The organism is Gluconobacter japonicus (assembly GCF_002723975.1).
Classification (GTDB): domain Bacteria; phylum Pseudomonadota; class Alphaproteobacteria; order Acetobacterales; family Acetobacteraceae; genus Gluconobacter; species Gluconobacter japonicus.
Window position 1 is genome coordinate 57,672 of record NZ_BEWO01000005.1, and the last position, 57,671, is coordinate 115,342.

Here is a 57,671-nt window from a genome sequence, read left to right on the forward strand (position 1 = left end):
ACCAGAAGGTTTACGGCCCTTTCAAGAACGTTTTCGTCGAAATCAAACAAGCTTGCATGATGCGGGGCGGCAATATCAGCCCCGATCAGGCAATATCCTGCGTGGCCGCCCCGCTCCTGTACCCGTTGCATCATGAAAGTGGCGTCATCACCACCGCCAATAGGCCAGTTCCGAACCGCTGTTCCAGCCCGTGTTTCGTGAACCGCCGCTTCAAGACGCCTCATGATTGCATCGTCCGACTGGGTACTGATGGCTGTTCCGTAAACGTCAATGTCAACATGGACGCCCTGACTGAGTGCAGCGCCTTCAAGCATTCGTCTTGCTCCTTCCGTCAGGCGCTGAAGCCCCTGTTGAGCGGAAGCGCGCAGTTCCAGTTCAAGATAGGCATGATCCGCGATGACGTTGCGGGTTCGCCCTGCCTGAAAAAGGCCGACATTGATCCGGGTATCAGACTGACCATCCCGCGGGAGGGCATAGAGGCCGGGCACGGCAAGAGACGCCGCGAGAAGAGCGTTACGCCCTTCTTCGGGGCACATGGCTGCGTGAGCTGCCACCCCGGTAAATGTGACATTCCATTTTTCAGCCCACAGAAAGCCATCCGCAGAAAGGGCGATCTGTCCACTCGGAAGCTGACATCCAAGATGCGCTGCCAGAAACACATCAACATCGTCCAGCAAGCCACTGGCAACAATGGGTTGCGCCCCACGACCACCTTCTTCCGCGGGCTGAAAAATAAAGCGTAACGTGCCGGTCCATTGGGATTTTACATGGACAAGGCGCTCTGCAACAGCCAGGCCAATGGCGGTATGACCATCATGCCCGCAGGCATGCATCCGCCCTTCACATTGAGAGGCAAATCCCGCAACGGCTGGACGATGCTCTCCGACATCCGATTCATGAACGGGCAGGGCATCCATATCAAAGCGGAGTGCCAGAACCGGCCCCTCTCCACGTTGAAGCTCACCACAGACTGCTGTCTGTCCTGCCGGCATCTTATCCAGCCATTCCCGACTGACTCCGGCTTGGAGGGCCGCAGATTTCGCTGCCTCCACATCCTGAACTGAGGGAATACCGCGAACATTCTCCATGCACATGATGTCCGCGCCTACTTTTACGGCATAGCCCAGTTCGGCAAGACGCTCGGCGACGATTGAAGCTGTCCGATACTCCAGAAAGGCTGTCTCCGGAAAACGGTGCAACGCGCGGCGCATGGCAACGACATCATGAGGGAAATGCATCAGAAGGCCGTCTCAATAATCATGTTGGTAAAGATTTCTCCCGTACCGCCATCTGCAATACCAAGATCCGTGACATGAGGACCGGGATTACAAGCAAGGGAAGCGCCGGTTACGAGCTTGATCATGGACGTTGGACCATCCCATGTCGTAGCAGCCGCCGCAGCCTCTCGCACGGCGGCAAACTGTTCTCCCACCACATCCGGGCTTTCAGGAGACAGAAGCCCGCAGACAGGTAAAGGAACATGCGCCACGATCTGCCCATTGCGAGCAACTGCCATTCCGCCACCACCAGCGATGAGCGTGTTTGCCACAAGGGCCATATCTTCCGGGTCGCGGCCGAAAACCGCAAGATTATGACTGTCGTGAAGAATGGTGGTACCGATCGTGGCAGACCAGTCCCCCCATCCTTCAAGCACCCCAAGGCCGGGCGGACTATCTTCTCCATAACGGTTAAAGACCGCCATCAGCGCCGTATCGGCAGGAAGCACAAGATACCCGTTCTCAACCTCCACCTCCCTCTGCCCCCATCGGGTTGTACGAGGCGTACGGACCGTACGAACGAGGACTTTCTGCATGTTCGGAACAGAAACTTTGAAATCGGCCGCTGTTACTGGCGAACGTCGGACGGTGTTCAAAGGAAGGCCAGGCAACTCGGAAGGGAGGTCTGCCAGAAGCACGCCGCGAGAAGCGGAATGCGCACCGGATGTAAAAACTTCCAGAGGGGTAAAATCGCTCAGATTGTCGAAAACCACCAGATCGGCCCGTCGGCCAGCTGCGACCAATCCGAGATCGCGCCGTTCCAGACGCATTGCTGCATTCAAGGTCGCACACCGCAGAACGTCCAACGGTTTCATACCCAGAGCAACCAGACATTTCAGATGGTGAACCATGCCGCCACGGCGCAACAGATCGTCTGGGAAAACATCATCCGTGCAAAGCGTCACGGTCTGGGGAACGCAGCCGAGGTCTTCAAAAGCAGCGACAGCTTCAGGCAGGATATTTTCATGCGAGACGCGAAGTTCAAGCGTCATACCTGAACGAAGCTTCTCAAGAATATCAGCTTTGCTGGTCAATTCATGGTCTGACTCAATGCCCGCTGCCATGAAAGCCTGAAGATCCCTGCCTCCAAGATTGCGCGCATGACCGCAGACCAGCTTTCCACTTGCACAGCCTGCGTTGACGATCCCGCTCATGCGCGAAGAGCCATTCACAACCCCGCGCATATCCATCACTTCAGCGACGCCAATCACTTCAGGCCAGGAGAGCATCTCTTCCATGGCAGAAATATCGAACACCGCACCGGAGCGCTCCAGGCCAGGAGCGGACGGAACACAGGAAGGGGCTTCGACCAGAATGCGCAGAGGAAGACCCTTAGTCGCCTCGATCGCCCAGCGAACTCCCGCAAGACCACTGACATTTCCGATCTCATGCGGATCCCAGCAGACGGTCGTTGTGCCCTGAGGAACAACAGTCTGCGCGTAGACACGCGGAGTAATCATCGAGCTTTCGATATGCATGTGCGCGTCGATGAGGCCAGGAGCAACAATAGCTCCCTTGAGATCAAAAACTTTCAGGGCATCCTGACGCTGACCCCGAGGATGCGTACTGGCGATCAGGGAGCCGACCAGACCTACATCAGCTTCCCGAAGCTCCCCGGTCGCAACATCCGCGACAAGGCCATTACAGAGCAGAACATCAAACTCCGTACGCCCCATAGCCGCATCAACCGCGCGCCTCCGCAGGTGAGGGTCTGCCAGCGAGCAGTTTACATCAACCATGCGTATTCATCCGGTTGGCCGCATCCACGAAAGTCTGGATGAAGCGTGACGTATCAACTGCGGTCACGATTTTCACAGGACGTTCGCCAATATGGGGACGTGTGCTTTCCGGCCAGACATGCGCATAGCCATAATTCGGACCGTGCGTGAGATCGACGTCCATATGAGCGGTAACAGTGCGTGTAATAAGCGTCGGATCTACGGCAATCGCGGCGGCAAGTTCATCCCACATAGGTTGAGGGTGGAAATACTGACGCAGATAGTCTGAAACCGCGCCAGGTGTCTGTGTGGCTCTGTCCCGAATGTCGGGAGTCATGCGGATCGGATTTGCGACCGCTCCGATGGAGATCACTTCTGGAAATGGCGCTTCAAGCGCGATGCTGGCGGCTTCCGGATCAAACATCAGATTGAAGTCTGTGTAGTAATCCGCACTTTCCGTCACCTGCGCGAGATTTCCATCCACGATTGCACCCATGAATACCAGACGGCGACAAAGCGATGCGAAATCTGGATCCAGCTTGATCGCCAGAGCGACGTTCGTCAGTGGACCCGCGGCGAGGACCGTTACCTGATGCGGATGTGCATGGACCTCTCGGATCAGGAAAAGAGCTGCCGTTTCAGGGAGCGTCTTCCGTTCTGTCGAACCTTCCTTCAGAACCTTTACAGGCGGCTGAAAGTCAGGCGCATCTCCTCGCCATGCTCCTTTCCACGGCATTTTTCCGTTTGATTTTTCCCATGCCAGAAGTCGTGCCCGCGAATTGACCAGAGGCTGCGTCGCCCCCGGAACCACAGGAATGACTGAGGGCGTTCCGGCGATATCCAGAAAACGGGACAGATGAGCCACGGCTTCATTTTCCCAGCCATCACCAACTACAACGGTAAACGCAAGAAGTGTTGCCTTGTCAGGCTGTCCAAGGAGCGGAATGACAGACTGGATATTGGTGCCGCCGGGCCCTGCAAAATCATTGTCAATGATAATGTAATTGGGATCGGAGGCCGCTTGCGCACGAAAGGGAAGCAGAGAGGCGAGCCCGAGCAGAAGGGCCGGCAGGCCTGATTTTAAAAACATGATGGGTCCTCTCAGGCGTGATGGCCGTGCATTCGGGCGGAAACAACGAAGAACAGAATGAAGATGACGCAAAGCCCCCACACGACGGGCGGGATGGCACGTCCGCGTCCTGTGGCGAGAGCCATGGCCGTATAGGAGAAGGTTCCAATGGCCATGCCGTTGATAAGATTGCCCGTCAGAAGAGCGATAATGAATGTCAACGCGGCTGGTGCGCTCTCCCGAAGATCTGACAAATCCAGATGCCGAACGCCCTGAAACATCATCATTCCAACCATCAGGAGGGAGGGGGCGGTGGCCTGTGGCGGAATAATCATGAACAGTGGCCACAGAAACAGGGCTGCCAGAAACCCACCCGCGATCACCAGAGCGGTCAGGCCGGTTCGGCCCCCGGCATGCACCCCCGTGATGGACTCTGAATAGACCGTCACGATGGACGTCCCCAGTAATGGCGCCAGAATACTCCCTGCCGCGTCCGTAATGAACGCCTCCCGGGCACGGGGAATACGACCGCTTTTCGAAACCATCCCGGCAGCCGTTACGACGCCCAGCAGATTGGCCAGAGTGCCGAAAAGCTCCGTGCACAGGAAGAAAAACAGCATCGGAAGCACATAAAGAATGTGCTGCACGAGGTAGAACGGCTGTAGCTGGAAGGCAGTAGCGCGCGGCCACTGTGGCAGGGCAAAAACATGTTCCGGCCAGCGCGTGACGGTGCCGCCTTTTCCATCCGGCAGGAAAAGACCCACAATCGTCAGAGCGATAATGGACAGGATCAGAGCGCCAGGCACACGCCGTGCAACCAGAACAGGTGTTAGAATGAACCCGGCCAGCGTCATCAGGACTTTTGGGCTGGTGATCGGCCCCATGGTTACAAAGGTCGAAGGGCTCGGAACGACAAAACCGGAATTTCGCATTCCAATGAACATGATGACCAGCCCAACCGCGACCTGAATCCCGATCCGGAGTGTATCGGGGATATCGTGCGCAATCCTCTCGCGAAGGCGCGTCAGGCTCATGACCATGAAGATCACACCCGTCAGACACACCAGCGCCAGTGCAGATTGCCAGGGAACGCCCATCTGTTTGACGAGAATGATCGCAAAAACGACATTGGAGCCCATGGCGGGCGCAACACCGAGGGGGAGATTGGCAAGCAGCCCCATCAACGTCGTACTGAAAATTGCGATGAAGCATGTCGCACTCAGCACACTGGCACGATCCATCCCGGCTTCTGCCATGATCATCGGATTGACCGCCACGCAATAAACCATTGCGGCAAAGGTCGTCAGGCCCGCAACAACCTCACGGCCAGCAGTCGTCCCGCTAGCCGTGAGCCCGAAAAACCGATCCAGATGCTGTCGCAACATACTAATCAGAGATCAATCTTGGCGGTTACAAGCGCCGCAAAGCTGCCAGCAACATAATAAGTCGGGGAGCCCTGAGCCGCGATGGTGCTACCATAGACGCCCTGCGATGCCCGTGAAGACGCAGCCACGCCCGCTACACCGGAAAGGTACTTGTTGTTACCAACATTCATGAGGTTCAGCCTGATTTCCGGATGCGTATGGAAGATCTTTGGCGCACGATACCCGAAATTCATGTCGGCGTTCACATACCCCGGCATGGCCTGATCGTTCATGAACGTCGAGAACTGGCGGCCGACATACTTGACGGCAAAACCCGCGAAATAGGTTCCGTCGTCATAATCCAGGCCAACGGAGGCCTGAACATTCGGGCTACGAACAGCAGTCTTGCCGGCAGTTCGCAGGTAATCTGAGCCGACCTGATAGTTATTATCTATCGTCGCATGCAGGTATTCAGCGGAGACGTAAGGACGCAAATGATGCCAGGGGCGAAGACCCAGCTCTACATCAACACCCCGAGACGTCTGACCACCTGCATTGATGTTCTGGGTAATCTGCGCGTTGTTGATCGTGACCTGCGTGGAGACCTGACGGTTCGTGAAGTTGTAATTGAAGAACGTGATGGAACCGTTCAGGACATCGCCCTGATAGCGATAACCCAACTCTTCGGAAATGGAATACTCCGTCTTCTGGGACGGATTGGCCAGCGTTGCTACTTTGCCCGTGGAAGCACTGTATGTGTTGTAAAGCGCATTCAGGGTCGGGGTTCGGAAATTGGTTGCCACATCGGCGAAGACCTGATTGTGGCTGTCGATCCGATAACGTGCTCCCAGATTGGGGGTCGCAACGGCTGCATTCATGCTCGTGCGATACTGTGCGCCCGGCAGATAGTTATAGCCGATACGCGTCACCATGGATTCCTTGATTCCGGCTTCCACACACAGACGGTTATGCAGCGCATTAAATGTATCGCCGAAGAACAGGGTATTAACACGCGTGATCGTCAGATTGTCATAGCTGGCCAGCCGCGTTCCGTCTGATAGCTTAACATTCCCCAGATAGCCCCACACATTCGCAGGGCCACCATTTTCTCCCACAGTGCTGTAAGGATTGACCATCCGTTGACGGGACCAATCGAACCAGTAACCAAAAACAAGCGTGTGACGCCCCACGGTATAATGAACCTTGGAGACAAGTCCTGGGCGATACACGTACGGCGTTCCAAATGGCGTATACATCATGACCTTGTCGGTCGTGGTGCCATTTCCATTCAGATCGATGCTGTATTTCTGCGTTCCTGAATAAATGGAATTTTCAGAAAGCAGAGATGCGGAGGCAATCGTACCCGAGTTCCAATAGAAATATGGTGTGAAATCAAACCCTAACTTTTCATTCACAACAATATTCTGAGGCGCACTCAGGATAAGAACGCGATACGGACTTTGATGAAGCTTCCAGTATTTAGTGTCCGTCGGGGAGAAAGCCTCTGTGTAATTGGCTCCACGTCCATATTTCTGCCAGGCTGAGAGGCTTGGATTGAGATAGGCGACCTTCATGGAATCGTCGAACGTTACGGCGACTGTGCTGCGGCTGCCATTCGTCCAGTCTTTTACCAGTTTGGCATCGACATGCTGCTTATGGTCGTCGCCTGCACCACGGAAATGCGGTTCTTCCAGATGGGACCAGGCTACAAAGGCACGCATCCCCGTATTTCCAATGTCACCACTCTGAAGGCGGACATATTCACGATGGGTGTTGTATGAACCGAATGATCCGGCGATAGTCGCACCCATTTTATGGGAGGGATCGATCAGGTTCATTGTCACGATGCCCCCTGATGCGCCAATCACTGGCGAATCAAGATTAGCGGAACCCTGCTGCATCGTCACTTCGTTGAGGTTTTCAGAATCTACCCATTCCGTTGGGAATGCCATGTACGAACCAATGTCGTTCAGGGGAGCGCCCTCAACCGTGAAGCCGATCTGATCGCTGTTCATGCCCCGGATCGTCATATTGCCGCTCACCATCCCGAATGGATCGGCGCTCGCAACATTGGCTCCCGGAAGATTACCAAGAAGCTTGAAGACGTTCGGGGTAGGGGCCTGTTTAGCGATATACGCCTGAGTAATTTCGCTACGGGATTTGGTGCCATTCTGCGGGACCATACGGCCGCCGGCTACTGATTCCGCCGCGACACGGATAACCTCCGGTCGTGACTGTGCAGCTTTTATACTCTTGCGAGGGGAGGGAGAATGCCGTTTCTCCGCAGCGTGTTTTGTATCTGCAACAGGAGCGGCGTAGGCTACCACACAAAACAGATTGCCGATAACGGCTGTACTCAGGAAGGTCGAAGCGCGCATGGAAGAAGCTCTCAAACGATACGGAGACGCCCGAAGTGACACAGATGCCTCATGGGTCAGACAAGGAGACGACACATGAATCGGCAAAGACGTATTAAGTTGTTATAAGACGTCCTACTACCGCCTCAGCGATCTTCGTTCAATCCAAAAGTGAAACGTTCCCCGGATTTTTTCTTTATGCCTCATGCTGTCTTTTCGTCAGATCTGGATCCGAATGGTCCAACCCCTCTCTATCTTCAGGTGGGGCACCATATTTCCGGGCTGATCGGAAAGGACAGTCGCTTCATGGATCGCCTGCCTTCAGAGGCAGAGCTGTGCCAGATGTATGGGGTGAGCCGTATTACCGTTCGGCAGGCCCTTTCCTACCTTGCGGAACGGGATGTCGTTGTTCGCCAGCACGGGCGAGGCACATTTGTCGGAGCACTGCATCGACCAGGCCGACAGCAGACCATTCATTCCTTTTTTGAAATCCTGGCGGGCAAGGGTTTAAGCCCTGAAATGACGCTGCTTGATTACAGGATGAGACAACCACCCGAAGAAGTTGCAAAGGCATTGTCCCTGAAGGACGACGCTCTTTTCATCCGGCGCGGTTATCGTTCCGAGCAGGGGCCTCTGGGTGTGACGGAAGTTTTCTATCCGGCGTCACTTGTCAGAATGGTCACACCGGAACTGGCGGGCCGCACAACGTCCACCTCAATCCTTCAGGACATATTCAAGTTTCGAATCAGTCACGCCGATGTTTCCATTGGCCTTTCCCGAGCTTCTCAGAATGTTGCCGAGTGGCTCAAGGTGGATCCGGGTACAGCATTGATGCGGATAAAGCGGGTAACCACCTGCGTGGGACAGGGCGCATGCGAATACAGCCGCCTCCTGGTCACTGAAGGCACGGCAGATTTCCGCATCACAGCAGAAGGAGAAATGCTCAGCGAAGGAGCCCTTTAATCCCTCTGCATGATGGAAAAAAACTGCCTGATCCATTCAGGATAAATTAAGAAACTGTCTCTAGATTTCTTCCGGGTTCTGGAAGTCGTGCTGACCCATATACGGCTGCCATTATATTTTCGGGAGACCTTCCCTTGCTCCGTTGGATTGAAACGAAAGCTCCGATCCGACAGAAACTTCGGGTCATCATCACGGCCCTTCTCGTCGTTTCTGCCGTGCAGTTTGTTGTCGATGAAGTGTGCAAGAGATTTCTTGCACACTACGGAGGGGCCCAGATTATCGCACAGCTTTGCGGTGTCCTGCTTCAGATCATCCTGACATTGGTGATCGGCAGTTTCGCAATTCGCATTATTGCCGTTCCCTTTGAGAGAATTACCGACGCAACTGAAAAGGTTGCAGATGGGGACTTTGAGTCCCGTGTTCCTTACGGTGATCGGTTCGACGATGCAGGTCGGCTCGCCAAATCCCTTCTCAAGTTCATAAACAGCAGTCAGCACCGTATCAAAGCGCAGGAAAACGCAGCAAGAGAAGCTCGTGAAGCCGCTCAGGCCCAAATGCGTCTCTCAGAAGAAAGCAACCGAATTCGCCAGATTCAAAGTGACACAATCGAACAGATCTGTGCAGGCATGGAGATTGTCAAAACCGGCGACCTGACATTCTCGTTTCCTGAACCATTTCAAGAAAAATTTGAGGATTTCCGGTTCAACTTCAACGCTCTGATTACCAATTACCGTTCGTCTGTAGAACAGATTGCAGATGGAGCTTCGGTCATTGCCAGTGGGACAGCAGAAATATCGTCCGCTGCCGATGATCTGGCCGCACGAACAGAACAACAGGCTGCCAATCTTGCTGAGACCGCTACGGCTGTCAGTTCGATAACGACCAAAGTTCAGGAAACGGCTCAGGCCGTACATGATGTCAGACTTGCCGCATCGGGCGCACGCGACGAAGCTATAGCTGTCGCGGAAGTCATGCTACTGGCCAATAATGCCATGGAAGGCATCAAAGCATCTTCAGGAAAGGTGGCGGCAACAATTGGTCTGATGGAGGAAATGGCATTTCAGACAAACCTTCTTGCCCTTAATGCCGGAATCGAAGCAGCACGCGCAGGGGAAGCTGGGGCGGGATTTTCAGTAGTCGCCACTGAAATCCGCAATCTTGCCCATCGCTCCGCTACATCTGCAAAAGAAATTCGTGCCCTTATTTCCGTTTCTGGCACCAAGGTCGCTGAAGGCGTAGGGCTAGTAGCCCAGGCCAATCAGGCAATTAGCGCCATCACGACCAATGTTGGTCGTATTACGTCTCTGGTTGAAAGTATTTCCTCGGCAGCCACCGATCAGGCCGCAAGCCTCTCCGGTATCAATAGCCGGATCGGTGCCATGGATCAGGCAACACAGCACAATGCCGCAATGGTTGAGGAAACCACAACAGCCAGCCACAACCTCAAGCATGAGGCACAGCAGCTTCATAAGGTTGTGGGACACTTTACATACCGCTCCGCTCATCCCTGAAATTTCCCCTGTCATGGACGCTTGCACTTCATCTCAGGCCAGTTACTCTCCTCCTTCTTTCGAAATCGTAAGAATTAAACGCTGGAGAAACGGCCATGATGATGTTGCCTCAAGAAGGTTTAGGCAGGAGAGCTTTCCTGACCAGCAGCATGGCACTTACCTGCTCGATGCTTACAGCGTGTGCTCGGCCGCGACAGGCTCAGTTCGCGGACGTTGATCAATTGGTCAGAACAGCCATACGAGATGGTCAAGCCCCAGGGGCAGTTGTCGCCATCGGTCACGAGGGACAGATTGTTCATAGATATGTCTACGGCAACCGAGCATTGGTTCCCCAGCAGGAACCAATGACGTGGGAGACGCATTTTGATATGGCGTCCCTGACCAAGCCGACAATGACAGCTCTGGCTGTCATGCAATTAGTAGAACAAGGGGACCTGCATCTTGATGACCCTGTTACCTGCTATCTCCCTGCGTTTGGGATCAATGGTAAACGCAGCATCACCCTCCGCCTTCTTCTGACACATTATTCCGGCTTGCCTGCGGACCTCCCGCTGGAAGACGCTTGGAGTGGAAAGCCGGAGGCAGTCCGTCGCGCCATGACGTCCCCTCTGGCTAATCCTCCTGCTGAAAAATTCGTTTACAGTGATATCAATTTCATCACCCTTGGCCTGATTGTTGAAAAGGTCAGCGGCCTTGCTCTCAACGATTATGTCAGCAGAAATATTCTGACCCCAATTGGAATGACACAGTCTGGCTATCTTCCAGATACATCCTTGAAGCCAGTGATTGCTCCTACGCAATACGACGAGAAAAATGTTCTTTTACGTGGAGTTGTTCACGATCCAACAGCCCGAAGAATGGGAGGCGTGGCAGGTCATGCAGGCCTATTTTCAGACGCCCATGACATGTGCCTCTATGCGCAGGCATTGCTTGATCGGCTGGCAGGGCGCCCCAGTACATTTCCACTAAAGCGCGAGACTCTCCTGCTCATGGCTACCCCTCAACAACCTGCAGGAAAGGTTGATTTACGCGGTTTGGGTTGGGACATTTCAACGCATTATTCGACACCCAGAGGCGATATTTTCTCGCATCACTCCTTTGGCCACACGGGTTTTACAGGAACGTCTCTCTGGATTGATCCAGACAGTGACAGCTACGTACTGATCCTCACCAACCGTGTGCATCCATCCGGAGGGCACAGCGTGGTCAAGCTTCGCCATGATATCGCAACGGAAGCAGCCCGCGATTTGGGGCTGACATCGCACACCTAAGTGCAGATTTGCGATCAGAAGCATTGCTTCTGATCGCCATAACCTAAGGTTAACAGAAACAAAATTCTCATTAATAGATCTTGCTGGCCACTGATTTTACAACAGAAACAATTCTACTTCGCATGCTTCATTCATCGCGAAAGCTTTTGTCTGCGATAAAAACAAGCCTGCGACATCAAAAATGATCAGGATCCATCAATGTCCGTTCCTCATCCGACACTGAACCGTCGATCATTTCTAATGGCGAGTGCAGCTGTTGCGGTTACGATATTTGATCGACCAGAAAGAGCGCAGGCGCAGAGTATTCAAGGATTGGAGGGTCTGAATGCCCCCTTCGAGGTTCTGGAAGACAAGTGGGGTATTCCTCATGTTAAAGCTGGCTCTATTGCAGATGCCTATTTCGCAAACGGCTATCTCGTTGCAAAAGATCGTCTTTGGCAAATGGATTTCAGCCATCGCCAATCTCTGGGTCGACTGGCAGAGGTTTTTGGAGAAGCCTTTGTTGCAAGTGACGTAGCCAACAGACTTTTCCTGTTTCGTGGCGATGCTGATGCAGAACTGGCGGCCTATCACTCAACCGTACAAGATGCGGCTCACGCCTATGTAGCCGGAATCAATGCCTATATCCGGAGCGTAAAAGACAATCCTGAGCATCTTCCAGCAGAATTTTCGATCTTTGAATACGAACCACTGGAATGGAGCGTCTACGATCTTGTCCGGATCAGGGCTGAAGTGACCGGCAACACAGACCTGGAAATTCGTCGTGCGCGTCTCGCCGCTCGGGGCGCACTCTCCTATGATGATTTCGTCACACCTCTTCAACCAGCCTATACGCCTCAGCCCTTACCTGGATTGGATGTCCACAGCTTTTCGGAGCAAGATCTGGGCCATCTCGGCGTACTACAACAGCGGCTCCCATTAGGAGAAATCCGCGCAGCTACCCTTCAAGGCGATCCTTCTCATCGGAAGAATAATGAAGGAAGCAACTCATGGGTGGTTGCGTCTGACAGAACTGCGACAGGTCGACCAATTCTGGCCAATGACCCACATCTTGCTTTTGGCGCTCCCGGGCCACGACATGTCATTCACCTGACAGCTCCCGGCCTGGATGTTATCGGAGCAGGCTCTCCGGGTATGCCAGGTGTCATGCAGGGGCATAATGACCATATTGCATTTGGCCGAACCAACTTCCACATCGATCAGGAAGATCTTTTCATCCTTAGAACACACACGGATGATCCGAGCCGATACTGGCATCGTGGCCAATGGTGCAAGATGCAGGAAGAAATCGTCCGTATCGCTGTGCGGAATTCAGAAGACCAGTCTGTTACGGTACGCTTTGCAGCACAAGGTCCTGTTATTTCCGAAGATCCAGAGCGCTCTCGTGCCGTTGCCGTCTCCGCAACATGGCTCTATCCGGGCGCCAACGGACTACTGGCCAATATTGGCATCAATCTTGCTCACGACTGGACGTCTTTTCGTGAGGCTTTACGTGCACACACCAGCCCGACGAACTTCACCTATGCAGACGGGCAGGGAAATATTGGCTGGCACGCAGCTGGTGGACTTCCACAGAGAGCCGAGCACCATGACGGCATGATGCCCGCACCGGGCGATGGCCTCTATGACTGGGAAGGCCTGCAACCGATGGATAATCTTCCATCTAGCTTCAACCCTGCAAATGGATGGTTTGGAACATCTAACCAAATGAACCTGCCGCCGGGTTATTCACAAAAAAACCGCAAGGTCAGTTACGAATGGAGTGAGCCGTTCCGCTATGAAAGAGTCGCTCAGGTTCTTGATGCGACCAGTCATGGAACAGTGCAGGAGAGTGCTGACTTGCAGCATGATACAGTTTCGCAACTGGCCCTTCAGGTCATAAAACTCCTGCCCGAACAAAGTGAGGGAACAAAATTTGCTTACCAGCTTCTGAAAAACTGGAATGGAAAGATAGATCACGACAGTCCGGCAGCAGCACTTTATGAAGTCTGGTGGACGCATCTCTGCGTGGCTATTCATGCTGCTATCATCCCCTCAGAACTACACGATCTGCTTCCGGCGCCTTTGAGTCCGTCGGTCCAGCTTGCGTTGCTCCGGTCTCCGGAAAAACATTTCGGGAATAACGCTCAAAGTGTCAGGGATGAGATACTCTCAAGATGCCTTCAAAAGGCAGTCAGTGAACTGACATCACGCCTTGGCGCATTACCCGCATCCTGGAAATGGGGAGCGCTTCACACCGTTACTCTGGGGCATGTTCTGGGCAACCTGACCTCTATCCAAAATGCATTTCCAAACATTGGCGGGGAAAATTATGGGAGTGGTGGCGATCCATATACGATCATGGCTCGGTGGTATAATCCATACCATACAAGTCAAAATCCCTATGCCACGACGGGTGGGGCAAGTTTTCTGATGGTTTGTGATGTAGGAAGCTGGGATAACTCTCTATTCCTGAATTTCCCTGGTCAGTCTGCTAATCCCATGACAGGGAATTATTCGGATTTCTTCGAGCCTTGGCTTAAGGGAGATATGCAGCCCCTGTATTTTTCTTGGTCGAACATTAAAAAACATACTGTCCGACACTATTTTTTCAGGCCGTAACACCCCGAAGGATAAAGGGATCTATTAGGTGAGTATTTCGATAAAATTGCCCGCCAGCAGGCTCTTTTCGGGGGAAACCTATGATCGAAAAGCTTCCCTGTAGCGAGAGAAAACAGCCCAGCCTATCGCTACAATTATGACACTAAATGAAAAAGATCCTGCCCACACAACAATAGCTGTTTTTGGTTCCGCCCATAACGAACAGAGAAACGCAAGACAAAGAGACATAAAGCGTCCTATTCGAACGTGATATGAGGCCTTGTATTGGAACAGTTTAGCGAACCGGAGCATTTTTGGCTCACAGAGCGCCTGCATGACCAACCCTGCACTACAGAGCAGGATGCAAAGAACAATGATCATAGTCGACGAACCATCTGAAACGATATCAGCCCCAGAAGAAGGGCGCAGAGATCCGTCGTCGCAAAAACCGTTGGAGCATGGAAAACAGACACTCCAGATCGTGTCAGTAGATCAAGAGGCGTGAGGAGTATCGCCAATACCCCAAGCAGGCCCAACTGTAGTTTCCACCCAAGTGTCGATCTTCCCCACAGGCACAATAGAAGCCCGACTAAAGCACTAAAACACCACATAACAAAAAAGCTGTGAACTTCAGCAAGAGGACGAGACGTCAGGGAGACTGGCAACAAACGATTGGCCCAGAAAAATGTGAGTGTTGCCAGAAGGAAGCCTGGAAGCGCCCCGATCGTAAGCCCTTCGGCAATACGAAACATAATACGTTCCCCGGATTGTCTGCGACGCTTCATCAGGAAGATAACAGATCCGCTCCCGAACATGACTGCCCCCAGAACGCCGGATAGAAAATACATCCAGCGCAATCCAGAACCTGTCCAACGGGCAAAATGAAGACCTTCCATCAACTGCTGCGCATGCGTCACAGGGGTAGGAAGCAGAACATGGCGCAGAAAATGGCCATCTCTCGGACTGAAATCGACATGTTCGCGCGTCAGAAGCGGGCCAGACATATCAGTCCGCGTGAACAGAATGCTATCACTCAGAAAAAGAATATGCCCGACCTGTCCGATGCCCAAGATCTGCTCAGATTGTGACAGCAACGGAGGCAGGGAAGGCAGCAGAGGAATCTCTAGCCTTTCTTCTTTTGCAGGGACATCGGGGGAGGGATGGGTCGCAAAAAGCGCCTCAAACGACGCTATATAGGACACAGGCGGGAAAATCGTACGGGCACGAATAAAGGTACCCGTGTAAGCCATCATGATGACAAAGGGCAGAAAGGGGACACTGGCAAGGATATGGACATCCAGCCAAGCTCTCAGTCTTGCAGCAAACGGCCGAAAGAGCAGAAGGTCCGGTATCAGCCCTTTCAGATGAATGATGATACCGGACCCTACTGTGACCAGAAGTGCTAGGCCAGCAAAGGCGATGAGGGTTTCGCCATACAGCCCCGTCCGCATCGTGTAATGCAGGTCATAAAAAAATGTTCCCCCCGCAGTAGCACGCGCGTTAATCCGCTCACCTGTCTCAGGATTGAAGGGAACATTCAGAAATTCGTAGCCGTCATGGTGTTGGACACGCATGACGGGGTCACGCGCTGAAGGCAATGTTATAAAAGGCTTTTCCCCTTGTCTCAGCAGAGACTGGACATCAGGCAATGTGCGATCAAGAGCCTGAACAGAGAAGGGCGCTGCTTGCGGCGGAACTTCCGGCTGAAGCCATCGCGTTAGCTCGGTATCGAAGACTGCAAGACTGCCTGTCACGAAAACAAAAAAAAGAAGCAGTCCGGCTGAAAACCCAATCCATGCATGGAGCCATCCCATGCGCGTACGAAGAGTATCCTGCATCAGCGATTTATCATTAAGCCAGATGCTGCAATGAGGCAGGCGATCCCAACGACAATAGTGCCACGCAAAAAAATTTTCATCCCGAATGCAATCAGAAACAATATGGGAAACACACCCACTGCAATCATCTGTCCGAAAATCACGGCATCATGCCGAGTGCCAGGTCCCCAGAGTGGTGAACCAAGCGTCACGAAATGGGCAAAAGTCCAAGCCAAAGCTAGACTGACAAGTCCTCTGCCAATCCATTGGGGGCCAGACGATGGCCTGCGTTTCAGAACGGTTTTTTGTTTAGAAGGCTCCCCAGAAGACATCAGCCCTCGCGACAACATGCAATTTTTTCCTTCAGCCGCAGTATGAACTGTATCATTCTCGCGCATACCAGTTGCTGCACCTTCAAAACTATCATGACCGATCAGGTGTTCGCTTCTCAAACTTATTGTTGAAAAACCATGTCTTACCACAAACGAACGATCAATTTGGTAACGAAAGATCGCTGAGTAGATATTCCAGACATAAGCACACCAACTGTGACAAGATCGATGGTGATCTTTACCAGACTCATTGAGCATTCATTGCGGTATAAAAATTATTCAGGATGAAACAACCGACCTGGATGCACCACGATCACCCACCACTACACAGGTTTTTCTACAAAAGCCTTCACACTGAATAACATTTGATAAGCCCAATGCCCTGAAACAGGGCGTTGCCATTCTTAACTGCAGCTTCTCACCACAAGCCGTAGATAACACCGTCGATTTGGAGTGAGTTATGCTAATTAGATACGGTGAATTTCTTCTGGCGGCAGGACTATTGCTTCCTGCGGCTACGCTTGCTCAGAGTTCCACTGTCTATAACGGACAGACTTATACAACCGTGAGTCAGGCGGCTCCATCTTATGGAAATGATGACAAAGAGTCGGGCAACGATAAAGCGCAAGATCATAGATGTGGCCCACCTCCTGATAGAGACAGAAGAGGGCCGCCGCCTGATAACAGTCAAATGGGAAACAGACCCCCGCCACCGCCAATGGATGATCAGGCCCACCGCCCACCTCCCCCAGATGGCTGTCGTCCTCCACCCCCTCCAGAAAATGCATCCGGAACATTTGATCGGGACAACCAATATCCGAACTAGCCGTCCCAAAAGAACCACACAGTGAAGGTTGGCTGATCTCCATCACCAACCTTGCCTGATCGGTACTGAAGTATGACACTCTGAGTACGGTTTCCGCACAGTTCCGTTTGTCAGAACCGACACCCCCATCAGCACTTTGTTTATGATTTGTTCCGATCACTAGTGGACACAAACCAAGTTGAGGGAAGGGGCAGAAATTGCAGCCTTTGGTCAATAAGGGTCACTAATGGTGGGGGTATCGCTGGCGGAGAGAGTGGGATTCGAACCCACGGTACGCTATTAACGTACACACGCTTTCCAAGCGTGCGCCTTAAGCCGCTCGGCCATCTCTCCTGTCGAGCGAGGTGGTATTTACGAAAAGCTCTTTCGGAGATCAACCCCCAAAACGCGCCTTTTCGACAAATTTTTTGATTAAATCGTGAGACTTATGGCCAGGGCTATCTTCCACCCCCGAAGATACATCTACTGCAGGCGCTCCGCTGGCCTGCAATGCATTACCAACATTGGAAGGGTTCAGGCCTCCTGCCAGCATCCAGAACGCTGGGGCAGACCAGCTTTTGGTCAATGTCCAGTCAAATGTACGCCCTAAACCACCTGGACGGCCGTCTCCTTCCTGATGCGGAGCCTCAATCACATACCCATCAAGTTCAGAACGGGAAGGGAGGTCAGACGATGAAGCTACACCTCTCGCAAGCCATGTAGGGAGACCAAAACGTTCCCTTATGGCTTTCGCTCTTTCTTCAGTGTCGTAGATCTGCAGAACATCAAGCTTCACAGACTGAAGAGTTTGTTCGATTGCTTCGTCATCGGCCTTGACGAACAAGCCGACGCGCACAGGCCCGCCCATGGAACAGGAAGGCGCGCTATCATTCAAAATCTTAGCCTGCTCGCGTGTCACATAACGCGGAGAGGCCTGATAAAAGACGAAACCAACCCAATCGACCTGCAAACCGGCACAGAGCTGCATGGTTGAAACATCCCGCACACCGCAGATCTTGACACCGATCATGCGCTGGCAAGCTCAGCCATGATCTCCTGAGCTGCGAGAGCAGGGTTAGGAGCGCGTGTGATGGGACGCCCGACAACAATCCAGTCAGCGCCAGCCTGAGCCGCCTGTGTCGGTGTCATGATCCGTTTCTGATCGTTGGAGGCACTGCCAGCAGGGCGGATACCAGGCACAACCAGAACAGGTTTGTCGCCCAGAGCATCACGCAGAAGCGCAATTTCGTGAGCCGAGCAGACAAGTCCATCCGCTCCCGCTGAGATTGCCAGTTTTCCAAGCCGCAGCACCTGTTCCTGCGGCGTAGCATTCACGCCGGTTTCACGAAGGCCAGCGTCGTCCATGCTCGTCAAAACAGTAACGGCAAGCAGGCGAGGACGATGCACTTCATCTGGGAATGCCTTTTCCAGCGCTTCGCGAGAGCGGGAAATCATCTCTGCTCCACCACAGGCATGAATGGTCGTCAGGGCAGGTCGTAAAGGTGCGAGCGCTGAGAGGCCGGAAGCAACCGTGTTGGGAATATCGTGCAGCTTGAGGTCCAGGAAGAGTTGGTGACCTGTCGAGACCGCCCGAACCGCATCCAGACCACAGGCGTAAGTAAACTCAAGCCCAAGCTTGATGGCATCGACCGTCTTGCCGAGGGTCACGGACCACTCTTCTGCCTGTGACCGGCTATTCGTATCAAAAGCAGCAATCAGCTTGGTTCTCTTGGACATGGTGATAATCAGATCCGGTTTTCAGATGAGGGGACTGTCGTTGCTGTGGCAACAGGAGGAGTCTGAAGACGGTCAAGCCGCTGGTGCAGTTCCACCAACTGGCTTTCCAGCGTGCGAACATGTGCTTCAGACCGGCGAGCGCGCGAACGCTGCCGCAGTTCGCCAACCCAGCCAGTCAGGAAGCCAAAAATCAGGCCAGCAACACCGATGCCAAGTGCCAGGGTTCCCACCGAAAGATGCCAGCCGAAAGAAATCAGCCAGATTGGTTCAAGATCAGTATTACTCAGAGCAAAAACGATCAGGGCAGCCAGAAAAATAACGATAAAAAGAAGTCTCAGCATGGGGAAGTCCTATCGTGCTGCCTGCAGGGCGGCAAGACGCCCTCAGGAGGATTGATTTCCTGTCAGCACTCATGGTGTGCTCTTGTCACGGGACATAACCAAGCACCGATGCTGACGTTCCGTTAAGGCGATAACATTCCCAGTATTTTACTGAAAGGGACCGCCGTGCCTGAAGTCATACCACTCCGCCCGGCATTGCCAAAAGCCGACATTTTATGGGCCGTAATCGCATCACAGGGGAAACGCACGATCATTGCAGACATTTATGTCTCGCGCGAAGCCGCAGAGTCAGACTGCCAGTGGCGGACATCGCAGGTCCGGGCATACGCTTACTTCCTGATGGGTGAGCAACAGCCGCCACCCAGTTACCATATTCGTCGGATCGCCCGCGCAGAACTTCCAAGGCGGTGGACGCCACTTCCGGCACTCGGAATACTGCGTGGACGGTTAATATAGTCTGATTTAGAAAGCCATTGGGTAGCCAAAATTCCCCCCTCATGACACAAGATAGGCTTATGTCATTGTCCTGCGTTTTCAAATGACAACGCAGACTGTGTTGTGCAGATTACAGGTAAGGTCAGGATGAACGATCACAATCATGCAGATACACTTCAGGGCGCGTCCGGAAGTTCTGTGCCCCGTGAATCCAGCCCTGGGCTGGTTGTTGGCTCCCAGTATCTTCGTACCCTGTCCATTGACGTTCAGAACACTCCTGACATCTATCGTGACATCCCGGCTCAACCTCATGTAGGCATGACCGTAGATGTGACGGCCCGGCAACTCCCCGGCGGCGGACAGCCAAGCTTCGAGGTTACTCTGGTCATCCGCGCTCAGGGTCTGGATGCCGCTCCGGTCCCGAATGCCCCTGCTCCTCGCGTGCTCTATGAAATCCATATTGCTTATGCGGGCCTTTTTGGTCTTTCAGGAGCAATGACGCAGGCTATTGCAGAGCCGCTTCTTCTCGTCGAAGCTCCGAAATATCTTTTCCCCTCGGCCCGGGCAGCAATGCTCAATGCCGTCCGGGAAGCTGGTTTTCCTGTTGGGAATATCCAGCCCATCAATTTCCATGACCTCTGGCAGAGCCGTCGGCTTCAGCAGGGCTGATAACATTCAATCGTCAAAGACAAAGACGCGTGGGGGAACAAGGTCGTCATGAGTTTGAAAGACTATATTCTTGCTTCTCCAGCCTTTTCCGGCAACAGACCTCCGGTCTGGGGCCGCTTTGATGCTGAATGGTATCGAACCCGCTACGCGCGTCTTCTTCGTGAGGAGCAGCTTCTCAAAAGTGACGGTTCAGTTCTGGATCTCAGCAATGAATCCATGGAGCAACACTGGCTGGAGCAGGGGGCAAGCCAAGGCCTGTCCCCCAATCGGTTTTTCGATGAAGAATGGTATCTGAGGCAGAACCCGGATGTGCGGGACGGAATCAGCTATGGCGTCTTCAGTTGTGGCTTTCTGCATTATTGCGAAAGCGGTTTTCGTAGCCGCTCACCACACTGGCTTTTCTCGGAAACTGAATATTTTACCCGCAATACAGACCTTAGTCTGCCAGTCCTGATTTCTCAGGGTTTCAGCAACGGGTATGACCATTATCTGACAGACGGTGAACAGGAACAGAGACAGGCGCACGCTTTTTTCAAGTCCTCTGTTTTCCGGATGGCCAGCCTGACCCGAGGCATTTCATACGATATCGGCAAAGGTGATTTTCGACAGTTCCTGATGTCATCAGAGGCAGGCTTGTGTCGGAGTTCATGGTATTTCGATCCAGAGTGGTATCTTGCTGCCTATCCAGATGTTGAAAATGCCATCAAAGACGGCGTTTTCCTGAACGCCCTGCATCATTATCTGACAAATACCACTCCGCGGGCATACAACCCGAACCAGTGGTTCAGCGAAAGCCACTACGCCCATCTCTACCCGGATGTCGCACAGATCGTGACCGATGGCGGGTTCCGGAACGGGTATGATCATTTTGTGCGTTATGGCGCCCGTGAGATGCGGACCCCTCAGGTCGATGTAGATCTGAAGAGCTTTTCCGAAGAGCCAGGAATTCAGCGTAAGCTGAGAGAAGGTCAATTCGAAGACGTATTTGCGCTCTGGGTCCAGTCCCAGGGAAAGATTGCTGTCACGCAGGACATTCCGGATGCTTCTGCGGAGCAATACAGGAATTTGGATTTGCAACGAGCGGGGACACTGATCCCGTCCATTGTTCGCTCTCCTCTGGACTTCCGCCTGATCCGCTCTCCGGAAATCAGCGTTGTCATCCCGGTAACAAACCAGTTTCTGGAGACACTCTCTACACTGGCCGCCTTGCATGCAAACGGAGCCGGGGCAATCGATATCATCATCGTAGATACTGGATCGAGCGATGAAACGACGCAGATCGAGCGTCTTGTAAGAGGGATCCGCGTTCTTCGTCCAACTGCCCGGACAACCACACCAGAGCAGATCCGTCATGCCGTAGAGCTTGCGCGTGCCGATATTGTTCTCCTGATGGAACCAGGTACACAACCGTTCCCCAATACGTTGTCTGCCGCTTTACGTGCCTTTGATTCCCCGGATGTCTGGGCTGTCGGGGGGCAATCTCTGGGCCTTGATGGCCGGGTTCTTGAAGCAGGCACGATTGTTTGGCGGGATGCTTCGACCCTCAGATTTGGCACAGGTCAGCGCGCAAACGAGCCAGAGATCGGGTTCTGCCGTCAGGTAGATGCCATCTCTATTGGTATGTTGTTCTGTCGACGGGACAAGCTGGCTGCGTGTGGTGGTATCGACCAGGTTTGTATTGGGTCGGAAACCCGGCTTTTGTCTTTGTGTCTGGCTCTGCGTCAGGCGGGCGGTAAGATTGTCTATGATCCTTCCGTTCTGGATCGGACCCGGCCACCAACCGCTTTACCTGAAGACTTCCTGCGGAGGAATCAAACTTGGTTAAGACGTAGATTTTCAGCCATACTTTCCCGATACCCTATGGTCGGGACGTCTGTTTTCAGAGCGCGCTTTGCATCTGGCGTACCGACAGTGCTGGTGCTGTGTTCCACATTACCTCACCGCTTTCTCGGTTCGCCCCATCTTCGGACCCAGGAATTGATTCTGGCCCTGAGCCGGAAGGGGTACCACGTGACAGTCTTCCCGTTGGAAGGGGGCGTGACCGATCCTGTAACAGTCGCACTCGATTTCCCCTCGAACGTAGAAATCATGAACGAGAGCGATATTTCAGAGCTCCCGGAATTCCTTAATGATCGCGCTGCATCCTTCGATGTTCTCTGGGTCACGGGAGCCAACACACTCCATCGCACAGGTGCCATACTGCGATCGCACTCTGCCATTCTTCCCAAATTGAATATGGTTCTGGATCTTGATGGAACCGCAGCGGAGGAAAATTATCTTCGAAGACGCGTTGGTGCGCATGATGATCGCGAGCAAATGCTCGATGATCTTGATCGCGAACTGGCAGACGCCTGGATGTGTCAGGCGCTTGCCTGTTCCCATGCCGAAGAAGCAGAAAATCTCCGTGCGCTCGGTTATGGTAACGTACTTGAACTCAACTATGCCCCGCGCGTCATTCCTACGACAGTTCCAGGCTTTCATGATCGTACTGGAATTCTTTTTGCGCTACCCTGCGCCACTTCGGGCTGCGCGGCACATGATGGGCTGGATTGGTTTGTGCATCAGGTTTTGCATGAATTGTCCGGCCGTCTTCCGTCTGATGCGACAATCCTGTTTGCTGGACATCGAGGCAGCGATATTGACCTAACCCCTTACACACGGGCGGTAGGGATTGAGCCGCTTCCTGATAGCGTCGACATGAATGCACTCTACCGTTCCCGTAGAATCATGATCGATCCTTCCCGTGTCATGAGTGCTCCCTCACAAGAAATTCTAGATGCCGCTGCCGCCGGTCTTCCCTCCGTGCTGACAGAAACGACCATGCAACAGCTTGGCTGGTCAGAAGAATCCGGCGAATGCGTTGCAGGTGGTTTCTGCAACCCAGCTCTTTTCGCAGATGCTGTTATACGGTTGTATCAAGATGAAGACCTTTGGAATCGCGTCAGTCAAAACGCCAGACACTTCGTCACGTCCCTGTCTGGATCGGAAGCTTTTGATCAGCAGGTAAAAGATATTCTGAACCTGGCTTCCGGACAGGCGCCTATTCTGCTCCCTGCTCAGGCGCCACGTTTGATCAGACAGGACAGGCCTAATGGCCCGATTGCACCAGCACCCATTCGCCTGTCCCCTCGCAAAGCTGAGGAGCCTCTACCAGAAATCGAGGACTCTCATCTCTCTGAGGCACAGGAAGAAGCACCGGTTCCCAGAACCCTGACTCCTCGTGTTGGCATCTCAATACCTCTTTCGGAACTTTGACCCCATGACGACTTCAACATCCCTTCCTCTTGATGCTGTTCTGTCACATGTTAACCAGTCTCTGGACAGCGCAGTTGAAAGGCTGTTCAGCCTGTTGCGCATTCCCAGTATTTCTACCCAACCCTCCCACGCTGCGGACTGCCGCAAGGCCGCTGAATGGCTTCGGCAGGACCTGGCAGAAATGGGACTGTCAGTTGATGTCAGGGATGTTCAATGGGCTGCGCCTGGACATCCGATGGTCGTGGCACACGATACACCTCAGGCAGACAAGCCTCATGTCCTGTTTTACGGACATTATGACGTCCAGCCGACCGACCCTGAAAATCTCTGGAAAGCGCCGCCTTTCGAACCGCGCCTTGTAGAGGATGGTGCCGGTCGAAAGGTCATTGTTGCGCGTGGAGCCAGTGATGACAAAGGACAGGTCATGACCTTCCTTGAAGCGTGCCGTGCATGGAAAACAGTTCATGGATCCATTCCTGTTCAGGTCAGCGTCCTTCTCGAGGGGGAAGAGGAATGCGGGGGCGCCAATCTGCTTCCCTTTCTCAGGGAAAATGCAGAAGAGCTGAAAGCCGACGTCGCGCTTGTGTGTGATACGTCCATGGCAGATCGAACCACGCCAGGCATCACGACTTCGCTACGCGGAATGATGGCAGAAGAAATCGTCATTGAATGCGCATCGCATGATCTGCACTCGGGCATTTATGGCAATGCAGCAGCAAACCCGATCGCACTGCTCTGCCAGATCCTTGCAACATTGCGCGATGCTGACGGCCGGGTCACGCTTCCCGGCTTTTATGACGGCATTCAGGACCCGTCGCCAGAGACACGGGCACAGTGGAAAACCCTGTTCCCGAATGATGCGGCCCTTCTCGAAGAAGCTGGTCTCTCCATCGCAGCAGGTGAAAAGGGCTATACCGCCATTGAGCAGACCTGGTGTCGTCCGAGCTGTGAAATCAACGGTATTTCCGGTGGCTATGAAGGGGAAGGGTTCAAGACCGTTCTGCCAGCAAAAGCCATGGCTAAAGTTTCCTTCCGGCTGGTTCCGGGGCAGGATCCTGAAAAAATCCGGGACACCTTCCGTGCCCATGTCAACGCGGCTCTTCCAGCGGATGCAAAAGTCACGTTTACACCACATGGCGGTTCACCGGGCTTTGAGGTTTCCCGGAACAGCCGGTTCCTTGCGCCAACACTCAAGGCTCTGACGGATGAGTGGAACGTGCCAGCAGCCACCATCGGGTGTGGGGGCTCCATTCCTGTCGCTGGTGAAGTACGGGATGCGCTAGGACTGGATGCTCTGATGGTCGGTTTTGCACAGGCAGATGACCGCATTCATTCCCCCAATGAGCAATATGGTCTCGAAGCCTTCCACAAGGGTATTCGCTCCTGGGTCCGCATCCTTGCCGCTCTGGCGAATGCCGGCTGATATGACAGCTCCGATCGCCCTGACTCTCGGTGACCCTGCCGGTATCGGGCCGGAGCTTGCCGTTGCCGCATGGCAGGCTCTCCGGAACACCGGGCCAGTTTTTTTCTGGCTGGGCGATCCCGTTCTACTGAACAACGCAGTTCCATTCCGGCTGATTGAAAAGCCAGAGGATGCAGAGCAGACTTTTTCTGACGCGCTACCCGTTCTCCCGATAACGTGCCCAATTCTTGTGACGCCGGGACAGCCAACGTCAGACAATGCGCCAGCCGTCATCGAAAGCATCGAACGCGCTGTTGGATTTGTTCTGGAGGGTAGGGCAGGCGGTGTCACGACCAATCCTATTGCCAAGCACATTCTGGCAGCATCAGGCTTCGCTTATCCGGGGCACACGGAATTTCTGGCGGCTCTCTGTCAGACGACAGGGCAAGAGGTCATGATGCTCGCATCCCCTCAGCTTAAAGTCGTTCCCGTCACCATTCATGTCTCACTGCGACGTGCCCTGGAAACTCTCACGACAGACCGTATTATCGCCGTGGCACGGGCAACGCATAGTGCCTTGCAAAACGATTTTGGGCTTGTATCCCCTCGGCTGGCTATTGCCGGTCTGAACCCTCACGCAGGGGAAGAGGGGCTGATGGGGACCGAAGAACAGACGATTATCGGTCCGGCTATTGCTCAACTGAAAAACGAAGGGCTGTGCGTTTCCGGACCTTATCCGCCAGATACAATGTTCAGTGCCACGGCCCGCCCGAAATATGACGTCGCAATCTGCATGTACCACGATCAGGCCCTAATTCCGCTCAAAACGCTCGATATGGCCGAGGGCGTCAATGTCACTCTGGGCTTACCCATTATTCGAACGTCCCCGGATCATGGGACAGCCTTTGACATTGCAGCCCCGGTTGGCAGTGCCAGCCGGGCAGATCCTTCCAGCCTTCTGGCAGCACTCAGACTGGCAGATTTCATGTCCCAGCACAGAAGGGGAAACAGCCAATGATCCGGCTCGGCGTTAATATTGATCACGTTGCCACATTACGAAACGCCCGTGGCGATGCTTACCCCGATCCCGTGGACGCTGCAAAACTGGCGATTCAATGGGGTGCAGATGGAATTACAGCTCATCTCAGAGAAGATCGTCGACATATCCGGGACGCCGATATGCCACGCCTCAAGGCTCTGACGGCACCGCTGAACTTCGAAATGGCAGCGACTGCAGAGATGGTCCGTATCGCCTGCCTTCTTCGACCGCACGCATGCTGTCTTGTCCCGGAAAAGCGTGCTGAAGTCACAACAGAAGGAGGGCTAGATGTTGCCGGGCACAAAGAAATTCTGGCGCCCAAAATTGCTCGACTGAGAGATGCAGGGATTCGGGTCTCCCTGTTTATCGATCCTGATACAAAACAGATCGAAACAGCAGCAGAACTCGGCGCACCTGTTGTCGAGTTGCATACCGGCGCTTATGCCCATGGCAAAGGTGGAGAGCTGGAACGCCTGCATCACGCGGCAGGCACTGTTGCCGATTGCGGCCTTGAACTCCATGCCGGTCATGGCCTGACTTATGACAATGTGCCGCCTATCGCCAAGCTGCCAGGGCTGGCGGAACTGAACATTGGACATTTTCTGATCAGTGAGGCAGTTTTTTCCGGGCTTGGACCAGCCGTCAGAAAAATGAAATATCTTATTAACTGCCCATAAAGCCAAGAAAGCCGGGAGCTTCCTCCCGGCCTGACCTCTTATTTAACAGGCTGGATAACAGCCTGTGTCTTGTCTTTACTGAACTGCGGTACATATTTTCCGGACTGGTCGGAATATGTTGCCGAGCTGCTCTGCGGCGGTGTCGCAGGCGGGTGGAAAGCAGAAACAGGACCAAATGGTCCAGCATTTACACGATGCATGGTCGATTCACGCTGACGTGCGCAACCCCGCGTGATGATGGAGCAGATACCGTCCGTTCCGATATATTCGTCGTCGTTCCCAGTGTAATGCACTTCGGAAACGCGATCATGATCAAGACGAAGCACCATGCGGCACGTCGTTCCGCCGCCGCCAAAAGCGGATTGATAGATGCTGATAATTGACTGTGCAGGGATGAGGCCGGAATCCGACGAAATCGTCGGCGTGCTCTGGGTTCCATCGTACTGCCAGATTTCTGTCGTATCGTTCAGCTTCTTTGTGCTGCCCGGAAGACCAGCACAGGCCTGAACATCGTAGCTGGTCATGCCGACCATCTCGAACTGGGCCTTGTGAGCATTACGGGAATCGAAATATCCGCATCCGGAAAGGGTAACGGTGGCTGCAAGTGCTCCAAAAACACGGAGGACGGAGGGGCGCATTCTGTCTCCTTTGCGCAAGGTCAGGATGACCCGCCCTAAACCTCCGGGCACAGCCGGGGAACAGGGCGAAAGATTGGAAGAGCCCGGTTTCTACAACAGGAATACCATTCAGGGTAGGGGAGATGGGTTCCTTTCAGGGTAACGATGAGCTACAGGGCAAGACCTTGCCAAAACTCAGGAGTGCCACCCGATGGCCGATATGACCCCTTCCGAAGTGACACGCCTTCAGACGACATTGCAGCGTCTTCTCGGCTCACAGAAACTGACAGTTACCAAGCCAGCCCGTAAGGGAATGAGTGTTGAACTCGCCGTCGCAGGCGAAGTGATCGGCACGGTGCACCGTGACGAGGACGAGGGCGAGGTGTCCTACGCCATTCACATCACTGTTCTTGAGGAAGACCTTCCTCCGGCCTGAACGGTCCTTTAACTCAGGGCCGCGGGGCAGACTGCGGCAGATCGAACCGCGTGATTTTCCAGCCCCAGTGCTCGAATTTCATATGCAGGACGAACGGTGTCTGTCCCGGTTGGTCCACCTGAGCCTCGAACTTGTTGAGGCTCACGAAATGGGCGTGCAGGCCACCCCACACAGGCCAGCCCCCTCCAGATGACATAGACGCATCTGCGGGCATCAACTGATGTGCGGTTGTCATCAGAGTGTTAGGGGACAGTTCCGTATCAATGGCGTTTGATATGGCATTTCCCGCAAAAGAACTTCCAAAATCCGGCAACTCATCGTCTGACGCGGGTGCGGGAGGTTTAAACTGTTCCTTGAGGGAATGGGTAAGAGACGTCCAGTCCACATGTGGAACAAGGCGCGCCGGGTTGTTTCCCTTCATGGCACGATCAATATCCCACAGTGCAAGATAGGGGGAGATGGCATAGGCAGCGAGCGTCGCTCCAAGGCCGACGCCGAGGCCCTGCCGTGTCCGGGAAGTTTTTTTCCAGAAAGAATTCTGCATGATCGCGCCTCCGCACAAACCCCGAAATCCGGTGAGATGTGGACAATGATGAATCTAACGTCTTTCCGTCTGAAAAGTCAGCAATTATCTTGAGACCATGACTCTTGATTTTTCCGACGACGAACTTGAGCGATATTCCCGCCACATCCTGCTTCCCCAAGTCGGGGCCATCGGGCAGGCGCGGCTGAAAAATGCCTCCGTTCTGGTTATTGGAGCAGGCGGGTTGGGGGCGCCTTTATCCCAACAGCTTGCAGCCTCGGGAATTGGCCGGATTGGGCTGATGGATCATGATATTCTGGAACTCAGCAATCTTCAGAGACAGGTTCTGTACGGCACGAAAGATATCGGTCGCCTGAAAGTAGAGGCTGCCGCTGATCACCTCAGCGACATCAACCCTCTGATCACGGTGAACACGCATGCTGTCAGGGCTACTGCTGACACGTTGAATGACGTCGTTCCAGAATATGATCTGGTTTGTGACGGAACTGATAATTTCGAAACACGCCTGGCCGTTTCGGACGCCTGTGTCCGGCATGGCAAAACGCTCGTCTCCGGCGCGGTTCAGGGCTTTGCAGGACAACTGGCTGTTTTTCGCCCTCAACATGGTGGGCCGTGTTATCGATGCCTTTTCCCCGAGGCGGCTGAAACCGAAGCTGCAACCTGCGGCCAATCCGGCGTTCTGGGCGCTGCGACAGGCGTCATGGGGAGCCTGATGGCTGTGGAAGTCATGAGGGAAATCATGGAACTTGAGGGTAGGGAGGACACGCGTCTCATGATGTGGGATGCTCTTGCCGGTACTCTCAGAAGCTTTCCTCTGGCCAGAGATCCGGCGTGTCCGGTTCATCCTTCTACGCAATCGGATCAACACGCATGACAGCACCCATGTTCATCACGCTTGCAGATGATTCCTGGCAACGCGCACATTATGCGTTGATCGTCGCGGCTGGCGCATTGTCTCTGGGGCGTACGGTAACAATTTTTGCAGGTGGCAGAAGCGTTCATGCTCTCGCAAAAGACTGGTCAGGCCTAAAAAACATCACCTCCGATGCCGAGCTGGACAACAGAGGCGTCGCCAGCTTCCGGGATTTGCGTGAAGCTGTCATTGAACTCGGAGCAAACCTTATGGTCTGCGAAACGGGGCTTGCGCTCACAGGACTGACACCAGACACTCTGTGTAAAACAGTTTCCGTTCGGGGCATTGTCACTTTTCTGGAGCAGGCTGGAGACCGACCGATCCTTGCACTGTGACCTGTTTCCCGCGTCCAAATCGCGATTTTCGTCATTTGGTGACTTGCCGAAACTCTCCACCCTTGGCAGGGATGCGCTCATGAGAACGCTTGTCACTCCTCTGTCCCGAACCCTGCGCTGTCGTCAGCTTCTGCTATCTTTCGCAGCGGCAACGGCCTTGATGGTCATTTCTCCCGCAGAAGCGGCTCATCATAAGCATGACCACGCGATCAAGGCCGCTGCGAAAGCTGCCAAAGCCCCGCATGGGAAGAAAAAGCCTTCGAAGAATACGGGTGATACTGCCAGCCCTTCCAAAAAGATCCATCACGCCACACGACATACGACTGTCACGCGTCATGCCGCGCCTCTCGCTGCCGGAGTAGCAGCGGGAGCTGCCGGGGCTGCGGCTGCCAGCGCAACTCAGACGCCAGTGCCGTCCCCCGATGCTCCACCGGTTGACACACCAACCGACAAGGGAAGCAACACGGGTCTGCCTCTGCCGCGCTACGCGGCATTAAGAGCCGACAAAGTGTACATGCGCCGTGGGCCCGGGGATCGGTATCCGATTGACTGGGTCTATCACCGCCGCGGTCTTCCCGTCGAAATCGAACGCGAGTTCGATGTCTGGCGCCTGGTTGAAGATTCTGATGGGCAGAAAGGCTGGGTACATCAAGCCACCCTTTATGGCAGCCGTACCTTTGTTATTCCGGGACTTCCACCGGAAGGTGTGAAAGCACAAACTGGTGAGGCCTCCGAAAAGGACGGAGACCATATCGGTCGCGCAGATGCGCGCGTTCTGGGACATGTTGCGACTCAGGAAGAAGCCCGCGCGCATAAAAGTGATGTTCTCCTCATGAGCCATCCGGAGGAAGACAGCAGCGTGGTTGCGGTCCTTCAGCCGGGAACTGTGGGGAACATCAAAGCCTGCCCACAAAGTTCTCAATGGTGCCACGTGGTCGTCAAAGGCTACGAGGGATGGCTGCCACGTCGTCTGTTCTGGGGACTGCTCCCTGGCGAGACGATTCAACCCAACTGATTTTTCCTAGCGAGGACGCCACTCCATGACATCCAGCTCCCATCATCGTCGTACGCGGATCGTCGCAACTCTTGGTCCGGCCTCATCCTCGCCCGAGATGATCCTGTCTCTGGCTGAGGCCGGGGTAAACGTTTTCCGCCTGAACTTCTCTCATGGTGCTCACGAAGATCATGGCGAACGTCATGCAGCGATCCGTGCGGCAGAAACGAAAGTGGGACGCCCTCTCGCTATTCTGGCTGATCTTCAGGGACCGAAACTGCGTGTTGGCGTATTCGAGAACGGCCCGGTCATCCTTGAAGAAGGAAAGCCTTTCCGGCTTGATCTGGATAAAACCCCGGGCAATGTCGATCGTGTCTGCCTCCCACATCCGGAAATTATTTCGGCAGCAAAGCCCGGAAGCCATCTTCTCCTCGACGACGGCAAACTCAAGCTGCGTGTCGTTAATGTTCTCAATGGTGCGCTTGAAACGGAAGTTGTTATTGGTGGCAAGCTCTCCGAGCGCAAAGGCGTCAATGTTCCTGACGTCACGCTGCCAATTCCTGCGCTGACCGAAAAGGATCGCAAGGACTTCGACTTTGCGCTCTCGCTGGGTGTGGATTTCATAGCGCTTTCCTTCGTGCAGCGTCCTGAAGACGTCGAAGAAGCTCGCGAAATCGCCAAGGGTCGTGCAGCGATCGTCACGAAGCTTGAAAAACCGCAGGCGATGGAAGATCTAGAGCGCATCGTGCGCCTGTCTGATGCCATCATGGTGGCACGTGGTGATCTCGGTGTAGAACTCCCGCCAGAGGAAGTTCCCGTTGCCCAGAAGCGTGCGATTACCGAAGCACGCCGTCAGTGCCGTCCTGTGATCGTGGCAACGCAGATGCTTGAAAGCATGATCGAAAGCCCGACACCAACACGCGCTGAGGTTTCAGACGTTTCCAACGCGGTTTATGATGGGGCTGATGCTGTCATGCTTTCGGCTGAAAGCGCAGCGGGTAAATACCCGATTGAAGCCGTTTCCATCATGGCTCGCATCGCGTCTCGCGTGGAGCAGGACGTCGAGTGGCGCCTCCGTATGGACCGTGCCCGTCCAAAGCCCGAGGGGACCGTTCAGAACGCTATTGTTCAGGCGGCCTGGCAGGTCAGTACGGCTCTGAGCGCAAAGACCATCGGTGTCCGGACACAGGGTGGCGGTGGCGCACTCCGCATGGCCCGCGAGCGGCCCCATTGCCCCATTCTGGCTGTCACACCTCATCAGGAAGTCGCACGGCGGCTTTGCGTTGTTTGGGGTGTGTTTCCACGAGTTGTGGAGAAAGAGCATATCGCCCAGAGCATTGAAGAACTGGCAGAGCCTACTGCGGCCATGGCATGTTCTATGCAGCTTTGCCGACCTGGCGATCATGTTATTGTTCTGGCTGGCCTGCCTTACGGCGTTGCCGGAAGCACAAATACGCTTCGCATCATAACAGCCTGATTTTCAAATATTTCTTCCATCCAGCCCGTTGCTGGATGGAAGAAAATCCAACCATCAGGCCTGACGATTCTCAATCAGTGTTCGTCTGATCCTGCGTCCCCGTTCAATACGGGTTGTAATAGCAGCTTCATCGCTTTCCCGGATTGCCTGCGCCATGCCTTGAGCATCTGCCACAAAGCGATCAAGGGTCTCCAAAAGAACATCCTTATTGGCGATGAAAATGTCCCGCCACATCACCGGGTCCGAGGCAGCAATACGTGTGAAATCCCGAAACCCTGAAGCTGCATAATCAAGAACAGCAGCACGGATTTCTTCGGAAAGATTATCGGCCGTGTCGCAAATGGTAAACGCCAGAAGGTGAGGCAGGTGGCTTACCATGGCGCAAATACGATCATGCTTGTCGTCAGACAGGATTTTGGTTCTGGCGCCGCACAGCTCCCAAAGCTGCTGGACCTTCTGCACAGCTTTCTCATCTGCGCCATCTGGCGGTACGAGCAGGGACCAGCGGTTTTCAAACAGCGTCGAGAAACCTGCATCCGGTCCAGAGTGCTCGGTACCCGCCATTGGATGGCCGGGTACATATGCAACGCCTTCTGGCAGAAGGGCCTGAATCGTAGGGCCAAGCTGCCCCCGAACCGAGGCTACATCTGTTAAAATAGAACCCAGCTTCATGTAGGGAAGGATAGCACGCGCCGTCGCTTCAACCGCGCCAACCGGCACGCAGATCATGACGCATTCGGCCTGAGCCGCCACAGCCATGCTGTCTGTTACAACATCCGCTATCTTCAGGTCTCGGACACGCTCCAGCACTGCTGGGTTAATGTCCGCTGCAATCAACGTGTCTGCCAGAAGACCTGTTTCGCGCGCACGACGCAGGACAGAAGATCCAATCAGTCCGGGACCAACAACGGCAAGAGATCTGAAAAGGGCCATCAAAGAATACGCGGCGACGTCGCAAATGCGGCGGCGTCCTTATCTTCGGCTTCACGAGGAGACGAGCCGTCTTTCTTGCTACTTGCGGCCATGACGGATGTTGTTGTCTTCAAAACGGATGTCACAGTCTTCTCTGAAGAAGCGGTAGAAGTGCCGCTTTCCTTGCGGAGACGGCTCATTTCAACAAACTGCCAGCCGAGAAGGACAGGAATACCTATCAGAATATCCCTTCCACGACGCAGTAGAGACAGACTCAAAGAAATCTGTGAATCAATTCCGAAGATCAGACCAAGAGCGACATAGGCTGCTTCCTGCACACCCAGGGCCGCAGGGACAAGAAATCCCGCTGACATGATCCCGCACACGACGCCTTCAATAGCGAGCGCTGACAGGAATCCGACATGCGCTCCCAGAAGAATAAGCGCGATCCATGTCAGCAAAGCGCCTGCGATCCAGCAGAGGAAATGTGACAATGCTCCCAGCATGATCCGGTCCGGGCGGCTCCACAGAGCTTCCAGACGGGCCTGAAAAATATCGGTGTTTCCAATCAGGCTTTCGCGCCAGTCAGCCGCAATATGACGCCCGAAGAACATCGCAGCCTTACGAACCATCGACCCGCCACGATGCTGGGTCCAGATAAACCCTGCGATCCCGAGCGACAGAAGAACCATGCCACCCATCAGTGGCCAGATAAACCGCGCAGCTCCCTGATGACCGACAAGGCAGAGGATTGAAACCAGAATGAACGCAATCTGCCCAAGAACCTCGGTGGTGATATCTACCAGATTGGACGCCACGCCTTCAGGCCAGTGCAGATCTTCCCCATCCACCGCCTGAGCACGGCGCCCTGCGAGAGTGGCCCGAACACCGAGCACCATTCCACCAAGCTGGGAAAAGGGCAGGCAGGCCCCGGCTGCATCTCGCACCAGACGCGCGCCAATCAGTCTCAGGAGACCGATCTGGGGAACGGAAGCCTTCCAGGCGATACCGAGTCCAATGTCCACCACGAGTTGAGCCATGACCAGAAGGAAGAACCCTCCGATACCGACTTTTCCAAGAGCTTCCATAACAGGATGAACGCCTGCTTTGGCTGCAATGAATGTGAAGAGAGCCACGCCCAGAAGGGAGAGGATAATGGGGAGAGTTTTTTTCAACGTCTTCGTCACATGCCGTTTGCAACACGCTCTAACCCACAGTTCTCCAATATTCCAGTCTTGCAGACGCTTTCCCCCGAAAGCCAGCAGCAGTAAGGTACGCGAAAAATTTCAACCTGTTGCTGATGAACCAAGGAGAAGATTGCCACCATGAACGATGTCACACTCGTTACAGGGGCTACCGGGTTCGTCGGTTCTGCTGTTGCCCGCGTGCTCCGGGAACGTGGGCACCGCCTGCGTCTGTTTATTCGGGAAAACTCGGACCGATCCAACATTACAGAGCTCGACGCGGAACTTGCCATCGGAGATCTTTCCGATCCCTCGACTCTTCCGGCAGCGCTTAAAGGCGTAAAAATTCTTTTCCACGTAGCGGCTGATTACCGACTCTGGGTTCCGGACCCCGCAGTGATGATGAAAGCCAATGTGGAGGGGACGCGGAACCTCATGCTGGCTGCCCTGGAGGCCGGCGTAGAGAAGATCGTGTACTGCTCTTCCGTTGCGGCCCTTGGGCTCAACAAGGACGGTACGCCGGCAGACGAAGAAACCTACGTCACGGAAAGCACCGTTATCGGGACCTACAAGCTTTCAAAGTACCGGGCAGAACAGGAAGTTCTGAAGCTGGTTCGTGAAAAGGGACTTCCTGCAATCATCGTCAATCCCTCGACGCCGATTGGTCCGCGCGACATTAAGCCAACACCCACAGGTCAGATGATCCTCGATTGTGCATCCGGTCGGATGCCAGCCTATGTGGAGACAGGCCTCAACATCGTGCATGTTGATGACGTTGCCGAAGGGCATGTTCTGGCGCTTGAACGCGGCAAGATCGGCGAGAAATATATTCTCGGCGGGGAGAACATGATGCTGGGGGATCTTTTCCGCCTCACGAGCGAGATTGCCTGCGTCAAACCGCCCCGCATCAAGCTCAGGCAGTCGTGGCTTTATCCGGTGGCTGTCGTGTCCGAATGGTTGGCCCGTGGATTTGGCATTGAGCCGCGTGTCACCCGTGAAACACTCGCCATGTCTCGGAAGCTGATGTTTTTCTCTTCGCTGAAAGCACAGAGGGAACTTGGCTATGCCCCCCGGCCTGCAAGGGACGCCATAGCGGACGCCATTTCGTGGTTCCGTCTGCATGGACGGATGAAATAATGCTCTATGGAAGTGCACTCACCAGCCTTGGCGCCTGGATCTACCTGACGCTCTTCCATGGAAAATTCTGGCAGGGCGGACCGGTTCTCAAACCTTCCACCGCTCCGCCCTGTGCCCCTGATGTCGCAATCGTCGTGCCCGCGCGCGATGAAGCCGCGTCGATTGAAGCGTGCCTGACGTCGCTACTTGAACAGGATTATGACGGGAAACTGTCGGTCATCCTGGTAGATGATAACAGCACAGATGGAACAGGCGATCTGGCCCGCGCCCTGCCTAACCCACACAAACGTCTCACCGTCCTGACCGGTGCTTCGCGTCCTGCCGGGTGGAGTGGCAAGCTCTGGGCTGTCAATCAGGGCGCGCAGGAGGCATTGGACCACATTGGGCCTTACGGATACATCCTGCTAACCGACGCAGACATCATGCATGCGCCGAAGCATCTTTCGACGCTTCTCGCCAAGGCCCGTGCAGACGATCTGGATCTTGTTTCCGAAATGGTGGCTCTGAATTGTGAGAGTTCTGCAGAGCGCTTTCTGGTTCCGGCCTTCGTCTATTTCTTCGCCATGCTGTACCCTTTTGCATGGACGGCAAACGAGCGATCCAAAATCGCAGGCGCAGCAGGAGGGACCATTCTGCTTCGCCGGCGCGCACTGGAGCGGATTGGTGGCATTGAGGCTATCCGGGGAGCACTCATCGACGATTGCACCCTTGCAGCGCATGTCAAACGCTCCGGCGGCCGCCTCTACCTGGGCCACAGCGCGCTCGCATGGTCGGTTCGACCATATCGTGGCGCGAAAGACATCTGGGAAATGATCGCCCGGACGGCTTACGTCCAACTCCGGCAGTCGCCGCTCCTGCTTCTTGTGACCATTTTCGGAATGACGCTGATCTGGCTCCTTCCGATCGGACTGACCGTTTTTGGGAAAGGGCGTACGAGAAAGGTTGCACTACTGACCTATCTCCTGTCCTGCGCTACATTTCTTCCAACCCTGCGACGGTTCGGACTTCCCTTATGGCGCGCGTTGCCGCTGCCGCTGATTGCCGCCTTCTATATGGCCGCAACCATCGGCTCGGCGATCGACCATCACAGGGGCGTTGGCGTACGCTGGAAAAATCGCTCCTATACGGATGAGGCATCGTGACAGAAGACATCTGGGGGACGAAAGACGTCACCTCTGACAAAGGCAAAACCGACGAGAATTTCCCCGTTGGTTCTTTGCTGATTTCCCGCCATCTCCGCCCGTATGTTCATACCTATTACAATTTCGCCCGCGTGGCGGATGACATGGTGGATACATCCGAGCTAACCCCGCAGCAGAAAATTGCCCGGCTGCGTGGGATGGCTGCCGTCATCAGGGGAGAACTACAGGCTCCGCAGCGAGCTGACGCTCAAACGGCGGTGAAGCTGAGAGAGGTTCTTATCAAGACGGGCGTCCCCCTGGAAACAGCGACAGATCTTCTTGAAGCGTTCTGCATGGATGCAGAAAAAACAAGATACGAAAGCTGGCAGGAACTCCTGCATTACTGCCGGTATTCCGCCAATCCTGTCGGTCGGTTCTTATTGCTGCTTCACGCAGAAGGGCACGAAACGCTTGCACCTTCAGATGCTCTGTGTTCAGCGCTTCAGGTGATTAATCACCTGCAAGATGCAGCAAAAGATCTTCAGGTTCTGGACCGCTGCTACATTCCGCTGCCCTGGCTTAAGGAAGAAGGCGTTACCATTGATGACCTGAGGCTGGTGCGCAGCAAGCCCGGGCTGAGACGGGTTTTCGACAGGATGCTTGATGGGGTGGATGCACTGAATCGCGAAGCACGCGGTCTTCCAATGCTGATCCGAGATCGACGGATGCGACTGGAGGCTGCTGTCATTGTGGAACTGTCGCATATTCTGGCAAAGCGACTGCGTCGTCAGGACCCTGTGGCCGAACGGGTTGCTCTTACAAAAGCTGACGGGGCAAAAGCCCTGCTTCTGGCAATGCGCTACTGGCCAACACACTGAATAAAAAACGGGAGGCCAGAGAGCCTCCCGTTTGAACTATCAGCCGATGATGCGGTCCAGTGCCGCACAGAACTTCTTCATTTCACTCATCGAGCCAACCGTGATGCGGGATGCGTTCGGCCAGATCGGCCAGGAGCGCCCGATAATGATGTTTTCCTTCAGGAATGCATCCTTGATCGGCCCGGCGGGCCGCTTCCAGTCAATAACGAACATATTCGCATCAGACGGGATAAAGCTGATTCCCTTCTTCTGAAGATGGTCGTAGGTCATGGCACGGGCCGCAATCATCTCACGGCGACGGGCATCAATATCGGCCTTCATGGTGAGGCTCTTCGTGCCACAGACAACCGCTGGAATCGGCAGCATATGCGTCTGGTTCACACCATCATAGCGCATCATTTTTTCATGAAGGGCAGGGGGAGCCATACTGAAGCCGAGGCGCAGGCCAGCCATTGCGAACATTTTCGAGAATGTTCGCAGAACGACAACATCCCGCCCTTCGGCAACAAGCGCAACAGCGCTCGGAGCATTGGAGAAGTGGATATAAGCTTCATCGACAAGAACGATGGAGTCTTTCGGCTTGTTCGCGACCAGCCAACGAATATCTTCCAGCGGCGTCAGTGTACCGGTCGGATTGTTGGGCGAACAGATATAATAAACGCCAGCGTTCGGATCCGCCTTCAGCATCGCCTTTACGTCGGTTTTATAACCGTTTGACGCATCCAGAGGCACTTTTTTAAGCGGAATCTTGAGCCATTCAGACGCGACCCAGCCCGCTTCGTAGCTCGGATCAGCCGTCACAAGGCCACGGGTCGGAGAACAGAACGTCACAATCGTACGACAGAGTGGATCAGAAGACCCGCCCCAAGGCAAAATGCAGTTTTCTGGAATATTATCAATCTTGGCAGCCGTGCTGATCAGATCTTCGCGCGTATGACCCGTAGGGTCGTAGCGGTTTCCTTCGAAAACCGCAGCAGCACCAGCTTTGGCAGCAGCCGGGAAAGGGCCGGTCCAACACTCATTGCTGCCAATACGGACCATCTTGGTCACATCGCCAGGCGGCAGCGCCGTGAGAGGGGAGGCCTCAGCGCGCCCAACGATAGACCGTACCGCCATGCCTGCACTCAGAAGTGCAGCTACGCGGCCCAGACTACGACGGGAGTAACCGCGTGAAAGGAGATCATCTTTTGCTTCAGAGGACAGGCGGTCGGTCATGCTCGGTTCACGCTCCTAGAATGTCTGAAAACATATTAGAAACGAAACGATCTTTCTGTCAAAGGGCCAATTGAGTTCCAGTTTCAATATTCAGGATTTTGTTTGTCCACCGGAACAGACGTAGGTTCTCCTTCTGCACCAGCATACGTCAGCAGAAGAATGGTCGGTTCATTTCCTGACACGCCGCGATGAACATCATTCACGGATTCTGCGAAAGCTTCTCCCTGATGAAACGTCTGACTTTTCCCACTTTCCTTGTCCTGAATTGTCAGGGAGCCCTGCAGAACATATCCCGCATTCGGAAACGGATGCTTATGCCAGGGTAGGGCCGTATGGGCCGGGATCGTCAGGCGAATCATGCTGAGCTCCGGCTGGGACGTCGTATAGGGCGCGTAGGCTACGCCGTTCCATGAATGCGTGGCTTTCAGAAGATGATCGGCATGAGCTTTGGCTGACGACGATTCTGCTCGAGCCACAGAAAAACTCGAACAGGCAGCGATGATGGCAAGAAAGAGACTGAACTTCATGGGACCTCCTGGTGGAAGGGTGTTGCCTTTTGGCATCATAGGAACGTATGGCATCCCATTCCGTTCGAGCCGACTTTGTGACAGGCCCGTTTGGCGTTAGAACGCAGCATTTCTGAAACAGGACAGGGGACAGACATGGTTTTCAGCAGGGCACGTGCTTCTTCCGGTCTTCCCTGCGCGCAGGCCGATCTTGACCATGTGGAGCATATCGTCACTGCATCCGGCACGTCTTTTGCCCGTGGCATGAAGGTTCTGCCAGCAGCAAGACGTCAGGCCATGTTCGCAATCTATGCCTTTTGCCGCGAGGTAGACGATATTGCTGACGGCGATGCGGGCGTTGCAGATCCGCTGCAGGCTCTGCAGGAGTGGCATGACCGCATCGAGCGCCTTTATAAGGGTGAAACGCGCGATGCTTTGGACCGCGTGCTTGTAGCGACCATCTTCCGTTTCGATCTGCGGGCTGAAGATTTCCACGCCATCATTGATGGAATGGCCATGGATTGCGGTGATCCCATCATCGCACCAGATGAAAAAACGCTTGATCTGTATTGTGATCGCGTTGCGTCAGCAGTTGGCCGGTTGTCCGTCCGGGCGTTCGGCGATTCTTCGCCAGCCGCTGACCTTGTCTCGAAGCATTTGGGAAGAGCGCTTCAGCTCACGAACATCCTGCGAGATATTGCTGAAGATGCCGAACGCAGCCGTCTCTACCTGCCGTCAGAACTGCTGGAACGCTTCAATGTTCCAAACGATCCGAAAGAAGCCCTGTACGCTCATGGTCTGGATGGCGTAGGCCACATCCTTGCCAAACGCGCCCATGACCATTTCCGGGAGGCACGCCGTGCCATGAAGGACTGTGATCATAAGGCGATGCGTCCGGCGCGGATGATGGCAGCATCCTACGAGCCGGTTCTGAATGCTTTGGAAAAAAGAGGGTGGAAGAACCCTGAAGCAGTAGCAAAAGTCAGTAAAGGCTGGCGTGCGGTCCGCGCTCTGGCGGCATATGTGAAATAAGCCCATGAGCCACGTTCATATCATTGGTGGCGGCCTGGCGGGTCTTTCCGCGGCCGTCGAACTTGCCGCACAGGCCAAGGTCACGATTTACGAGGCGGGTCCGGCCTGTGGGGGACGAGCACGTTCATTTCATGACAAGACACTCGATGCCCTGATTGATAACGGCAATCATCTGATCCTGTCTGCAAATGGTCTGACCTTTCGTTATCTTGATATTCTTGGCGCCCGTCACACATTGAGTGGCCCGGGTATTCCAATTTTTCCCTACTATGATCTGCAGGACGATCTGGCGTGGACGCTGCGTTTATCCAAGGGAAAGATACCGTTCTGGGCACTTCCCGGTGGTCGCCGCGTGCCTGGCATGAAGCTCTCAGAACTTTCGTCTCTGGGACGCTTTCTGAAAGCCAATGACAATACGGTCGTTGAAGACTGCCTCAAACCGGGTCAGTTCAGCCGCCGCCTTTTAGAACCCTTTGCAATTTCGGTTCTTAACACAGACCTGCACACAGGAAGCGCGCTGCTCCTGGGAAATGTGATCCGTAAGTCTCTGGCGCAAGGTGGGATGGCGTGCTGCCCCTGGTTCCCTGAAATCGGACTTTCCGAAACGCTGGTGGACCCGGCTCTTGCCTACCTGCGGCGCTATCATGGAGAAATCCGTACCGGTGTGCGGGTCAGCGCAATCGAGCGTGAAAAAGGGCGTGTTACAGCCATCGAAAGCACAGAAGGGCGAATTGAGCTTGGCCCGGAAGATCATGTCATCGTGGCTGTACCCGGACCTGTGGCACAAAGCCTGCTTCCGGAAATTATTGCTCCTGATGCTTTCGAAAGCATCGCGAATGCGCATTTCAAGCTCTCAACTCCTGTCAAAGCACGGGGCGTCGTCGCGCAGGCACGATTTGTCGGGCTTGTCGGGGGTATTTCGGAATGGATCTTCCTGAAGGGTGACGTCCTGTCCGTAACTGTCAGCGCCGCCAATCGCTACGCCGACCGCGACAGCAACGAAATGCTGGCTACGATCTGGTCTGAAATCAGACGCGCGCTTGATCCCGTTCTGCCTCACCCCCTGCCTGTTGCGATGCCTCCAGCACGCCTGCTGCGTGAGAAGCGGGCTACGTTTGCCGCGACACCCGAGCAGAACCGCCGCCGTCCTACAGCCAAAACCGACACGGCAAACCTGGCACTTGCCGGAGACTGGACGAACACAGGCCTTCCTTCGACCATTGAAGGGGCAATCCAGTCAGGATTGGCAGCAGTCAGCGCTCTGGGATTCCGTTCAGCCATAAAACACACGGAATCGTGAGGCGCACTCACGAAGCTATGCCTGTAACACCACTCCCCTTGATGAGGGCTGCATGTCCCGGAAGACCTGAATAATGTTGATCTATCCAGACGAAAAAGAAGACCGCATGAGCGAGACCCTTTCCCACAAGCCCATTGAGGGAGACGACGTCACTCGTGCGATCGAGGGGGCTCATGCAGCCCTTGGCAAACGTCAGAAGGACGATGGGCACTGGGTTTTCGAGCTTGAAGCCGATGCCACCATTCCTGCTGAATACGTTCTTCTGGAACACTATCTGGATCGGATCGATCAGGAAAAGCAGAACAAGATTGGCGTTTATCTCCGTCGCATTCAGGGCGAGCATGGTGGTTGGCCCCTGTACTTCGGTGGCGGCTTTGATCTCTCCGCAACGGTAAAAGCTTATTTTGCCCTGAAGGCCATTGGTGACAGCATTGACGCGCCGCATATGCGTCGTGCACGTGAAGCCATTCTGGACCATGGTGGCGCAGCTCGCTCCAACGTCTTTACTCGTATTCAGCTTGCGCTGTTTGGGGAAGTTCCCTGGGACGCAACGCCTGTCATGCCGGTTGAGTTGATGCTGCTCCCGCGGACGGCGTTCTTCTCCGTATGGAACATGTCTTACTGGTCCCGCGCGGTGCTCGCTCCCATGCTGGCTGTGGGGGCTTTGAAGCCTCAGGCCGTCAACCCTCGCGGTATTCATATACAGGAACTGTTCGTCAAACCGCCATCTGAGGTCAAAGACTGGATACGCGGGCCTTACCGCTCTATCTGGGGTCGCGCGTTCAAGCATCTGGATACGGCGTTACGACCAGTTCTGCCACTCATCCCCAAGACAGTTCATGACAAAGCCCTCAAGGCGGCCATCAGCTTTATCGAGCCGCGCCTGAGCCGGGGCGGCCTCGGTGCAATCTATCCTGCCATGGCTAATGTGGTCATGCTGTATCGTGCCCTGGGTGTGCCGGATAGTGATCCGCGTGTTGTGACGGCATGGGAGTCCATTCAGGATCTTCTGGTTCACAAGGACGACGAAATTTACTGCCAGCCCTGCGTGTCTCCTGTCTGGGATACAGGGCTGTCCGGTCTGGCCATGATGGAAGCTGCGTCCGGAGCACATCCGACAAAGCGTGATGAAACCCTCGCAAAGCTGAAGAAAAGTGCCGAGTGGCTGAGAGATCGTCAGATCCTCGACGTCAAGGGAGACTGGGCAGTCAACACGCCGGATTTGCGTCCAGGCGGATGGGCTTTTCAGTACGAAAACGATTACTACCCGGACGTGGATGACACAGCTGTTGTCGGCATGCTGCTTCATCGTGTTGACCCTGAAGAAAACCGCGAAGCGATTGAACGCGCCCGTGAATGGATCATCGGGATGCAAAGCACAAATGGCGGCTGGGGCGCGTTCGACGTCGATAATGACCTTGAGATGCTGAACCATATTCCGTTCTCGGATCATGGCGCACTCCTTGATCCTCCTACGGCAGACGTCTCGGCCCGGTGCATTTCCTTCCTATGCCAGCTTGGCCATCCGGAAGATCGCCCGGTGATCGACAAGGCGCTGGAATACCTGCGCAAAGAGCAGGAAAAGGAAGGATGCTGGTTTGGACGCTGGGGGACGAATTATATCTACGGCACATGGTCTGTTCTGTGCGCGCTGAACATTGCGGGAATTGCGTACGATGACCCCATGGTGAAGCGCGCTGTGAACTGGCTGGAAGATATTCAACGTTCGGACGGCGGCTGGGGCGAGGATTGTGCGACCTACGAAGGTGCACCCCCGGGTATTTACAAGGAAAGCCTGCCATCCCAAACGGCTTGGGCCGTTCTGGCCCTCATGGCTGTGGGTCGCAGGGACAGTGAGGCCGTCAAGCGCGGTATCAACTTCCTGATGTCCCAGCAGGATGAGAACGGCGAATGGCAGGAAGAAGCCTATAACGCCGTTGGCTTCCCGAAGGTCTTCTACCTTCGCTATCATGGCTACAAACAGTTCTTCCCGCTTCAGGCCCTGTCCCGATATCGCAATCTGGGCACCAGCAACACGGGTCGCGTGGAATACGGTTTCTGATGCTCGGTGTTCTGGTTGGAATGAAGCAGGAAGCCCGCATTATTCGCCGCTTCCTCCCTGATGCCCCCATTGCCTTGAGCAACGCGACAGCATCTGGCGCAGTAGAGGGAGCTGCACGGCTTGTTCAAGCAGGTGCAACCCGGCTGTTATCCTTTGGCTGTGCCGGGGGTCTATCGTCCAGCGTTGTGCCGGGAACGATCATCGTGGCAGACCGGGTCGTTGTTCAGGACAAATCCTACAACGCAGACATTGCTTTGAGCAGATGCTTCGGGGCCGATCATGCGCGCCGTGGAGGTCTTCTGCACAGCAACAACCTTATCGAGACAGCAGAAGAAAAAAGCCTTCTATACGGCCAAACCCGTTGCGTGGCGGTCGATATGGAAAGTGGCGCGGTTGCCCAGACAGGCAAGCCCTTTGCTGTGCTAAGGGTGGTCTGCGATGATTCGGACCGGGATCTGCCGCCTGCTGCTCGTGATGGCTTGAAAGATGGTGCCATATATCTTCCCGGATTGCTTGGCTCTCTCGTGAGACATCCCAAGCAGATTCCAGCCCTGATGGGACTTGGAAGAGACGCAGCAGCGGCCCAGAAGGCCATTGCGTTATTTCTGGAAACCTATCCGCCGCAGTTTTGAGAAAACGGTCGCGCCTACGAACGCAGCGATAACACCCGCTGGAACCAGCCATGGGAAGGCGATGGGGTGCCCATCAAGACGCACCATCGCCAACAGACCCAACACGGCAATAGATACCAGAAAACCAGCAATTCCGCTTGCTTCGTCCCGAGAATGCGCGAGCATGGCCAGCAGGAAAATGCCTAACGTCGCACCGTAGCTGTAAGATGCTATGGAGAGACCGAACACGACAGCAGAGCCGGTCGGGTGCGAGAACAGCAAAGCGGTTGCGACCAGCAAAACAGCCCAGAACGATGTCGCCGCCCGCAGGGAGAGCGTGTTTTTAGGAAAGAAGTCACTTCTGGTTGCCGCGGCCATGGAATTCATGGCGCTGGAAAGCGATCCCATTGTCGCGGCTAAGATACCCGCGATCAGCAATCCGCGCAGAATTGGCGGTAATGTCAGAATAAACTTCGGAAAAAGTGCATCTGGCGCGCCCTGATACTCCGGCCAGAGAACATGCAGTCCAACGCCTATAAAAGAAAGCAATGCAAAAAGAAGCGCCACGACAAAAACGCTTCCGATCATCGCAGCACGCGCGCCTCCAAGAGTTCTGGCGGCAAGGCAACGCTGTAACATCAACTGGTCCGTCCCGTGAGACGCCAGGGAGAGGATCGCTCCTCCTACCACTGCACCCGTTACCGAAAACGGGTTGGTGAAAGCGGGCAGACCGGATGTGAAGAGTGGGGCAGCATGGAAAACCGCAGGACCAAGGCGGTAAAACAGCACAATGCCACAGGCAGCACTTCCGCCCAGATAAAGAACAAGCTGGAGCGTATCGGACCACACCACAGCCTTCAGACCACCCGCCAACGTGTAGGCCAATGTCAGCACGACGATGCCTATGAGCAAAACGAAGTCAGGGACGGGGTATCCGATACTCGCAAACAGGAGGGAGACAGGAAGCATGCCTGCATAGAGACGCACCCCCTCCGCCAGAAGACGTGTCAGGAGAAATGTGCCGGAGACAAGCTTCTGAAGACGATGTCCGAAACGCTGCCCGACATACCGATAAATGGATGTGGCGCCGCGCTCATGAAGCGGCAGAAACCATATCGCAACGGCAATGCGCCCAAACAAATATCCCAGAGCCAGCCCCAAGAAGACATAGCCATGTAGAAAGGCAACGCCGGGAACACTAACGATTGTGAGTGTTGATGTTTCTGTGGCCACCAGTGACAGGCATATGGCCCAGGGCGGCAAATCCTTGTGAGGCTGCCGCGCCAGTGTAAGCGCGAAGACGGGCAGGGAGGCCAAGTACAGCAGGATTACGGTCAGGCTCTGGATCATCCTGTCCGTTCTGTAGCCGCAACATGTTCCGGTCAAGCGCGCAAACTGATGAGCGCTTCTGAAAAGCACTCATCAGAAGGGAGGTTAGTCTTCTTCGATCAGACGTTTGGGACGAAACCCGGTAGCGATGACGTACAACTCGCTTGATTCTTTTCTGGAAGCAGGCGGCTTGACGTGTTTGACGGAAGCGAAAGCCAGCTTCATGGAATCAAGCATCTGCTTTTCAGAGCCGCCCTGGAAAACCTTGGCAACAAAGCTGCCACCTTCGGCAAGAACCTGCATGGCAAAGTCGAGCGCACCTTCGGCAAGCCCCATGATGCGCATATGGTCGGTCGCTGCATGACCGGTTGTATTAGGAGCCATATCAGACATCACCAGATCAGCAGGGCCGCCAAGAATTTCCTTCAGGCGGTCCGGCATCTCAGAATCGGTGAAATCACCTTCAATGATCTCGGCTCCACTCACGGGATCGACGGGCAGGAGGTCAACGCCCGCAATATGCCCTGCACCACGCTTGACGGCCACCTGTGACCAACCACCTGGCGCTGCACCAAGGTCAATGACGCGCGCACCCGGCTTGATGATGTGAAAGCGGTCATCAATTTCGATCAGCTTAAAGGCGGCACGGGACCGCCAGCCCTGCTTTCGGGCAGCAGCCACATAAGGGTCATTCAACTGACGGTTCAGCCAGCGCTGCTGCGCAGTAGTACGGCCACGGGCAGTACGGAGCGTGACGACCTTGTTACGGGCTGTCTGGGATGTCGAGGCGTCCTGTGTGGCATCAGCTGCCCCAGGGGCAGCTGCGCTCTTGAGAGCTTTTCCAGGGATGCGCTTGGGTCCCGTATCCTTTTTAGAAGAACCGGAGCGGGATCTGGGCGGCTTCATATCGTGGCGTAATTCCCGAGAGGGCCCCTTGAACGGGGCGTGACATGACGATAGGGCCTACGGCGTTCCCGTGTGAAACGCTGGCCATAATCGCGGGCCATACGCAGCAGCATGCCGTCACGCAACCCCCGATCGGCAATCGTGACCTCTTCTATAGGCCATGCGCGATGAATTGCCTCGAAAATTGCACAACCCGGGAGAACATATTTCACACGATCCTCTCCCACGCATGGATGGGCGGAAAGATGATTTCTCGAAAGCCCGCGCAACGTATTGATGGCTTCGCGCATGACGTTACCCGGCAAAGTAAGACCATCAATCGCTGCACGATTATAACGGGGCAGGGAAAGAGCCACACCAGCAAGGGTCGTCACTGTCCCGGATGTTCCCAGCAGGCAGGCATTTCCCTGCGTGATTTCCCTTCGGATGCGATGAATATTCTCGAAATCGGCCAGATGGCTCTGAACGTAAGACACCATCTCCTCATAAGAAGACCCGTGGCCTTCGCCGAACATTTCCTGAAGGGTAATGACGCCGACAGGCATACTGGTCGTGCCGATCAGAGTCTGGGACTTACGAGCCTGATCCACCCGGACCCATGCTACTTCCGTTGAACCACCGCCAATATCGAACAGAACGCCACGCTCAGCCCGGGCAGGGGCATGAGACGGCACACGGAAAAGCGGAGAGCAGCTTTCAAGAGCCAGCTCGGCTTCTTCGCGGGCAGTAATGATATCGATCGTCAGGCCGATTTCGCTCTGAACACGTTCAAGGAACTCGCGACCATTCGCCGCCTTGCGGCAGGCCTCCGTTGCAACGGCCCGAACGTGGGAGAGGGGCCATTGCTTCATGCGTTCCACACAGATCCGCAGAGCATCCAGCGCGCGCGTCATGGACTCTTCCGCCAGACGGCCACTCAGACGCAGTCCTTCGCCAAGACGAACAGAGCGATTGAAGCTATCAACCACACGGAAACCATTGGCTGTTCCGGCAGCAATCATGAGACGGCAATTATTTGTTCCAAGGTCGATGGCGCCAAAGAACGGTCCGGCCTGACGGGTACTAGACGTCCGTACTGACGCCTGACCTGATAGCCTGTGCTCCGTTCCTTGCCTCATCATCTTGTTTAGGCTCCCGATTTGCCCGTTTTGGGACCTTGGATAAGCAGCATGAGACTGGAAAACGTCTGACCGCAAGAAAAATATCAGTTTTTCTAAAAAAAATGAAAATGCCCCCTTGCGTCACCCAGCCGTGATGGGTAAACACCCACTCACCGCTTGGGAGATAGTTTAGCGGTAGAACTACCGGCTCTGACCCGGTCAGCCCTGGTTCGAATCCAGGTCTCCCAGCCAAAAAATTCCTTAAAATCTACCGCAAAAAGAGACTTCCCCTTCAGGGGGAAATTAGTCTATGAGGACCCGCCAACGGCCGGTCGGGCCTTTTGGCTCCCGGTTCTGATTTCAGCGTCTCACGACGCATGACCAACGGGGGCCAGCGGGCATGACATCTCCTTCCTGCACAACTGATCTAAGCGCACGCATTCGCGAAGCACTGGCATTTGACGATGTTCTCGTCGAGCCAGCTGAATCATCCGTGCTTCCGGCCCAGACGTCGACACGTACACGCCTTACACGCACCATCGAGCTGAACATTCCCCTGATGTCCTCCGCCATGGATACGGTGACGGAAGATGGCATGGCCATTGCCATGGCTCAGCAGGGCGGCATGGGCGTCATTCACAAGAACCTCTCCATCGAAGAGCAGGCCGAGCAGGTTCGTCGCGTCAAGCGCTTTGAATCCGGCATGGTGGTCAATCCCGTCACTGTTGGTCCGGATCAGACACTGGCAGACGTCAACGCCATCATGGCCCGCCATGGCGTCTCGGGTCTGCCCGTTGTGGAAGACGGGACAGGCATCCTTGTTGGCATCCTGACCAATCGTGACGTCCGCTTCACGACGGATCTGAATACCCGCGTTCGCGATCTGATGACGAAAGAGAACCTTGTCACGGTTCTGAACGGCGCTGCGCCAGAAGAAGCCCGCGCACTGCTGCATCGCCACCGCATTGAAAAGCTGCTGGTTGTGGACGAGGGCGGTCGCTGCATCGGCCTGATCACTGTCAAGGATATGGACAAGGCCACAACTCATCCGCTCGCCATCAAGGACGATCAGGGCCGCCTGCGTTGTGCTGCCGCTGTTGGTGTCGGCGAAGACGGACTGAACCGCGCTGCGGCTCTTGTGGAAGCTGGCGTAGACGTCATTGTCGTAGATACGGCGCATGGTCACTCACATGGCGTTCTGAACACCGTCCGGACCCTTAAAGAGCGTCATCCCGCTCTTCAGGTCATTGCGGGCAACGTCGCCACGCCTCAGGCCGCACGCGCACTTATTGAAGCCGGCGCCGACTGCATCAAGGTAGGTATCGGTCCGGGGTCCATCTGCACCACGCGTGTTGTTGCTGGTGTAGGCGTCCCGCAGTTCTCCGCCGTTATGGAAACCGCTGCGGCCTGTCATGAGCTTGACGTCCCGGCCATTGCGGACGGTGGCATCCGGACATCCGGCGACATCGTGAAGGCTATCGGTGCCGGTGCTGACGTCGTGATGGTTGGCTCGCTGCTGGCTGGCACGGATGAGAGCCCGGGCGAGACGTTCCTGTATCAGGGACGTGCTTACAAGTCCTATCGTGGCATGGGCTCTCTCGGAGCCATGGCGCGTGGCTCTGCGGATCGTTATTTCCAGGCGGAAGTCCGTGACACGCTGAAGCTTGTGCCGGAAGGGATCGAAGGGCAAGTTCCTTATAAAGGCGGCATGGCTCCCGTTGTGCATCAGCTCGTTGGTGGTCTGAAGGCCGGCATGGGCTACACCGGATCTGCCACGGTTGCCGATCTTCAGGTCCGTACCATGTTCCGTCGCATCACAAATGCTGGCCTGCGTGAAAGCCACGTTCATGACGTGACAATCACGCGTGAAGCCCCGAACTACCGTCGGGACTGACATTTCATATGCATTGGCCTCTCGCTTTGAGAGGCCAAACCGGCTACGGGGGCGATATGACCCCCGCAGCTCGCCTTTCCGGCGCCATTGATCTGCTTTGTGCGATCCAGAATGCGCCCCGCCGTCCCGCAGACGCTACTGCCAACGCTTTCTTCCGTGAACGCCGCTATATTGGTGGTGGAGACAGACGCGCCATTTCCACACTGGCCTGGGATGTGCTTCGTGGCTGGAGACGGTTGCACTGGCATCTGGAAGGCAGCCAGGGCGACATTTCTCCACGCCTGCTCTGCGCAGCCTCCATGCTGCTGTCTGGCACGACGATGGATCAGGTCCGGATGATGTTCAGCGGCGAGCGCTATGCCCAGAACCCTCTGACGCCACGTGAAGATATCAACCTCAAGCATCTGGAAGGAAAAGAACTTTCCAGCCAGAAGCAACCAATCGCCATCCGCCTGGAATATCCGGACTGGATCGAGCCCGCGCTCCGCGAGACCTTTGGTTCCCGCATGGCGGACGAGATGGAAGCCATGCTGGGCACACCCACGCTGGATCTGCGCGTGAACCTTCTGAAAGGCACGCGGGAAGACGCTCTACGCGCGTTGAAGCGGGAAGGACTTAACGCTGTTCCGACCAAGCTTTCCCCATGGGGTCTGCGCCTCGATGGGCGTCAGCCCGTCACGGCCGCACAGGCTTTCAAGGATGGTCTGGTCGAAATTCAGGATGAAGGATCGCAACTGGTTGTAGCAGCGGCTGATGCGCGCCCAGACAACCGCGTTCTGGATTACTGTGCAGGCGCAGGCGGCAAGACGCTCGCCCTTGCCATGACCATGGAAAACAAGGGCCATATCGTTGCCTGCGATGTTCACGAGAAACGCCTTGAAGGTGCGGTAAAGCGTCTGCGTCGGGCAGGTGTTCACAACGTTGAACGTCACCTTCTGGTGACAGGCGATAAATGGGCCAAGCGTCGTGCTGCGAGCTTCGATCGTGTTCTGGTAGATGCGCCGTGTTCAGGGACGGGCACTTGGCGCCGCAACCCGGATGCACGCCTGCGCCTGACGCCGGAGGACATTCAGGAACTTGTTATCAAACAGTCCGAAATCCTTGATCGTGCAGCATCTTTGGTCAAACCGGGCGGGCGGATGATCTACGCAACGTGCTCTCTTCTGGCTGCTGAAAATGGCCAGCAGATTGATGCGTTCCTGAAGCGTCGGACGGACTTTGTTCGGGTTCCGACGGAAGATCTGCCTGACCTTCTTCCGGCTGAACTCCGCGAAAAGGCCCAGTTCTCCCTAACGCCGCTTCGGGACGGAACAGACGGCTTCTTCGCCTGCGTCATGCAGCGTCTGGAGCCCGTTGCTCAGACGGAAGAAGCTCCTTCCACATAACAAGAGCATCCACATAGCCGCGCTCGGGGTGGTTGAAGGCACCAGGAAGTGTTCCAACCACCCGGAAACCGAGACGCGTCCAGAGTGCGATGGCGCGGTTATTGGTGCTGACAACGAAATTGAACTGCATAGCCCGGTAGCCCAGGGCCTGCGCTTCTTTCAGGGCAAACTCACCCATTTGACGACCAGCACCATATCCGGGAGACGCGACGAAGGCCGCATTCCCAACATGTCGACCACCACCTGACTGATTATCCTGAAGATAAAAAGTTCCGACGATCTCACCATCAGGACTTTCCGCTACAAACACGCGATGTTCGACAGCCATCCAATATCCGAGGGCCTGCCGACGGCCCCATGTCCTCGGAAGGGCATAGGTTTCGCCAGCCTTGAGAACAGGCGCAAGAACACGCCAGATCCCCTCTCGATCCAGGGATTGCGCAGGGCGGATGACCAGTTTCGATTCTGACACGCAGATACTCCCTGCAAAGTGAGACGGTTAGGCCCGGACCATGATCCGGGTTATGATACCGGTTTCCAAGTCAGCACGGGACAGACGCGCTCTTACACATGCAGTATGATATCTTCCTTGGCATAGCCCTGACATTCGGGGCCGGAATGCTGGCCCAGTGGGTCGCCTGGCGCTTTCGCCTCCCAGCGATCGTCCTCCTCTTCACCATAGGACTGCTGTTCGGGCCTGGGCTGGGTATTCTCCATCCATCCGAAACGATGGGATGGGTCTTCCGTCCGCTTGTGTCGCTCCTGGTGGCGATCGTGGTGTTCGAAGGGGGAATGGCGCTGGACATTCGCCAGCTTCGGGAAGCCGGAGAAGGTGTCGCACGCCTGACGATGCTTGCGCTGCCCATCAACTGGGTCTTGGGATCACTCGCTGCGCATTATGTTGCCCATCTCGAATGGGGCACATCCATGCTGTTTGGGGCCATTATCGTCGTGACAGGACCGACGGTGGTTCTCCCGCTTCTGCGCAGCGCGAAGCTACAACCTAAAGTGGCCGCATTTCTGCGATGGGAAGCCATCGTCAATGATCCGTTGGGAGCGATTCTTGCGGCTGTAGTTTTACAGCTCATGCTCCTGCATGTGGATCTGCATACCGGCGTTTTCTTTACCCACACGCTGCCAGACCTTCTAGCCGCCGCAACCGAGTCCATCTCGGCAGGCATCCTTCCGGCTTATCTGATCCGCTATCTCTTCACGCGCGACATGATGCCGGAAATCCTCAAAACGCCGGTTCTCATTTCCATGGCGCTGGTCATCTTCACAGCCTGCAATCTGGAAATGGAGGGGGCAGGGCTGGTCGCGGTGACGATTTTTGGAATGGCGCTGACCAACCTTCATATTCCCGGCGTCGCAGAACTTCGCCGCATCAAGGAATCCATGGTGGTTCTGGTGGTGTCAGTTCTGTTTATCCTGCTGACGGCCGACCTGCATCGTGAGGTGCTCAAGCATCTTTCCATTCCGATTCTGATGCTGACATTGGTGGTGCTGTTTGTTGTCAGACCTGTGGGGATTTTCTTTTCCACGCTTGGAACGAGCATGCCGTGGAAAGAACGGCTTTTTGTCGGATGGATTGCGCCTCGCGGTATCGTGGCTGCCGCCGTTGCTGGGGCGGCAGGTATTCGCCTGAAGGAAACAGGATACCAGTCTGCCGATCTCATCATGCCAGCCGTGTTCGCTGTCATCGCTGTGACAATGATCCTGCATGGCTTCTCGCTCCGACCCATTGCAAGAGCGCTGAAACTCACCCTTTCAAACGATCCAGCTATTGCCATTCTGGGTGCCAGCGGATGGTCTGTCGATCTTGCAGCGTGTCTGCACCGGGAAGGCATTCCAGTCCTTCTGGTGGACAACAGATCGAGCGCCCTGATGCCGGCAGCGCAGATGGATATTCCGGTTCTGCGCACGGAACTCTTGTCTCAGCACGGGCAGGAGGCCCTTGAGGAGCGTCCTGCTGATTATCTGATCGCGACGACAGGTGATGGTATTTATAACGGCATGATCTGTGGCCATCTGGCTCCAGCCATGGGACGGGAACGCGTGTTCCAGATCAGCCCTGGCGTGGCGAGACTGGATTTCTATCACGGTCTGTCTCGTGACTCGCGTGGGAAGGTTCTTGGAGAACCTGCGTGGAACTACACCCTGTTCGATACTCTTTTCGAACAGGGGTGGCGCTTTACGTCCCGCGTTGCAACAGACGCAAATGCAGGCGGTTTCGGAACGGATGATAACCGACTGGATATCCTCGTCAGTCGACGGACAGCCATCCTTATTCGATCCGCCGAAGACCCGACAACGATCGTACCGATGCCGGGAGATCTTATGATTTCCATGGTCCCACCTACCGATCAGGCCAAAGGAAATGGGGAAGCGTCTTAGGGCGCTTCCACAATAATCGAGGTTAGCCCCTGTGCCAGGACGCGGCGAAGATCGCGTTCCTGTAAAGCAATGCACCCTTCCGTAAACCCCGTCACAGTCGGCAGATGCAGGAAAATTGCTGATCCACGCCCCGAATCGGGTTTGAGATCGTTCCATCCCATCACAATGCAGAGATCATAAGCATGGTCTTCCCTCCACATTTTTTCGCATGAGGCGGCGTGGGGAAGAGTAACCGGACGGTTGTAATCGCGAGAGCCCACGTCATCACACCATCCATCTGATGGAGCGATTGGCTCAATAGGCAAGCCGGCGCCGGAAACCGGCCTTTCCGTACGGTCAGCACGATAGAGAATACGGCGCAGCGGTAATTCTCCCACCGGCGTCGCGTGATCACCTTCGCGCTTGTCAAGGCGTATGCCGCCTGATCCAATCAAAGCCGGAATGATTTCATTTCGAAAGTAGAGAAAAGCGCGGTTTTCAGCGATTCTCAAATTAGCTTTAGTCATCAGGCTGTTTTCTTTTCAATTTGCATTTGTCATACCTCATGTTGCAAGTTTGCTTCGCTTTCCAGCAATGGGGAGAGAAGAATTAGATGCGTGGCTTATCAACGCGAACCCACGCGGATGTGACGCTTCCGCTCAGATAAAACGAGACAGGTATTATGGCAGGTCCCCGCCCCATCCTCGTAGTTGATGACGACGACACACTCCGGCAGTTGCTGGCAGAACAGCTCCAGCACGGTGGCGAACTTGAGACGATTGAAGCGACTTCTGTCGCGACTGCTCGGGAACTGCTGAAGAAGCCGGGGGCACGCTATGATGCGATGCTGCTGGACATCACCCTTCCAGATGGGGATGGACGTGACTTCTGCGCAGAACTGCGTCGTGAGGGCGTTCGCATGCCAATCATCATCCTGACCGGCTCAGATGATGAAAGCGATATTGTTCGCGGCCTGGATGCCGGTGCCAATGATTACGTGGCCAAGCCTTTCCGGATTGGCGAACTTCTGGCCCGACTTCGCGCACAGCTCCGGATTTTTGAAAACAGCGAAGATGCCGTTTTTGAAATTGGGCCTTATGCGTTCCGTCCCTCCGCAAAACTCCTCGTCGAGACCGCGCGTAACCGCCGGATCCGTCTGACGGAAAAGGAAGCAGCGATCCTGAAGTATCTGTATCGTGCAAGGCATCGCCCTGTGGCACGTCAGGTTCTTCTGAACGAGGTTTGGGGCTACAACGCGGCCGTCACGACCCATACGCTCGAGACGCATATCTATCGTCTGCGTCAGAAGATCGAGCCGGATCCGACCAAGACATCCCTGCTCATCACGGAAGGGGGCGGTTATCGCCTTGATCCGGAAGGCAAAACAGTCGCTACAGCGGAATCACTCCCGGCCTGAAGCCGGGAGCAAGCCGGTCAGGCTGGATCAAAATCCAGCACGACCGGCACATGATCTGACGGGCTTTCCCAGTCCCGCACATCCCGACGAATACGGATATCCCGTAATCCCGGCATCAGGTCAGGCGTCATCCAGACATGGTCAAGACGACGCCCACGGTCAGACTTTTTCCAGTCCTTGTTTCGATAAGACCACCACGTATAGAGCTTGGTCGGTTCAGGCGTGATACGCCGCATGGCATCCTGGAAACCTGTCGCCATCCAGGCATTGAGCCGTTCTGTCTCCGGCGGTGTGTGGCTGACGATCTTCAAAAGCTGACGGTGGCTCCAGACGTCATGCTCCAGTGGCGCAATGTTAAGGTCTCCGACCACGATGCTGCGAGCAGGAGGCGTTTCCGTAAACCAGGCGGTGGCTTCCTCCACAAAGGCCAGTTTGTGAGCGAATTTCTCGTTTTCTTCCGGATCAGGAATATCGCCGCCGGCCGGAACGTAGAAATCATGAAGCAGAACCGGGCCACCAGGAGTTTCGATGGAGGCCGCGATATGCCGGCAATCCTCGCGGCTACACCAGTTTGGAGTGTTCGCAACGGACGTCAGGGGCAGCCGCGAGAGAATCGCCACCCCATTATAGCCCTTCATGCCGCGATAAAGCTGATAGGGCAGTCCGAGCGCCGTTAGCGCTTCAGCCGGAAAGAGCGGATCGGGAACTTTCGTCTCCTGAAGGCAGACGATGTCCGGATTTTCCTCCTCGACCAGCTTCTGCAAAAGGGGCAGCCGAAGCCGGAGGGAGTTGATGTTCCATGTAATCAGACGCATCACCTCTGGATCGACTGAATTGCTCTCTTTGACAAGCACCTCTTGCGTCAAGAAAGCCTCCACCCGATCTAGGACGGATCATGACTGACCTTCACGACACGCTTCTCACTTTCGATACTCATATCGACATTCCCTGGCCCGACATGAACGATGCCTGGTCTTCGGATAACCCGCGAAAAGTGGATGTTCGGAAGTGCCACCAGGGCAAACTGCGATCCGTCTGCCTTGCAGCTTACATCCCACAAGGGCCACGCGATGAGGCGGGCCATGAAGAGGCCTGGGAGCGTGTGCAGGCCATGCTGAAGGTCATTAATTCTCTGGGAGGAGAGCAGGACGGGCTGGCGGCTCGTGTGTGCCGGACAGCTCAGGATGTTCGTTCAGCCTTCAAAAACAATGCTCTCGCCATCGTACCCGCCATTGAGAATGGTCATGCTCTTGGTGGTGTCCCCGCCCGAATCGGCCAGTTGGCCCGGGACTATGGCGTTCGATACATGACGCTGACCCATAACGGGCATAATGTGCTGGCGGATGCAGCCATTCCTCTCAAAAGCCTGAACGATGTCACCGCGCTTCATGGTGGCTTGTCAGAAATTGGCCGAGAGACAATTCGTGAAATGAACCGGCATGGCGTTCTGGTGGATGTGTCGCACACTGCGAAATCTACAATGATGCAGGCGTCCGAACTCTCCACGACACCTGTATTCGCCAGCCATTCCTGCGTCCGCAGTCTATGCGACCACCCCCGCAACCTTGATGACGAACAGCTGGATCGCCTTAAAGAGACTGATGGCCTGATCCAGATTACGGCTATGGGGTCTTTCCTCCGCAAAGGAGGCGCTGGAACCGTCGAAGATCTGGCCCGGCATGTGGCTTACGTTGCCGAGCGCATCGGTGTGAGGCACGTGGGCGTTTCGTCTGACTTCGATGGTGGCGGTGGCATTCCCGGCTGGGAAGACGCAACAGAAACGCGAAACGTGACCCGTGCTCTGGAAGCTGCTGGATTTGGACCGGACGATCTTTCTGCCATCTGGGGTGGTAACATGCTGCGGCTGATGGAAAAGGCCGAACAAGCATCAATTTCAGCCTGAAAATCGCCCTCAGCTCAGTAAAAAAGTTCTCTCAAACGGGAACAGAACGGGACCATGAAGACTTAAAGCGAAGTGCACTCGTCCACCATGCTTTTAAGAGTCAAGAGGTCCTGTTCAACCAAAGCCAAGAATGGGAAAAATTTCTCACCCATCCATGCAACGGAAAGAATTTATAAGTCTTTTCAATTATTTACGTTTAATGATTAAAAAATAGGCAATCTGACGGCAGGGCTTGCAAACCTTGGCCTTCATGATTCTGTCATGGAGCAACCCACAGACTTGTCCACAGGTTCAGTGGATGACTGAAGAACCGGCATGAATGACCTCACGCCCAAGGAGATGAAAACAAGAATGACGGCTGAGGAAGTCCCTGTTCCGACTGTTAAAAAGCAGGGCGTGGACGCAATTCGTGAGGCTTTGAAGACCATTCCCTACAGCTCTGGCGTGTATCGCATGCTGGGAGAGAAGGGGGAGGTTCTGTACGTCGGCAAGGCACTGAGCCTCAAGAAACGTGTGTCGTCCTATACGCGGATCAACCAGCTTCCTGAACGCCTTCGCCGGATGGTGTCCATGACGGTCTCAATGGAGATCGTCATTACCAGAACGGAAGCGGACGCGCTTCTTCTGGAAGCAAACTACATCAAGCGCATGAAGCCGCGCTTCAACATCCTGCTACGGGACGACAAGAGCTACCCCTGGCTGATGCTGACGGAAAATCACGAGTTCCCTCAGATCACCAAACAGCGTGGCAAACCGGTCAAGGGCGCAACCTATTGGGGGCCTTTTGCTTCGGCCTGGGCTGTGAACCAGACGCTGAACCTTGTGCAGAAAACCTTCCTTCTCCGCTCGTGTTCAGACTCTGTTCTTAACAGCAGGACCCGTCCGTGCCTGCTTTTTCAGATTAGACGCTGCTCCGCACCTTGTGTGGATCGCATTTCCAAGCCTGACTACGCCGAACTGGTGATGCAGGCGAAGCAGTTCCTGTCAGGTAAAAATACAGAGCTGCAACAGGAGTTGGCGATCGAAATGGAGCGGGCTTCTGAAGCCATGGAATATGAGAAGGCTGCGGCGATCCGCGATCGTATCCGCGGTTTTGCAAGCATCCAGAACTCGGGAATTATCAATCCGGCGTCCATCAATGATGCCGATATCGTAGCGATCTGGCAGGATGCAGGTCAGACCTGCATTCAGGTTTTCTTCATCCGAGGCAGCCGAAATAATGGCAATAGGGCGTTCTATCCCGTCCATGCCGAAGAGGAGGCTCCTGCGGATGTCCTGTCAGCATTCCTGCTGCAGTTCTACGACAACAAACCTCCGCCACCGTCCATTCTGGTGAATCATGCCTTACCAGAACAGAAACTTATTGAGGAAGCCCTCAGCATCCGGCGTGAGCAAAAGGTTGAAATCTCGTTTCCGCAACGTGGCGAAAAAAAGAACGTCGTCGATCACGCCACCCTAAACGCGCGCGAAG

The 57,671-nt window shown here is 55.0% G+C and carries 50 protein-coding genes and 2 tRNA genes (2 of these 52 cut by a window edge); 29 read left to right on the forward strand and 23 right to left on the reverse strand.

The annotated features are described in order from the left end of the window. The 5 genes in view from GJA01_RS04705 to GJA01_RS04725 are tightly spaced (at most 11 nt apart) and all read right to left on the reverse strand, a layout consistent with a single transcriptional unit that may run on beyond the window. On the reverse strand, positions 1–1,238 hold the 5' portion of the coding sequence (locus GJA01_RS04705; RefSeq protein WP_062502616.1) for an amidohydrolase. 25 nt of this gene lie to the left of the window's left edge; the window shows 1,238 of its 1,263 coding nt (coding positions 1–1,238); the start codon lies at positions 1,236–1,238; its stop codon lies beyond the left edge, outside the window. After that, the gene (locus tag GJA01_RS04710) at positions 1,238–3,016 is read right to left on the reverse strand and encodes an adenine deaminase (RefSeq protein ID WP_062502615.1); all 1,779 of its coding nucleotides are present in this window, start codon (positions 3,014–3,016) and stop codon (positions 1,238–1,240) included. Before GJA01_RS04710 ends, GJA01_RS04705 begins: the two co-directional genes overlap by 1 nt. Beyond that, positions 3,009–4,085, reverse strand: a complete 1,077-nt coding sequence (locus tag GJA01_RS04715) for a nucleoside hydrolase (RefSeq protein WP_062502614.1) — start codon at positions 4,083–4,085, stop codon at positions 3,009–3,011. Before GJA01_RS04715 ends, GJA01_RS04710 begins: the two co-directional genes overlap by 8 nt. An 11-nt stretch (positions 4,086–4,096) precedes the next feature. Continuing rightward, on the reverse strand, positions 4,097–5,449 hold the full coding sequence (locus tag GJA01_RS04720) for an NCS2 family permease (RefSeq protein ID WP_062502613.1): 1,353 nt from the start codon (positions 5,447–5,449) through the stop codon (positions 4,097–4,099). 5 nt (positions 5,450–5,454) lie between these two features. Beyond that, positions 5,455–7,806, reverse strand: a complete 2,352-nt coding sequence (locus GJA01_RS04725; RefSeq protein WP_062502612.1) for a TonB-dependent receptor — start codon at positions 7,804–7,806, stop codon at positions 5,455–5,457. A gap of 177 nt (positions 7,807–7,983) precedes the next feature. Here GJA01_RS04725 and GJA01_RS04730 point away from each other — a divergent pair, with 177 nt between their 5' ends. The 4 genes from GJA01_RS04730 (at position 7,984) to GJA01_RS04745 (ending at position 14,131) form a co-directional block, all read left to right on the forward strand. Continuing rightward, on the forward strand, positions 7,984–8,748 hold the full coding sequence (locus GJA01_RS04730) for a GntR family transcriptional regulator (protein WP_062502611.1): 765 nt from the start codon (positions 7,984–7,986) through the stop codon (positions 8,746–8,748). 134 nt (positions 8,749–8,882) lie between these two features. Continuing rightward, entirely contained in the window at positions 8,883–10,259 is a 1,377-nt protein-coding gene (locus GJA01_RS04735; RefSeq protein WP_062502610.1) for a methyl-accepting chemotaxis protein, read from the forward strand. Positions 10,260–10,354: 95 nt separating this feature from the next. Next, positions 10,355–11,530 carry a serine hydrolase domain-containing protein gene (locus GJA01_RS04740; protein WP_062502609.1) on the forward strand — a complete coding sequence of 392 codons (1,176 nt, stop codon included), beginning with the start codon at positions 10,355–10,357 and terminating at the stop codon, positions 11,528–11,530. A gap of 198 nt (positions 11,531–11,728) precedes the next feature. Continuing rightward, positions 11,729–14,131: a penicillin acylase family protein gene (locus GJA01_RS04745; RefSeq protein ID WP_253783117.1), complete on the forward strand. Its 2,403-nt coding sequence runs from the start codon at positions 11,729–11,731 to the stop codon at positions 14,129–14,131. 356 nt (positions 14,132–14,487) lie between these two features. On the opposite strand, the gene GJA01_RS04755 is transcribed toward GJA01_RS04745, so the two are convergent. The 6 genes from GJA01_RS04755 to GJA01_RS04785 form a co-directional block, all read right to left on the reverse strand. Further along, entirely contained in the window at positions 14,488–15,948 is a 1,461-nt protein-coding gene (locus tag GJA01_RS04755) for a PepSY-associated TM helix domain-containing protein (RefSeq protein ID WP_062502608.1), read from the reverse strand. Continuing rightward, complete coding sequence (locus GJA01_RS15520; RefSeq protein WP_253783115.1) at positions 15,948–16,517, reverse strand: hypothetical protein; 570 nt, start codon at positions 16,515–16,517, stop codon at positions 15,948–15,950. Before GJA01_RS15520 ends, GJA01_RS04755 begins: the two co-directional genes overlap by 1 nt. Before the next feature lie 810 nt (positions 16,518–17,327). After that, positions 17,328–17,418 (reverse strand) — tRNA-Ser (locus GJA01_RS04770). 40 nt (positions 17,419–17,458) lie between these two features. Continuing rightward, on the reverse strand, positions 17,459–18,094 hold the full coding sequence (locus GJA01_RS04775; RefSeq protein ID WP_099282282.1) for a phosphoribosylanthranilate isomerase: 636 nt from the start codon (positions 18,092–18,094) through the stop codon (positions 17,459–17,461). After that, the gene (gene pyrF, locus GJA01_RS04780; RefSeq protein ID WP_062504279.1) at positions 18,091–18,801 is read right to left on the reverse strand and encodes an orotidine-5'-phosphate decarboxylase; all 711 of its coding nucleotides are present in this window, start codon (positions 18,799–18,801) and stop codon (positions 18,091–18,093) included. Before pyrF ends, GJA01_RS04775 begins: the two co-directional genes overlap by 4 nt. Before the next feature lie 8 nt (positions 18,802–18,809). Next, positions 18,810–19,142 (reverse strand): lipopolysaccharide assembly protein LapA domain-containing protein, encoded by a 333-nt coding sequence (locus tag GJA01_RS04785; protein WP_062504281.1) that lies wholly within the window; start codon positions 19,140–19,142, stop codon positions 18,810–18,812. A gap of 165 nt (positions 19,143–19,307) precedes the next feature. Between GJA01_RS04785 and GJA01_RS04790 the strand changes: the two genes are divergently transcribed. From GJA01_RS04790 to GJA01_RS04815, 6 genes are all read left to right on the forward strand, one after another. After that, positions 19,308–19,598: a hypothetical protein gene (locus GJA01_RS04790; protein WP_172794478.1), complete on the forward strand. Its 291-nt coding sequence runs from the start codon at positions 19,308–19,310 to the stop codon at positions 19,596–19,598. Between the two features lie 126 nt (positions 19,599–19,724). Next, positions 19,725–20,246 carry a protein-export chaperone SecB gene (locus GJA01_RS04795; RefSeq protein WP_062504283.1) on the forward strand — a complete coding sequence of 174 codons (522 nt, stop codon included), beginning with the start codon at positions 19,725–19,727 and terminating at the stop codon, positions 20,244–20,246. Between the two features lie 48 nt (positions 20,247–20,294). After that, entirely contained in the window at positions 20,295–23,501 is a 3,207-nt protein-coding gene (locus tag GJA01_RS04800; protein ID WP_062504285.1) for a glycosyltransferase, read from the forward strand. A 4-nt stretch (positions 23,502–23,505) separates the two neighbouring features. Continuing rightward, positions 23,506–24,924, forward strand: coding sequence for a M20/M25/M40 family metallo-hydrolase (locus tag GJA01_RS04805; RefSeq protein ID WP_062504287.1), 1,419 nt, complete (start codon positions 23,506–23,508; stop codon positions 24,922–24,924). Between the two features lies 1 nt (position 24,925). Continuing rightward, positions 24,926–25,921 (forward strand): 4-hydroxythreonine-4-phosphate dehydrogenase PdxA, encoded by a 996-nt coding sequence (gene pdxA, locus GJA01_RS04810; protein WP_062504421.1) that lies wholly within the window; start codon positions 24,926–24,928, stop codon positions 25,919–25,921. After that, positions 25,918–26,619, forward strand: coding sequence for a pyridoxine 5'-phosphate synthase (locus tag GJA01_RS04815; protein WP_062504289.1), 702 nt, complete (start codon positions 25,918–25,920; stop codon positions 26,617–26,619). Before pdxA ends, GJA01_RS04815 begins: the two co-directional genes overlap by 4 nt. Positions 26,620–26,657: 38 nt before the next feature. Here the strand turns inward: GJA01_RS04815 and GJA01_RS04820 are convergent, their stop codons facing one another. Further along, positions 26,658–27,257 (reverse strand): hypothetical protein, encoded by a 600-nt coding sequence (locus GJA01_RS04820; RefSeq protein WP_010501825.1) that lies wholly within the window; start codon positions 27,255–27,257, stop codon positions 26,658–26,660. Between the two features lie 190 nt (positions 27,258–27,447). On the opposite strand from GJA01_RS04820, the gene GJA01_RS04825 reads away from it, so the two are divergent. Next, complete coding sequence (locus GJA01_RS04825) at positions 27,448–27,672, forward strand: DUF3126 family protein (protein WP_010501823.1); 225 nt, start codon at positions 27,448–27,450, stop codon at positions 27,670–27,672. A 13-nt stretch (positions 27,673–27,685) separates the two neighbouring features. Here the strand turns inward: GJA01_RS04825 and GJA01_RS04830 are convergent, their stop codons facing one another. Next, positions 27,686–28,216 carry a DUF2939 domain-containing protein gene (locus GJA01_RS04830; protein WP_010501821.1) on the reverse strand — a complete coding sequence of 177 codons (531 nt, stop codon included), beginning with the start codon at positions 28,214–28,216 and terminating at the stop codon, positions 27,686–27,688. A gap of 97 nt (positions 28,217–28,313) precedes the next feature. Between GJA01_RS04830 and GJA01_RS04835 the strand changes: the two genes are divergently transcribed. From GJA01_RS04835 to pyk, 4 genes are all read left to right on the forward strand, one after another. Continuing rightward, positions 28,314–29,090: a HesA/MoeB/ThiF family protein gene (locus tag GJA01_RS04835; protein ID WP_062504291.1), complete on the forward strand. Its 777-nt coding sequence runs from the start codon at positions 28,314–28,316 to the stop codon at positions 29,088–29,090. After that, on the forward strand, positions 29,087–29,464 hold the full coding sequence (locus GJA01_RS04840) for a DsrE family protein (protein WP_010501817.1): 378 nt from the start codon (positions 29,087–29,089) through the stop codon (positions 29,462–29,464). Before GJA01_RS04835 ends, GJA01_RS04840 begins: the two co-directional genes overlap by 4 nt. A gap of 79 nt (positions 29,465–29,543) precedes the next feature. Continuing rightward, complete coding sequence (locus tag GJA01_RS04845) at positions 29,544–30,479, forward strand: SH3 domain-containing protein (RefSeq protein WP_172794479.1); 936 nt, start codon at positions 29,544–29,546, stop codon at positions 30,477–30,479. A gap of 25 nt (positions 30,480–30,504) precedes the next feature. Next, positions 30,505–31,935 carry a pyruvate kinase gene (pyk, locus tag GJA01_RS04850; RefSeq protein WP_010501813.1) on the forward strand — a complete coding sequence of 477 codons (1,431 nt, stop codon included), beginning with the start codon at positions 30,505–30,507 and terminating at the stop codon, positions 31,933–31,935. A gap of 54 nt (positions 31,936–31,989) precedes the next feature. On the opposite strand, the gene GJA01_RS04855 is transcribed toward pyk, so the two are convergent. After that, positions 31,990–32,868, reverse strand: a complete 879-nt coding sequence (locus GJA01_RS04855; protein ID WP_062504424.1) for a prephenate dehydrogenase/arogenate dehydrogenase family protein — start codon at positions 32,866–32,868, stop codon at positions 31,990–31,992. After that, positions 32,868–34,034: a lysylphosphatidylglycerol synthase domain-containing protein gene (locus tag GJA01_RS04860; RefSeq protein WP_062504292.1), complete on the reverse strand. Its 1,167-nt coding sequence runs from the start codon at positions 34,032–34,034 to the stop codon at positions 32,868–32,870. Before GJA01_RS04860 ends, GJA01_RS04855 begins: the two co-directional genes overlap by 1 nt. Before the next feature lie 138 nt (positions 34,035–34,172). Between GJA01_RS04860 and hpnA the strand changes: the two genes are divergently transcribed. From hpnA to hpnC, 3 genes are read left to right on the forward strand one after another with little or no spacing between them, the layout of a single operon-like run. Beyond that, entirely contained in the window at positions 34,173–35,168 is a 996-nt protein-coding gene (hpnA, locus tag GJA01_RS04865) for a hopanoid-associated sugar epimerase (RefSeq protein WP_062504294.1), read from the forward strand. Beyond that, positions 35,168–36,310: a glycosyltransferase gene (locus GJA01_RS04870; protein WP_062504300.1), complete on the forward strand. Its 1,143-nt coding sequence runs from the start codon at positions 35,168–35,170 to the stop codon at positions 36,308–36,310. The genes hpnA and GJA01_RS04870 overlap by 1 nt, the downstream gene beginning before the upstream one ends. Further along, positions 36,307–37,167, forward strand: a complete 861-nt coding sequence (gene hpnC, locus GJA01_RS04875) for a squalene synthase HpnC (protein WP_062025160.1) — start codon at positions 36,307–36,309, stop codon at positions 37,165–37,167. Before GJA01_RS04870 ends, hpnC begins: the two co-directional genes overlap by 4 nt. Before the next feature lie 39 nt (positions 37,168–37,206). On the opposite strand, the gene GJA01_RS04880 is transcribed toward hpnC, so the two are convergent. After that, positions 37,207–38,382 carry a pyridoxal phosphate-dependent aminotransferase gene (locus GJA01_RS04880; RefSeq protein ID WP_062025162.1) on the reverse strand — a complete coding sequence of 392 codons (1,176 nt, stop codon included), beginning with the start codon at positions 38,380–38,382 and terminating at the stop codon, positions 37,207–37,209. A gap of 83 nt (positions 38,383–38,465) precedes the next feature. Then, positions 38,466–38,909, reverse strand: a complete 444-nt coding sequence (locus GJA01_RS04885) for a cupin domain-containing protein (RefSeq protein WP_062504302.1) — start codon at positions 38,907–38,909, stop codon at positions 38,466–38,468. 135 nt (positions 38,910–39,044) lie between these two features. Here GJA01_RS04885 and hpnD point away from each other — a divergent pair, with 135 nt between their 5' ends. The 4 genes from hpnD (at position 39,045) to GJA01_RS04905 (ending at position 43,914) form a co-directional block, all read left to right on the forward strand. After that, positions 39,045–39,920: a presqualene diphosphate synthase HpnD gene (hpnD, locus tag GJA01_RS04890; protein ID WP_010501804.1), complete on the forward strand. Its 876-nt coding sequence runs from the start codon at positions 39,045–39,047 to the stop codon at positions 39,918–39,920. A 4-nt stretch (positions 39,921–39,924) separates the two neighbouring features. Beyond that, positions 39,925–41,220, forward strand: a complete 1,296-nt coding sequence (hpnE, locus tag GJA01_RS04895) for a hydroxysqualene dehydroxylase HpnE (protein ID WP_062504304.1) — start codon at positions 39,925–39,927, stop codon at positions 41,218–41,220. A gap of 106 nt (positions 41,221–41,326) precedes the next feature. After that, positions 41,327–43,282, forward strand: a complete 1,956-nt coding sequence (gene shc, locus GJA01_RS04900) for a squalene--hopene cyclase (protein WP_062504426.1) — start codon at positions 41,327–41,329, stop codon at positions 43,280–43,282. After that, positions 43,282–43,914, forward strand: coding sequence for a nucleoside phosphorylase-I family protein (locus GJA01_RS04905; protein ID WP_062504305.1), 633 nt, complete (start codon positions 43,282–43,284; stop codon positions 43,912–43,914). The genes shc and GJA01_RS04905 overlap by 1 nt, the downstream gene beginning before the upstream one ends. Here GJA01_RS04905 and GJA01_RS04910 read toward each other — a convergent pair. The 3 genes from GJA01_RS04910 to GJA01_RS04920 form a co-directional block, all read right to left on the reverse strand. Next, a complete protein-coding gene (locus tag GJA01_RS04910) occupies positions 43,882–45,243 on the reverse strand; it encodes a sodium:solute symporter family transporter (RefSeq protein WP_062504309.1) in 1,362 nt (453 codons plus the stop codon). The two genes, GJA01_RS04905 and GJA01_RS04910, sit on opposite strands and share 33 nt — an antisense overlap. Before the next feature lie 84 nt (positions 45,244–45,327). Further along, positions 45,328–46,128 (reverse strand): RlmE family RNA methyltransferase, encoded by an 801-nt coding sequence (locus tag GJA01_RS04915; protein WP_062504311.1) that lies wholly within the window; start codon positions 46,126–46,128, stop codon positions 45,328–45,330. Next, the gene (locus GJA01_RS04920) at positions 46,125–47,249 is read right to left on the reverse strand and encodes a Ppx/GppA phosphatase family protein (protein ID WP_062504313.1); all 1,125 of its coding nucleotides are present in this window, start codon (positions 47,247–47,249) and stop codon (positions 46,125–46,127) included. Before GJA01_RS04920 ends, GJA01_RS04915 begins: the two co-directional genes overlap by 4 nt. A 157-nt stretch (positions 47,250–47,406) precedes the next feature. On the opposite strand from GJA01_RS04920, the gene GJA01_RS04925 reads away from it, so the two are divergent. The 3 genes from GJA01_RS04925 (at position 47,407) to GJA01_RS04935 (ending at position 50,507) form a co-directional block, all read left to right on the forward strand. Continuing rightward, positions 47,407–47,480, forward strand: a tRNA-Gln gene (locus GJA01_RS04925). 148 nt (positions 47,481–47,628) lie between these two features. Further along, a complete protein-coding gene (gene guaB / locus GJA01_RS04930) occupies positions 47,629–49,122 on the forward strand; it encodes an IMP dehydrogenase (protein WP_062504315.1) in 1,494 nt (497 codons plus the stop codon). A gap of 56 nt (positions 49,123–49,178) precedes the next feature. Continuing rightward, positions 49,179–50,507 carry an RsmB/NOP family class I SAM-dependent RNA methyltransferase gene (locus GJA01_RS04935; protein WP_062025175.1) on the forward strand — a complete coding sequence of 443 codons (1,329 nt, stop codon included), beginning with the start codon at positions 49,179–49,181 and terminating at the stop codon, positions 50,505–50,507. On the opposite strand, the gene GJA01_RS04940 is transcribed toward GJA01_RS04935, so the two are convergent. Next, positions 50,455–50,979 carry a GNAT family N-acetyltransferase gene (locus tag GJA01_RS04940; protein WP_082785276.1) on the reverse strand — a complete coding sequence of 175 codons (525 nt, stop codon included), beginning with the start codon at positions 50,977–50,979 and terminating at the stop codon, positions 50,455–50,457. The genes GJA01_RS04935 and GJA01_RS04940 overlap by 53 nt on opposite strands. Before the next feature lie 98 nt (positions 50,980–51,077). Here GJA01_RS04940 and GJA01_RS04945 point away from each other — a divergent pair, with 98 nt between their 5' ends. Beyond that, the gene (locus tag GJA01_RS04945; RefSeq protein WP_062504317.1) at positions 51,078–52,901 is read left to right on the forward strand and encodes a cation:proton antiporter; all 1,824 of its coding nucleotides are present in this window, start codon (positions 51,078–51,080) and stop codon (positions 52,899–52,901) included. On the opposite strand, the gene GJA01_RS04950 is transcribed toward GJA01_RS04945, so the two are convergent. Beyond that, positions 52,898–53,407, reverse strand: a complete 510-nt coding sequence (locus GJA01_RS04950; RefSeq protein WP_062504319.1) for a L,D-transpeptidase family protein — start codon at positions 53,405–53,407, stop codon at positions 52,898–52,900. The genes GJA01_RS04945 and GJA01_RS04950 overlap by 4 nt on opposite strands. A 155-nt stretch (positions 53,408–53,562) precedes the next feature. Here GJA01_RS04950 and GJA01_RS04955 point away from each other — a divergent pair, with 155 nt between their 5' ends. After that, on the forward strand, positions 53,563–54,297 hold the full coding sequence (locus tag GJA01_RS04955) for a response regulator transcription factor (protein ID WP_062504321.1): 735 nt from the start codon (positions 53,563–53,565) through the stop codon (positions 54,295–54,297). Positions 54,298–54,314: 17 nt separating this feature from the next. Here GJA01_RS04955 and GJA01_RS04960 read toward each other — a convergent pair whose 3' ends face one another. Next, a complete protein-coding gene (locus GJA01_RS04960; protein WP_062504430.1) occupies positions 54,315–55,112 on the reverse strand; it encodes an exodeoxyribonuclease III in 798 nt (265 codons plus the stop codon). A gap of 80 nt (positions 55,113–55,192) precedes the next feature. Between GJA01_RS04960 and GJA01_RS04965 the strand changes: the two genes are divergently transcribed. Further along, a complete protein-coding gene (locus GJA01_RS04965; protein ID WP_062504323.1) occupies positions 55,193–56,200 on the forward strand; it encodes a dipeptidase in 1,008 nt (335 codons plus the stop codon). A 351-nt stretch (positions 56,201–56,551) separates the two neighbouring features. Then, on the forward strand, positions 56,552–57,671 hold the 5' portion of the coding sequence (uvrC, locus tag GJA01_RS04970; RefSeq protein ID WP_253783332.1) for an excinuclease ABC subunit UvrC. 764 nt of this gene lie beyond the right edge of the window; only the first 1,120 of its 1,884 coding nucleotides appear in the window; it begins with the start codon at positions 56,552–56,554; its stop codon lies beyond the right edge, outside the window.

What these genes read in the sequence shown, in the direction of transcription:
- GJA01_RS04710 (WP_062502615.1), bottom strand. Translation starts at nt 3,016, where the DNA reads ATGGTTGATGTAAACTGCTCGCTGGCAGACCCTCACCTGCGGAGGCGC.
- GJA01_RS04715 (WP_062502614.1), bottom strand. Translation starts at nt 4,085, where the DNA reads ATGTTTTTAAAATCAGGCCTGCCGGCCCTTCTGCTCGGGCTCGCCTCT.
- GJA01_RS04720 (WP_062502613.1), bottom strand. Translation starts at nt 5,449, where the DNA reads ATGTTGCGACAGCATCTGGATCGGTTTTTCGGGCTCACGGCTAGCGGG.
- GJA01_RS04725 (WP_062502612.1), bottom strand. Translation starts at nt 7,806, where the DNA reads ATGCGCGCTTCGACCTTCCTGAGTACAGCCGTTATCGGCAATCTGTTT.
- GJA01_RS04730 (WP_062502611.1), top strand. Translation starts at nt 7,984, where the DNA reads ATGCCTCATGCTGTCTTTTCGTCAGATCTGGATCCGAATGGTCCAACC.
- GJA01_RS04740 (WP_062502609.1), top strand. Translation starts at nt 10,355, where the DNA reads ATGATGATGTTGCCTCAAGAAGGTTTAGGCAGGAGAGCTTTCCTGACC.
- GJA01_RS04745 (WP_253783117.1), top strand. Translation starts at nt 11,729, where the DNA reads ATGTCCGTTCCTCATCCGACACTGAACCGTCGATCATTTCTAATGGCG.
- GJA01_RS04755 (WP_062502608.1), bottom strand. Translation starts at nt 15,948, where the DNA reads ATGCAGGATACTCTTCGTACGCGCATGGGATGGCTCCATGCATGGATT.
- GJA01_RS15520 (WP_253783115.1), bottom strand. Translation starts at nt 16,517, where the DNA reads ATGCTCAATGAGTCTGGTAAAGATCACCATCGATCTTGTCACAGTTGG.
- GJA01_RS04775 (WP_099282282.1), bottom strand. Translation starts at nt 18,094, where the DNA reads ATGATCGGTGTCAAGATCTGCGGTGTGCGGGATGTTTCAACCATGCAG.
- pyrF (WP_062504279.1), bottom strand. Translation starts at nt 18,801, where the DNA reads ATGTCCAAGAGAACCAAGCTGATTGCTGCTTTTGATACGAATAGCCGG.
- GJA01_RS04785 (WP_062504281.1), bottom strand. Translation starts at nt 19,142, where the DNA reads ATGCTGAGACTTCTTTTTATCGTTATTTTTCTGGCTGCCCTGATCGTT.
- GJA01_RS04795 (WP_062504283.1), top strand. Translation starts at nt 19,725, where the DNA reads ATGAACGATCACAATCATGCAGATACACTTCAGGGCGCGTCCGGAAGT.
- GJA01_RS04800 (WP_062504285.1), top strand. Translation starts at nt 20,295, where the DNA reads ATGAGTTTGAAAGACTATATTCTTGCTTCTCCAGCCTTTTCCGGCAAC.
- GJA01_RS04805 (WP_062504287.1), top strand. Translation starts at nt 23,506, where the DNA reads ATGACGACTTCAACATCCCTTCCTCTTGATGCTGTTCTGTCACATGTT.
- pdxA (WP_062504421.1), top strand. Translation starts at nt 24,926, where the DNA reads ATGACAGCTCCGATCGCCCTGACTCTCGGTGACCCTGCCGGTATCGGG.
- GJA01_RS04815 (WP_062504289.1), top strand. Translation starts at nt 25,918, where the DNA reads ATGATCCGGCTCGGCGTTAATATTGATCACGTTGCCACATTACGAAAC.
- GJA01_RS04820 (WP_010501825.1), bottom strand. Translation starts at nt 27,257, where the DNA reads ATGCGCCCCTCCGTCCTCCGTGTTTTTGGAGCACTTGCAGCCACCGTT.
- GJA01_RS04825 (WP_010501823.1), top strand. Translation starts at nt 27,448, where the DNA reads ATGGCCGATATGACCCCTTCCGAAGTGACACGCCTTCAGACGACATTG.
- GJA01_RS04830 (WP_010501821.1), bottom strand. Translation starts at nt 28,216, where the DNA reads ATGCAGAATTCTTTCTGGAAAAAAACTTCCCGGACACGGCAGGGCCTC.
- GJA01_RS04835 (WP_062504291.1), top strand. Translation starts at nt 28,314, where the DNA reads ATGACTCTTGATTTTTCCGACGACGAACTTGAGCGATATTCCCGCCAC.
- GJA01_RS04840 (WP_010501817.1), top strand. Translation starts at nt 29,087, where the DNA reads ATGACAGCACCCATGTTCATCACGCTTGCAGATGATTCCTGGCAACGC.
- GJA01_RS04845 (WP_172794479.1), top strand. Translation starts at nt 29,544, where the DNA reads ATGAGAACGCTTGTCACTCCTCTGTCCCGAACCCTGCGCTGTCGTCAG.
- pyk (WP_010501813.1), top strand. Translation starts at nt 30,505, where the DNA reads ATGACATCCAGCTCCCATCATCGTCGTACGCGGATCGTCGCAACTCTT.
- GJA01_RS04855 (WP_062504424.1), bottom strand. Translation starts at nt 32,868, where the DNA reads ATGGCCCTTTTCAGATCTCTTGCCGTTGTTGGTCCCGGACTGATTGGA.
- hpnA (WP_062504294.1), top strand. Translation starts at nt 34,173, where the DNA reads ATGAACGATGTCACACTCGTTACAGGGGCTACCGGGTTCGTCGGTTCT.
- GJA01_RS04870 (WP_062504300.1), top strand. Translation starts at nt 35,168, where the DNA reads ATGCTCTATGGAAGTGCACTCACCAGCCTTGGCGCCTGGATCTACCTG.
- GJA01_RS04880 (WP_062025162.1), bottom strand. Translation starts at nt 38,382, where the DNA reads ATGACCGACCGCCTGTCCTCTGAAGCAAAAGATGATCTCCTTTCACGC.
- GJA01_RS04885 (WP_062504302.1), bottom strand. Translation starts at nt 38,909, where the DNA reads ATGAAGTTCAGTCTCTTTCTTGCCATCATCGCTGCCTGTTCGAGTTTT.
- hpnD (WP_010501804.1), top strand. Translation starts at nt 39,045, where the DNA reads ATGGTTTTCAGCAGGGCACGTGCTTCTTCCGGTCTTCCCTGCGCGCAG.
- hpnE (WP_062504304.1), top strand. Translation starts at nt 39,925, where the DNA reads ATGAGCCACGTTCATATCATTGGTGGCGGCCTGGCGGGTCTTTCCGCG.
- shc (WP_062504426.1), top strand. Translation starts at nt 41,327, where the DNA reads ATGAGCGAGACCCTTTCCCACAAGCCCATTGAGGGAGACGACGTCACT.
- GJA01_RS04905 (WP_062504305.1), top strand. Translation starts at nt 43,282, where the DNA reads ATGCTCGGTGTTCTGGTTGGAATGAAGCAGGAAGCCCGCATTATTCGC.
- GJA01_RS04910 (WP_062504309.1), bottom strand. Translation starts at nt 45,243, where the DNA reads ATGATCCAGAGCCTGACCGTAATCCTGCTGTACTTGGCCTCCCTGCCC.
- GJA01_RS04915 (WP_062504311.1), bottom strand. Translation starts at nt 46,128, where the DNA reads ATGAAGCCGCCCAGATCCCGCTCCGGTTCTTCTAAAAAGGATACGGGA.
- GJA01_RS04920 (WP_062504313.1), bottom strand. Translation starts at nt 47,249, where the DNA reads ATGATGAGGCAAGGAACGGAGCACAGGCTATCAGGTCAGGCGTCAGTA.
- guaB (WP_062504315.1), top strand. Translation starts at nt 47,629, where the DNA reads ATGACATCTCCTTCCTGCACAACTGATCTAAGCGCACGCATTCGCGAA.
- GJA01_RS04935 (WP_062025175.1), top strand. Translation starts at nt 49,179, where the DNA reads ATGACCCCCGCAGCTCGCCTTTCCGGCGCCATTGATCTGCTTTGTGCG.
- GJA01_RS04945 (WP_062504317.1), top strand. Translation starts at nt 51,078, where the DNA reads ATGCAGTATGATATCTTCCTTGGCATAGCCCTGACATTCGGGGCCGGA.
- GJA01_RS04950 (WP_062504319.1), bottom strand. Translation starts at nt 53,407, where the DNA reads ATGACTAAAGCTAATTTGAGAATCGCTGAAAACCGCGCTTTTCTCTAC.
- GJA01_RS04955 (WP_062504321.1), top strand. Translation starts at nt 53,563, where the DNA reads ATGGCAGGTCCCCGCCCCATCCTCGTAGTTGATGACGACGACACACTC.
- GJA01_RS04960 (WP_062504430.1), bottom strand. Translation starts at nt 55,112, where the DNA reads ATGCGTCTGATTACATGGAACATCAACTCCCTCCGGCTTCGGCTGCCC.
- GJA01_RS04965 (WP_062504323.1), top strand. Translation starts at nt 55,193, where the DNA reads ATGACTGACCTTCACGACACGCTTCTCACTTTCGATACTCATATCGAC.